The organism is Ignavibacteriales bacterium (assembly GCA_016709765.1).
Lineage (GTDB): Bacteria > Bacteroidota > Ignavibacteria > Ignavibacteriales > Ignavibacteriaceae > IGN3.
Genome location: JADJMD010000016.1, coordinates 115,343 through 173,013, shown reverse-complemented (window position 1 = coordinate 173,013; position 57,671 = coordinate 115,343). Strand labels below are relative to the sequence as shown.

The 57,671-nt window shown below is 33.8% G+C and carries 39 protein-coding genes, 8 tRNA genes and 2 pseudogenes (2 of these 49 running past the window's edge); 14 read left to right on the top strand and 35 right to left on the bottom strand.

The features are described 5' to 3' along the window. The 10 genes from IPJ23_19360 to IPJ23_19315 all read left to right on the top strand — a co-directional run. On the top strand, positions 1–242 hold the 3' portion of the coding sequence (locus tag IPJ23_19360; protein MBK7632792.1) for a cytochrome c. 100 nt of this gene lie to the left of the window's left edge; only the last 242 of its 342 coding nucleotides appear in the window; the start codon falls outside the window, past its left edge; it ends in the stop codon at positions 240–242. Between the two features lie 6 nt (positions 243–248). Continuing rightward, positions 249–2,450 (top strand): cytochrome b/b6 domain-containing protein, encoded by a 2,202-nt coding sequence (locus tag IPJ23_19355; protein ID MBK7632791.1) that lies wholly within the window; start codon positions 249–251, stop codon positions 2,448–2,450. Positions 2,451–2,602: 152 nt separating this feature from the next. Further along, entirely contained in the window at positions 2,603–4,177 is a 1,575-nt protein-coding gene (locus tag IPJ23_19350) for a hypothetical protein (GenBank protein MBK7632790.1), read from the top strand. Positions 4,178–4,343: 166 nt separating this feature from the next. Further along, positions 4,344–4,487, top strand: coding sequence for a hypothetical protein (locus IPJ23_19345; protein MBK7632789.1), 144 nt, complete (start codon positions 4,344–4,346; stop codon positions 4,485–4,487). 27 nt (positions 4,488–4,514) lie between these two features. Then, positions 4,515–5,276, top strand: coding sequence for a cytochrome b/b6 domain-containing protein (locus tag IPJ23_19340; protein MBK7632788.1), 762 nt, complete (start codon positions 4,515–4,517; stop codon positions 5,274–5,276). A 114-nt stretch (positions 5,277–5,390) separates the two neighbouring features. After that, positions 5,391–6,890, top strand: coding sequence for a NapC/NirT family cytochrome c (locus IPJ23_19335; protein ID MBK7632787.1), 1,500 nt, complete (start codon positions 5,391–5,393; stop codon positions 6,888–6,890). A gap of 28 nt (positions 6,891–6,918) precedes the next feature. Further along, positions 6,919–7,644 carry a M15 family metallopeptidase gene (locus tag IPJ23_19330; protein ID MBK7632786.1) on the top strand — a complete coding sequence of 242 codons (726 nt, stop codon included), beginning with the start codon at positions 6,919–6,921 and terminating at the stop codon, positions 7,642–7,644. 110 nt (positions 7,645–7,754) lie between these two features. Then, positions 7,755–8,603, top strand: a complete 849-nt coding sequence (locus tag IPJ23_19325; GenBank protein MBK7632785.1) for a VWA domain-containing protein — start codon at positions 7,755–7,757, stop codon at positions 8,601–8,603. Further along, positions 8,530–8,880 carry a hypothetical protein gene (locus IPJ23_19320; protein MBK7632784.1) on the top strand — a complete coding sequence of 117 codons (351 nt, stop codon included), beginning with the start codon at positions 8,530–8,532 and terminating at the stop codon, positions 8,878–8,880. Before IPJ23_19325 ends, IPJ23_19320 begins: the two co-directional genes overlap by 74 nt. A gap of 91 nt (positions 8,881–8,971) precedes the next feature. Continuing rightward, complete coding sequence (locus IPJ23_19315) at positions 8,972–11,164, top strand: VWA domain-containing protein (protein ID MBK7632783.1); 2,193 nt, start codon at positions 8,972–8,974, stop codon at positions 11,162–11,164. Positions 11,165–11,206: 42 nt separating this feature from the next. Here IPJ23_19315 and IPJ23_19310 read toward each other — a convergent pair whose 3' ends face one another. From IPJ23_19310 to IPJ23_19265, 10 genes are all read right to left on the bottom strand, one after another. Beyond that, positions 11,207–11,497 (bottom strand): hypothetical protein, encoded by a 291-nt coding sequence (locus IPJ23_19310; GenBank protein MBK7632782.1) that lies wholly within the window; start codon positions 11,495–11,497, stop codon positions 11,207–11,209. A gap of 45 nt (positions 11,498–11,542) precedes the next feature. After that, entirely contained in the window at positions 11,543–12,142 is a 600-nt protein-coding gene (locus IPJ23_19305) for a c-type cytochrome (GenBank protein MBK7632781.1), read from the bottom strand. Positions 12,143–12,507: 365 nt separating this feature from the next. After that, positions 12,508–12,969 (bottom strand): nuclear transport factor 2 family protein, encoded by a 462-nt coding sequence (locus IPJ23_19300; protein MBK7632780.1) that lies wholly within the window; start codon positions 12,967–12,969, stop codon positions 12,508–12,510. Between the two features lie 89 nt (positions 12,970–13,058). Beyond that, the gene (locus tag IPJ23_19295; protein MBK7632779.1) at positions 13,059–13,601 is read right to left on the bottom strand and encodes a T9SS type A sorting domain-containing protein; all 543 of its coding nucleotides are present in this window, start codon (positions 13,599–13,601) and stop codon (positions 13,059–13,061) included. A gap of 1,432 nt (positions 13,602–15,033) precedes the next feature. Continuing rightward, entirely contained in the window at positions 15,034–15,639 is a 606-nt protein-coding gene (locus IPJ23_19290) for a T9SS type A sorting domain-containing protein (GenBank protein ID MBK7632778.1), read from the bottom strand. A 713-nt stretch (positions 15,640–16,352) separates the two neighbouring features. Continuing rightward, the gene (locus IPJ23_19285; protein MBK7632777.1) at positions 16,353–18,167 is read right to left on the bottom strand and encodes a T9SS type A sorting domain-containing protein; all 1,815 of its coding nucleotides are present in this window, start codon (positions 18,165–18,167) and stop codon (positions 16,353–16,355) included. Between the two features lie 757 nt (positions 18,168–18,924). Then, on the bottom strand, positions 18,925–19,992 hold the full coding sequence (locus IPJ23_19280; GenBank protein ID MBK7632776.1) for a T9SS type A sorting domain-containing protein: 1,068 nt from the start codon (positions 19,990–19,992) through the stop codon (positions 18,925–18,927). A gap of 907 nt (positions 19,993–20,899) precedes the next feature. Continuing rightward, positions 20,900–21,076, bottom strand: a complete 177-nt coding sequence (locus tag IPJ23_19275; protein MBK7632775.1) for a hypothetical protein — start codon at positions 21,074–21,076, stop codon at positions 20,900–20,902. 66 nt (positions 21,077–21,142) lie between these two features. Then, on the bottom strand, positions 21,143–21,448 hold the full coding sequence (locus IPJ23_19270) for a hypothetical protein (GenBank protein ID MBK7632774.1): 306 nt from the start codon (positions 21,446–21,448) through the stop codon (positions 21,143–21,145). Positions 21,449–21,622: 174 nt separating this feature from the next. Further along, a complete protein-coding gene (locus IPJ23_19265; protein MBK7632773.1) occupies positions 21,623–25,870 on the bottom strand; it encodes a response regulator in 4,248 nt (1,415 codons plus the stop codon). A gap of 166 nt (positions 25,871–26,036) precedes the next feature. On the opposite strand from IPJ23_19265, the gene IPJ23_19260 reads away from it, so the two are divergent. Next, positions 26,037–26,609 carry a GNAT family N-acetyltransferase gene (locus IPJ23_19260; protein MBK7632772.1) on the top strand — a complete coding sequence of 191 codons (573 nt, stop codon included), beginning with the start codon at positions 26,037–26,039 and terminating at the stop codon, positions 26,607–26,609. A gap of 71 nt (positions 26,610–26,680) precedes the next feature. On the opposite strand, the gene IPJ23_19255 is transcribed toward IPJ23_19260, so the two are convergent. Beyond that, positions 26,681–26,753: transfer RNA gene (locus IPJ23_19255), tRNA-Gly, on the bottom strand. Positions 26,754–26,864: 111 nt separating this feature from the next. Next, positions 26,865–28,696 (bottom strand): annotated as a pseudogene (ftcD, locus tag IPJ23_19250) (glutamate formimidoyltransferase). A gap of 182 nt (positions 28,697–28,878) precedes the next feature. Between ftcD and IPJ23_19245 the strand changes: the two are divergent. Next, positions 28,879–29,898: a zinc-binding dehydrogenase gene (locus tag IPJ23_19245; GenBank protein MBK7632771.1), complete on the top strand. Its 1,020-nt coding sequence runs from the start codon at positions 28,879–28,881 to the stop codon at positions 29,896–29,898. A 3-nt stretch (positions 29,899–29,901) separates the two neighbouring features. Here the strand turns inward: IPJ23_19245 and IPJ23_19240 are convergent, their stop codons facing one another. Genes IPJ23_19240 through IPJ23_19230 form a run of 3 tightly spaced genes read right to left on the bottom strand, consistent with a single transcriptional unit; the run spans position 29,902 to position 34,065 of the window. Then, positions 29,902–30,930, bottom strand: a complete 1,029-nt coding sequence (locus IPJ23_19240) for a rhodanese-like domain-containing protein (protein MBK7632770.1) — start codon at positions 30,928–30,930, stop codon at positions 29,902–29,904. A 4-nt stretch (positions 30,931–30,934) separates the two neighbouring features. Continuing rightward, positions 30,935–31,735: a DUF4249 family protein gene (locus tag IPJ23_19235; protein MBK7632769.1), complete on the bottom strand. Its 801-nt coding sequence runs from the start codon at positions 31,733–31,735 to the stop codon at positions 30,935–30,937. Positions 31,736–31,737: 2 nt separating this feature from the next. Then, on the bottom strand, positions 31,738–34,065 hold the full coding sequence (locus IPJ23_19230) for a TonB-dependent receptor (GenBank protein MBK7632768.1): 2,328 nt from the start codon (positions 34,063–34,065) through the stop codon (positions 31,738–31,740). A gap of 209 nt (positions 34,066–34,274) precedes the next feature. Here IPJ23_19230 and typA point away from each other — a divergent pair, with 209 nt between their 5' ends. Beyond that, complete coding sequence (gene typA, locus IPJ23_19225) at positions 34,275–36,095, top strand: translational GTPase TypA (protein ID MBK7632767.1); 1,821 nt, start codon at positions 34,275–34,277, stop codon at positions 36,093–36,095. Here the strand turns inward: typA and IPJ23_19220 are convergent. The 20 genes from IPJ23_19220 to IPJ23_19125 all read right to left on the bottom strand — a co-directional run bounded on the left by IPJ23_19220 (position 36,092) and on the right by IPJ23_19125 (position 56,278). Further along, positions 36,092–36,742, bottom strand: a complete 651-nt coding sequence (locus IPJ23_19220; GenBank protein MBK7632766.1) for an NAD-dependent epimerase/dehydratase family protein — start codon at positions 36,740–36,742, stop codon at positions 36,092–36,094. The two genes, typA and IPJ23_19220, sit on opposite strands and share 4 nt — an antisense overlap. A 5-nt stretch (positions 36,743–36,747) precedes the next feature. After that, complete coding sequence (locus IPJ23_19215; protein MBK7632765.1) at positions 36,748–39,021, bottom strand: family 20 glycosylhydrolase; 2,274 nt, start codon at positions 39,019–39,021, stop codon at positions 36,748–36,750. Between the two features lie 27 nt (positions 39,022–39,048). Next, entirely contained in the window at positions 39,049–40,020 is a 972-nt protein-coding gene (locus IPJ23_19210) for an aldo/keto reductase (GenBank protein MBK7632764.1), read from the bottom strand. Positions 40,021–40,221: 201 nt separating this feature from the next. Next, entirely contained in the window at positions 40,222–40,653 is a 432-nt protein-coding gene (locus tag IPJ23_19205) for a hypothetical protein (GenBank protein MBK7632763.1), read from the bottom strand. Between the two features lie 464 nt (positions 40,654–41,117). Next, positions 41,118–41,345, bottom strand: coding sequence for a hypothetical protein (locus IPJ23_19200; protein MBK7632762.1), 228 nt, complete (start codon positions 41,343–41,345; stop codon positions 41,118–41,120). A gap of 192 nt (positions 41,346–41,537) precedes the next feature. Beyond that, complete coding sequence (locus IPJ23_19195; protein MBK7632761.1) at positions 41,538–42,173, bottom strand: response regulator transcription factor; 636 nt, start codon at positions 42,171–42,173, stop codon at positions 41,538–41,540. A gap of 68 nt (positions 42,174–42,241) precedes the next feature. Further along, positions 42,242–45,334, bottom strand: a complete 3,093-nt coding sequence (locus IPJ23_19190) for a hypothetical protein (GenBank protein MBK7632760.1) — start codon at positions 45,332–45,334, stop codon at positions 42,242–42,244. Positions 45,335–45,340: 6 nt separating this feature from the next. Beyond that, the gene (locus IPJ23_19185; protein MBK7632759.1) at positions 45,341–47,449 is read right to left on the bottom strand and encodes a T9SS type A sorting domain-containing protein; all 2,109 of its coding nucleotides are present in this window, start codon (positions 47,447–47,449) and stop codon (positions 45,341–45,343) included. Between the two features lie 7 nt (positions 47,450–47,456). Continuing rightward, positions 47,457–51,359: a VCBS repeat-containing protein gene (locus IPJ23_19180; GenBank protein MBK7632758.1), complete on the bottom strand. Its 3,903-nt coding sequence runs from the start codon at positions 51,357–51,359 to the stop codon at positions 47,457–47,459. 267 nt (positions 51,360–51,626) lie between these two features. Continuing rightward, a complete protein-coding gene (locus IPJ23_19175; protein ID MBK7632757.1) occupies positions 51,627–52,517 on the bottom strand; it encodes a polysaccharide deacetylase family protein in 891 nt (296 codons plus the stop codon). Then, positions 52,514–53,248: a tRNA (N6-threonylcarbamoyladenosine(37)-N6)-methyltransferase TrmO gene (tsaA, locus tag IPJ23_19170; GenBank protein ID MBK7632756.1), complete on the bottom strand. Its 735-nt coding sequence runs from the start codon at positions 53,246–53,248 to the stop codon at positions 52,514–52,516. The genes IPJ23_19175 and tsaA overlap by 4 nt, the downstream gene beginning before the upstream one ends. 241 nt (positions 53,249–53,489) lie before the next feature. Then, positions 53,490–53,562, bottom strand: a tRNA-Thr gene (locus tag IPJ23_19165). 5 nt (positions 53,563–53,567) lie between these two features. Continuing rightward, a tRNA-Leu gene (locus IPJ23_19160) sits at positions 53,568–53,650 on the bottom strand. Between the two features lie 5 nt (positions 53,651–53,655). Then, positions 53,656–53,728: transfer RNA gene (locus tag IPJ23_19155), tRNA-His, on the bottom strand. Positions 53,729–53,801: 73 nt separating this feature from the next. Then, positions 53,802–53,875: transfer RNA gene (locus IPJ23_19150), tRNA-Ile, on the bottom strand. Position 53,876: 1 nt separating this feature from the next. Then, positions 53,877–53,948: transfer RNA gene (locus IPJ23_19145), tRNA-Met, on the bottom strand. Positions 53,949–53,958: 10 nt separating this feature from the next. Further along, a tRNA-Phe gene (locus tag IPJ23_19140) sits at positions 53,959–54,032 on the bottom strand. A gap of 8 nt (positions 54,033–54,040) precedes the next feature. After that, positions 54,041–54,112, bottom strand: a tRNA-Gln gene (locus tag IPJ23_19135). Between the two features lie 28 nt (positions 54,113–54,140). Then, positions 54,141–55,172 carry an RNA 3'-terminal phosphate cyclase gene (locus tag IPJ23_19130; GenBank protein ID MBK7632755.1) on the bottom strand — a complete coding sequence of 344 codons (1,032 nt, stop codon included), beginning with the start codon at positions 55,170–55,172 and terminating at the stop codon, positions 54,141–54,143. Positions 55,173–55,174: 2 nt separating this feature from the next. Then, the gene (locus IPJ23_19125) at positions 55,175–56,278 is read right to left on the bottom strand and encodes a slipin family protein (protein MBK7632754.1); all 1,104 of its coding nucleotides are present in this window, start codon (positions 56,276–56,278) and stop codon (positions 55,175–55,177) included. A gap of 609 nt (positions 56,279–56,887) precedes the next feature. Here IPJ23_19125 and IPJ23_19120 point away from each other — a divergent pair. Further along, a pseudogene (locus IPJ23_19120) lies at positions 56,888–57,671 on the top strand (sigma 54-interacting transcriptional regulator); it runs 807 nt beyond the window's last position.

The window sequence follows — 57,671 nt, the reverse complement described above, 5'->3', positions numbered from 1 at the left end:
AAATTTTTGTGAACAATAAATGTTCAATGTGCCACACGGTTACTTCTGCTGGTATTGAATCTAAAAAATCTGATGCCGTTGATCTTTCAACTGTAGGAAAAGAAAAAACTAAAGAATTTTTAATGAAGTATTTAAAAAAAGAAACCAAGTTAAACGACAAGGATCATAAATCTTCTTTTAAAGGAAGTGATCAAGATCTTAAAACTTTGGTTGATTGGTTACTTACTCTTAAAGGAGAATAATAAAGTTTGAGTTTATCATCTATGGCATTGATTTCATCATCAAGCGAAAAATTAAGATGCTTCCCAAACATCTTAAAAAAGATACAAACCCTCCTTGTAATCGGATTAGTTATTCTACCCACAAATATATATGCTCAATCGATTGATGACTGTTTGATGTGCCATAGTGATAATGAACTCACTATGGAAAAAAATGGGAAAGAAATTTCCCTATTCGTAAAAGAAGATGTTTATAAAAGTTCTGCACATTCAAAATTAAGCTGCGTTTCTTGCCACAAGAATTTTGATGCTGAAAACTTGCCACACGCAGAAAATATTAAAGAAATTAATTGTGTTAGTTGTCATCAAAAAGATTTAATAAAGCATTCGTTTCATCCTCAAATTATTAAATCTAAAGGCTTTGGAAAAAGTAATGATACCTCCTGTAAAGGATGTCACGGTATTCACGATGTTGTTTCACCTAAAAACCCGAAGAGCAAATGGAGTAATTCCAACTTAACTACTACATGCGGAACCTGCCACAAAGCAGCAAGTGAAAATTATCTTAGTTCTGATCACGCGGCTGCCTTTCAATCTGGAGACAAGGGAGCACCAAATTGTATTAATTGTCATAAATCACCTATTACTGAAAAAGCATTTTTAAACAATACTGCTGAAAAGAAAAAAGCGCAAGAAAAATTATGCCTGTCATGCCATTTAGATAATAAAGATGTAAGAGAAAGATCAACTCCTTCAGCAGGTTTTATTCATGCTTATGATAAAAGCGTTCATGGGTATGCACTTCATAGCAAGAATAATGGAGATGCTGCGAATTGTATAAATTGTCATAATTCCCATAAAATAATCAAGGGAACAGATTCAAGATCAAGTGTTTACAAATTAAATATTCCTCAGACATGTGGTAAATGTCATACAGAAATTCAGAAAGAATATTCAGAAAGTATACATGGACAATTAGTTGCAAAAGGAAATGGAGATTCCCCTTCATGTACTAACTGTCATGGTGAACATAACATTTTAAAAACTGATGATCCAAACTCACCGGTAGCATTTGAAAATGTTTCAAGGGAGATATGTTCGCCCTGTCATTCATCTGTAAAACTAACTGAAAAATATGGCATCTCATCAAATAGATACAAAACGTTTTCACAATCTTATCATGGGCTGGCTTTAAGCGGCGGATCTGCATCTGTAGCAAATTGTGGAAGTTGTCATGGTGTTCATAACATCAAACCTTCTACTGATCCAACATCAATGGTTTTTAAAGGAAATCTTATAAAAACATACGGCAAATGCCATCCTGGTGCAAATGAAACTTTTACTCAGGGAAGCATCCATGTAACATTAGACAAAGAAGATGAACCAATTCTCTATTGGATTTCAACAACATATATATTTCTTCTTTTCTCAATTCTTGGTGGAATGTTTTTACATAATTTGTTAGATCTAATAAAAAAATCTAAGGTAAGAAAATTAAAACAACTTGGTAAAATACAAGAAGAAAAACACGGTCACTCACTTTACTTAAGGATGACTGTTAATGAGAGAATTCAACATTTTACTATGGCTTTTAGTTTTATGATATTAGTTTTAACAGGATTTATGTTACGTTATCCTGATTCATGGTGGGTTAGTCATATCAGAGACTTTTGGACTGATGTGGTAGTATATAGAAGTTGGATACATAGAATTTCTGCAATTATAATGATAATAGTTAGCCTTTATCATATTTATTATATTGCATTCACCCAAAGAGGTAGAGAATTAGTCCGCGATTTATTTCCAAAACTGCAAGATTTTACCGATGCTATTGGCGTTGCAAAATATAATTTGGGAATATCTAAAACCAAACCGAAATTAGACAGATTTAGCTATATTGAAAAAGCTGAGTACTGGGCTTTAATTTGGGGGACAATAGTGATGAGCTTAACTGGTTTATTGATGTGGATATACATTGATTATATTGGAGTGTTCTCAAAACTTGATTGGGATATAGCTCGTACAATTCACTATTATGAAGCGTGGCTAGCATTCCTTGCTATAGTTATTTGGCATTTTTATTTTGTAATTTTCAACCCGGATGTTTATCCGATGAGCCTAGCCTGGTTCAAGGGAACTATTACTGAAGAAGAAATGGCAGAAGAACATCCCTTGGAACTGGAACGAATTAAAAAGGCCAAAGCTAATATTCCAGATGATAGCATATAACTTTTAGTTTTAATAATAACCTTTTATTTTACAATTCCTGAGGACTTGATTTGAAGAAGAAAAAAAGTCAAATAAGATGGTTTTTCTTTTGCTTACTATTAATAATTAATTTCCCTATATCAAATTTTGCGCAATCAAATGATGATTGCTTAATGTGTCATGACGATAAGGAATTAGAAGGTACAAAGAATGGTAAAACTATTTCGCTTTATGCCAATCCGAATATTCTTTTAAACTCAATCCATAAATCAAACAATTGTGTAGACTGTCACCAGAACTATAATCCTGAGGAATTTCCTCATAATGAAAACAACAGTAAAGCACAATGTACTCCCTGCCATCAAGTTGAAGTTGATTTATACAAAGAATGCCTTCATGGAAAAGCTAATGCTAAAGGGGATGTGTTAGCTCCAACTTGTGGTTTTTGTCATGGTACTCACAATATTTTATCTATCAAAAATCCAAAAGCCACAACCTATGCATCTAATATTCCTTATTTATGTGGAAAATGTCATAGAGAAAATTCACCTGTTCAGAGGTATAGAAATATTCCACAAGACAGAATTCTTGAAAACTATACTGAAAGTATCCATGGCGAGGGTTTATTAAAAAAAGGATTAATAGTATCGGCAAATTGTGCATCGTGCCACACAGCCCATCGGATATTACCACATACTGATTCGCGTTCTACCATTTCAAGAAATAATATTGCAAACACTTGCTCTAAATGTCATGCCAATATTGAAAATGTTCATCAAAAGATAATTCGCGGTGAATTATGGGAAAAGGAAGCCCATGTGCTTCCAGCATGTGTTGATTGCCATCAACCACATGTAATCAGAAATGTATATTACAGTCAGGGATTTGCTAATGACCAATGTCTAAAATGTCATAGTGATCCAAATTTAAAATCTTCAATTGATGCTCATTCATTATATGTAGATGTAAAAAAATTAGAAGCCTCATCGCATCAAAAAATTAATTGCGGGCAATGCCATGTAATTAATAATCCATTTAAGCATCGTCCTTGCGAAAATATTCAACAAAATGTTGATTGCGCAAGTTGCCATGCTGAAGTAGGAACAGAATACAATAAAAGTATTCATGGTGTTTTATTTGCGCAAAATGATCCAGATGCTCCAAGTTGTAAAGAATGTCACGGTACTCATGAAATTTTAGGACACACAAATTCTAAGTCACCTACATTTGCAATAAATATTCCAAAGCTTTGTGCAAATTGCCATAGAGCGGGTGAAAAATCTGCTATCAGATCGACCACAAATGAGGATGTTGTTTCGCATTTTGCTGAAAGTATTCATGGAAAAGGTCTAAGCAAAAGTGGGTTAACAGTTACTGCTACTTGTACTGATTGTCATTCTAAACATATGATTCTTCCTAAAACCGAAAAGGAATCATCTGTCAATCATTTAAACATTTCCAAAACCTGTGGTAAATGTCATCATGGAATTGAAGAGCAATTTGATAAAAGTATTCATTCGCCTCTTGTTTCAAATTCGGATAAAACACTACCTGGGTGTAATAATTGTCATTCTGCTCATGAGATAAAACGCGCAGACACTGAAGGTTTTAAATTAGAAATTATGCAACAGTGTGGTAAGTGTCATGAAAAAATTGCTGATACCTATTTTGATACTTACCATGGTAAGGTCTATCAATTAGGATATACTAAAACTGCAAAATGTTACGATTGTCATAAGCGCACATGATATTTTACCTATAACAAATCCTGCTTCTCACTTAAGCCGAAAAAATGTTGTTGAAACTTGTCAAAAGTGTCATCCAAATGCTAATAAACAATTTGCGGGATATTTTACACACGCTACTCATCATGATCCCGACAAATATCCAGTATTATTTTATACGTTTTGGGGAATGACAGGACTTCTACTATTTACTTTTATATTTGCAGGCCTTCATACTTTGTTATGGCTTCCAAGATCTTTAAAATGGAGAAAAGAAATAGCAGAAAAAATTAAATTAGCTGAAGAAATCGAAAATAAAAATTCTTCGGAATAGACTTATTAATAGGAGTTTAATTTATCAATGTCAGAATCACTTAGACAAGGAAAACAAGTAATAAGATTTACCAGGTTAAATCGTGGTCTGCACTTTTTTATGATATTAAGTTTTCTCTCTCTTGCGATAACAGGTATGACAGTAAAATTTGCGTATACCGGGTGGGCTAGATTCCTTTCTCATTTATTTGGCGGATTTGAAATGGCTGGCTATATTCATCGATTTGCAGCTGTTGTTATGGTTATTGTTTTTATAGTCCATATAACTGATTTAATTAGAAACAAAAGAAAACAAGTTGGAGGATTTAAACAATTAATTCTTGGTCCGCGATCTTTATTATTTAACAAAAAAGATTTAAATGATTTCATCGGTTCTATCAAATGGTTTTTAGGAAAGGGTGAACGCCCTGAATATGGTAGATGGACTTATTGGGAAAAATTTGATTACTTTGCTGTTTTCTGGGGAATGATCGTTATTGGTTCAACAGGGTTTACACTTTGGTTTCCAGAATTCTTCACACAATTTATACCAGGTTATATGATAAACGTTGCCACTATCATCCATAGTGACGAAGCATTATTAGCGACTGGTTTTATTTTTACTGTGCATTTTTTTAATACTCACTTACGTCCCGAGAAATTTCCGATTGATGTTTGTATCTTCACTGGGAGAGTACCATTAGAGGAATTTAAATTAGATCGACCCGCTGAATACAAAGAGCTTCTGGAAAAGGTGAATTGGAAAAACACATTGTTGAACCATACCCTGAGATTGTTATTAAGGCATTAACGGCTTTTGGCTGGACTGTGTTGATAATTGGGTTTAGTATGATTTTGTGGATCATCTATGCAATGATCTTTGCTTATAGATAATTTACTTCAAAACAAAAAATAGAAGTAACATATGAAGAAAGAAGTGTTCCCAAAACATGTTTATAATCCAATAACAATGTTTGGTGCTGCGATAGCGGCATTAAGTTTTGGATTAATTATTTTTCTTTTCGTATTGGATTTCTTCGGCTCAGAAGAAAATACCTATATGGGGATTCTTACCTACATAATAATTCCCTCTTTCCTGATAGTAGGTCTATTACTTATCGCTTATGGATATTTACGAGAACGAAAAAGGGAACGTCAAGGTCTCATTCGCGAAAAAAGGCTGCCGGTAATTGATTTAAACGATCCTAAAAAGCGAGCGATGTTCGTTACTTTTTCTGTTGGGACAATCGTTTTGATGTTGTTCTCCGCATTCGGAAGTTTTAAAGCTTATGAGTACACCGAAACAGACGAGTTTTGCGGAACAGTTTGTCATAATGTCATGGAACCAGAATACACTGCATACCTGGATTCTCCGCATTCGCGCGTAGGTTGTGTTGGCTGCCATATTGGTTCTGGCACAAGCTGGTATGTTAAATCAAAATTTTCTGGTGCTTATCAGGTGTATTCTGTTTTGTTTGATAAATTTTCGCGACCGATAGAAACGCCTGTAAAAGAGCTTCGCCCTGCAGTAGGCACTTGCGAACAATGTCATACTCCCTCACATTTTTTTAATGAAAAAAAAGTTGATTACAGTTATTTCATATCTGATGAGCAGAATACCAAATCAAATATAAGCATGCTTATTAAGATTGGTGGTGGGAAAAGTGAGCTTGGAGCGATTGAAGGAATACATTGGCATATTAATCCGGATAATATTATTACTTATATCCATACAGATGAGCGACGATTAGAAATTCCTTGGGTTAAAGTAAAATCTAAAGATGGAAAAGAAATAATATTTAGAAATAAAAACTCTAAGTTTGATGATAAAAATTTTAAAAAAGAAAATCTTAGAACAATGGATTGTATTGATTGTCACAATCGTCCATCCCATATTTATCATCAACCGGATAAAATGGTAAATGAAATGTTATCCAATAATAAGATAGATCAAACATTACCTTTTATAAAAAGTCTTGCAGTAGAAGTTTTAGAAGACAAATATGTTACTAAGCAGCAGGCATTTGAAAGCATCCCGCAACAGGTAAACAGTTTTTATATTTCCAATTACCCGGATATCTATAAAACTAAAAGAGTTAATATTAATTCCGCTATAGAAATAGTGAAAAAGATTTATGCGAGAAATTACTTTCCTTATATGAACGCAGATTGGAAACATTTTCCTGACAATATTTCGCATGTTTATACTCCTGGTTGTTTCCGATGTCACGATGGCAATCACGTTAGCGATGACGGAAAAGTAATTTCAAATGATTGCAATAGTTGTCATAAAATAATTTCTCAAACCGATAATCTAGGTAAAACGAGAGTTGACCTTAACGGATTAAAATTCCAGCATCCAGTTGATCTTGGAGAATCTATTGAAGATCATCTTTGCACAGACTGCCACTGGAAAACTGAATAATTTTTTATCTTTAAGTAATGAAAAATTAATTCTAATATTTTTTATTGTTTTATCATATCAGTTTTATTCCCAGAATATTCCTGATGGATTTGTTGAAATCCGCGAAGTAATTCCGGATATAATTTTAGATCTTCGCTATTTAACAAATCATAATTTTCTCGGAGTTCCTGTTGATGGATATATAAGTGAAAAATGTTACATCACCCAAACCGCTGCTGATTCAATTTCACGAGTACAAGCTGAACTTAAAAAATTTAATTTATCTTTAAAAATTTACGATGCATATCGCCCACAAAAAGCAGTTGATCATTTTGTTAGATGGGCAAAAGATTTATCCGACACTCTTACAAAAAAAGAATTTTATCCAACTGTTAATAAAAGTAATTTATTTATCGATGGATATATTGCAGAAAAATCCGGGCACAGCCGAGGTAGTACAATCGATTTGACAATTGTTCCTATTCCCATTTCAGAGCAACCTGAATATGATGTTAATGAGCAATGCGAATGTTATAAATCTGTAGAAGAAAGATTTAAAGATAACAGCATTGATATGGGAACAGGTTTTGATTGTTTTAATCAATTATCACATTCAGAGAATCCAGACATCGATCCACAGCAAAGGGCAAATAGACTTTTACTAAGAAGTTTGATGGACAAATATGGATTTAATAATCTTGCCGAAGAATGGTGGCATTTTACTTTAAGAAATGAGCCATTTCCAAAAACTTATTTTGATTTTGAAATCAAATAGGTCATAAATCTTTCTCTTTTAATATTTCTTTTTCATTTCTGGAACAAAGCTAATTTTGATATAGTCAAAGCAACAGATTATTTAATTGATTATCCAATACGGAGGTTAAAATGAAATATTTATTAGCTTTGATTTTTTTAGTTGTCACATCAACTAATCTGTTTTCAAATCAAATTCCTCAAAATATAATTACGAAAAATAATTCCATTCAACTTGCTTTGTTATTAGATACGAGCAACAGTATGGATGGTTTGATTGATCAGGCAAAAAGCCAATTATGGAAAATTGTAAATGAACTTGCTACAACAAAAAAGGATCGGCATCCGGTTGATCTTTACGTGGCGCTTTATGAATACGGAAAAGATGCAATCCCTTCACAAGAAGGGCATTTAAGAAACATCGTACCTTTCACTCAAGATCTTGATAAAATCTCCGATGAGCTGTTCAAACTTAAAACTAATGGTGGTGAAGAATTTTGTGGAAAAGTTATTCTTAATGCGGTTAACAATCTACAGTGGAACAAATCTAACGACGAACTTAAAATAATTTTTATCGCAGGTAACGAACCGTTCACACAGGGAGACATCGATTATAAGAAAGCTTGTAAAGAAGCTGTAAAAAATGGAATCGTGGTAAATACAATATTCTGTGGGAATTATGATGAGGGTATCCAGACAATGTGGAAAGATGGTGCGGATATCTCCGATGGAAAATATATGAATATTGATCAGAATGCTGAAATAGTACACATTGATGCACCACAAGATCATGAGATTGTAAAGCTTGGCCAAGAATTAAATAAAACTTACATAGCTTTTGGAAATTTTGGAAAAGAGAAAAAAGAACTGCAAGCTGAACAAGATGCAAACTCAATTGGCTTAAGCAATGAAGTTATGGTTCAACGATCAGTTACAAAGTCCGGAGGACAGTATAAAAAATTCTACCTGGGATTTAGTTGATGCAAAAAAAGATGGTACAGTTAAGATTGAAGAACTAAAGGATGAAGAATTGCCAGACGAAATGAAAAAGATGAATCAACAAGAAAGAAAAGCATATGTTGATAAAATGAGTAAGGAAAGAGGAAAATTACAGAATCAAATCAATAAACTAAATGAAGAACGTAGTAAATATGTTGCCAAAAAGCTTCTTGAGAATAAAAATGAAAACACACTTGATGCCGTTATGATTAAGACAATTCGTGAACAGGCAAAACAAAGAAATTATAAGTTTGAATAATTACAATATAGTCATGCTGAACATGTTTCAGCATCTCTTTAATGGTTAGATCCTGAAACAAATTCGGGATAACACTACAAAAGGTGAAGAAATGTTAAAAAAAATATCTCTAATCGTTCTAATCTTTTTGCTGAACAATCATTCTTTCGCTGATGGCTTCATAGTTATTCTCCGTCCCAATCCATTACCAAATCCTTTTCCTCTAGAGGTTGTTTACCACAAAGTTGATGTTAAGATTGATGGACAATCAGCAGTCACCACAATTGATCAATCATTTTATAATCCATCAAACTTTCAGTTGGAAGGGTTTTACATCTTCCCAATTCCAAAAGGAGCTGTGATTAACAACTTTACAATGGTTATAAATGGAAAGGAAACAAAAGCTGAATTACTTGATTCCGATAAAGCAAGAAAGATTTATGAAGATATTGTTAGACAAATGCGCGACCCTGCTTTGCTTGAATACAGTGAACAAAATATTTTTAAGCTGCGCATCTTCCCTATCGAACCAAAAAGTGAAAAGAAGATATCAATAAGTTATACACAGTTATTAGAATCTGATAACAATTTATTTGAATACATTTATCCGCTTAACACCGAAAAATTTTCTGCAAAACCACTAAAAAATGTTTCCGTTAAGATAGATTTAAAATCTGACGATAAACTTAAAAACATCTACTGCCCTACTCATGAAGTTGATATTGTAAATAAAAGTGACAATCATTCTGTTATCTCTTTTGAAGACGATAACACTACACCAGATACCGATTTCAAAATATACTTTTCAAAAAATTCATCTACAGTCGGATTATCTATTTTAACTTACAAATCAGGAAGCGAAGATGGATATTTTTTATTAAGCGCGTCACCATCGATTGAAATTGATAGGGCTAATATTGAAAATAAAGACATTACTTTTATTCTTGATGTTTCAGGAAGTATGAGCGGCGAAAAGTTAGAGCAGGCAAAGAAAGCACTTTTATATTGTGTTAATAACTTAAATGCTGGTGATTATTTTAATATCATACGATTTTCAACAGAGGCATACTCGTTATATAATTCTTTAGAAAAAGCTGAAAAGAAAAATATTAATGAAGCCAAAAAATTTATAAATGATCTTCAAGCAATCGGTGGTACAAACATAGAAGAAGCTTTCAATCTAGCATTCAAGAACTACAAAGAATCTAATCGCCCTCATTTTTTAGTTTTTCTTACAGATGGCAAACCAACTATTGGCGAAATGAATGATGATAAACTAATCAAGAGAATTTTGGACATAAATAAGTACAAATCCAGAATATTTACTTTTGGAATTGGGAATGAAATTAACACTCACCTTCTTGATAGATTGACGGAGGCTACTAAGGCATGGCGGACTTATGTAGGTGACGAAGAAGATATTGAAGTTAAGGTTTCAAATTTTTATGATAAAATCCAATCCCCTGTTCTAAGCAATTTGAATTTAGATTTTAACAATGTTGAAGTTTATCAAACCTATCCAAAAGATTTACCCGATTTATTTAAAGGATCCAACCTACTGGTGTTTGGAAGATTTAAGGGAGTGGGAAATGTAAAGATTACTCTAAATGGAAAACTAAACGGACAAAGTAAGCAGTTTTCACTAAATGAAAAACTTGATCCTAAAAATGAAGATTATAATTTCATCCCATTACTTTGGGCTTCAAGAAGAATTGGATATCTGCTTGATATTATTCGGTTGAACGGTGAGAGCAAAGAATTGATTGATGAAGTTACAACACTGGCACGTGAACATGGAATAATAACGCCATACACAAGCTACTTAATTATGGAAGACGAAGACATCAGAGTTCGTGGAGGAAGATTAATTGATGGTCTGCAATCTCTTGCACCAAGACCCGAATTGAAAAAACGAAATGAAGCAGATTATTTTAGGATGAATGATATAAGTGGTAGAGGCAGTGTTGAGGTGAGTAAAGAATTTCAAAGTCTAAATTCTGCTTCAAACTATAAGCAAACCCAACAAGGGAAAGAAAGATTGTCTTACACAGATTCTGAAGGCAATAAAAGAAACCTTACCCAGCAAGTAAAAAATGTTTTAGGAAGAGCTGTTTATCAGCAGGATAAGTTTTGGGTTGATAGTGAGTTGCAAAATCAAAGAAATGCAAATAAAGTTAGGATACAATTTAATTCTGATGAATACTTTAAACTGCTAAATAAAGAACCGGAGACAGCACAATTTCTTGCACTCGGACAGAATGTGAAATTTTATTTTAACAATATTTTTTATGAAATTTATGAGTAAACATTATCCCCTACCGATTTTTATCGATAGGGGATATTTCTATTACTCAATTTGAAATATTTCTCGCTTACCCCCTTCAACAAGATCCATATAACCTGCCATTATTTCCTTAACTTTTTCCTGGGATGTAAAGCCTTTTTGATTTTCAAATTCGGCTAAATTATTGACTTCACCTTCAAGAACAACCGTCCAGTAATTTGAAACTATATCGGTCATAATTCTAACATTCTTAAGGTGCTGTTCTTCCATAAAAGGAATTGTCTGTTTGAATTTATTTACTAATTCTTTTGCTTTACCTGGTTTGCAATTAAAAGTGTCTCTGACCAAATACATATAAACTCCTGCATAATTGTTTTTCTACTTAGTGAATTATATAAACTATTTACCCGCTAACATTTCCGCCATCTTATCCGGTGGTGTGGGCTGCGGAACTTCGTTATGAATAGGTTTAATGGATTTTAGATAAGTATACATAGCTTTAAGATCCTGATCTGTCATTTGACCCATAGTCTGCCAAGGCATTGGAGGAAGTAATGGTCTACCGACACCTTTAAGTTTTCCTTCTCTAAGAGATTTTATAAACATTTCTTCTGTTACCGCTCCAATTCCAGTTGCATTATCGGGAGTTAGATTTGCGGCATATGAAATTCCCCACGGCCCAACCCAGGCAGAAAAATTACTTTCTGTAGCCACCCAATTACCGGGTGTAAAATACTTAACATCCAGGACCGGAAGTTTTTCTCCCTTTTGAAAACCGGAAAGACTTCTTGTTGAATCAGGTACTGGTCCATTTGCGGTATAAATTTTAGGAGTATGACAATCAGAACAACCACCAGTGGTTACTAAATATTTACCGCGTGAAATTAATTCCTGTTGTGACAGAGGTTTATTCTCTTCTCTACCAGAGCAGTTAATTTGTGAAAAAACCAACACTATTATTATTGCAGTTGGGATTGCAAGAAACAGTTTACTCTTCATAAGGTTGCCTCCTTAATGATGATAAATTAGTTATTTAAATGACGGCATACGTAAATCAATGTTTAGATTAAACTGGCAGAAAGCGAAAGTAGATTGATAATCTTAGCAAAAGAATAATTATGCGAATTGCAAAATTAAAGCTTTTTAGAAATGTGCGTTAGGAAAATTCTTGCGATCTTTTGGATTTTTATGGCAATTGAGGTTTTTGATAATATTTTTAGGTTTTTTAAATAATCTGTACTGTCATTTTTGATATTACTTGGAGGTAACTGAATCGCTTAATTTGATAAAAAAAAAGGTGCCCCTAACAAATTTATTGATAGAGGCTTTAATAATGCTCATCTATTTAAGTTTTTTTTATCTACTTATTCCTTAGTTTTATCCTTACCACTATGCCAGCTTAATAGCAGCCATTTGTTACCTTCTTTATACCAAGTTTCTGTAACGCGAGCATTTTCTGATTCTTTTTTTCCGTCATATGATTCGTCAAGCTCACGATAATAATAATGAGCAATTGCCACATCTCCCTTTACTACAATTGAAAGTGGAAAAATTTGATATTCCAGAATCTTTGTAATTGATTTATAAGCCTTTGACCAACGAATCATGGTTGCTTTGTCTCGGGGCATCGGTGAAGAATAACCCCAACTTATACCATCAGGGTGAACAAATTCTTCAACCCAGACCTTACCATCCTTAGCGGCTTGCCACGAAGCGTCAATAGTTTTCCAGACTTCCTGCTGCTCTGCAGACCATTGTTGCGCTTCAATATTTAACACCAAAAAAAATGGTGCTAATAAAACAAGAAGAACACATAACTTTTTCATAACGAACCTCCTAATAAATTAATAATGATTATTTAACAGGGTGTTCAGTCGCTAATGTCTTCAGAATGATTGAACACCCCGAATGTTCTTTATTTTAGTAAAATCATTTTTCTTGTTTGCACAAAATTTCCTGCTCTTAATTGATAGAAATAAACTCCGCTTGGAAGATTGGATGCATTCCAGTTTAGTTCATAAGTGCCAACAGGTTTTTCTTTATTGACTACAGTTTCAATCTCAGTCCCTAGAATATCGAATACTTTTATTACTACTTTATTTGATTTTGGAATTGAAAATTGAATTTTAGTTGTCGGGTTAAAAGGGTTAGGATAGTTCTGTGATAAAGAGTATGTAGCCACAATGTTACTACCCTCATTCATAACTCCAGTTACTATAATCTTGTACAAGAGCGTGAAATTGTAACCCTGGTATCTATAGATGTTGCCTGCGCTGTCATAGATGCTATACCAACCCCATCCTCTTCCACTAGGAAAATCAGTAGGTATCCAAGATACTCCATCCCAAGTGTGGTACCAGCAAGAAAACAGATTTCCTTGAGCATTATACGCGAAGCTGTACCGAGAGATATTCACCCAATGGCCATTTAACCAATGCTCATACAAATTTATGAGCATATTGTTATTCTCATTGTATGTGTAAGTGTTCCGCCATCCATCCACCAATTGACCATTTTCCCAAGACTCGTATAAATTTGTAAGCAAATTGTTGTTCGTATCATATGTGTAAGTGTACTTATGGCTCTCCACCCACAGACCATTCTCAAATTGCTCTGACAACTCGGATAGCATATTTCCTTGACCATCATAGGTATATGTATTGCGGTACAAATTCACCCATTGATCATTCTCCCATTGTTCTGTGTGAGAAGAGAGTCTATTGTTATTAACATCATATGTGTATGTGTGCCGATATCTATTAGACAACTGACCATTCTCCCAAGACTCATCCAGTTTTGAGAGTATATTATTGCTCGCATCATAGGTGAGCGTGTACCGAATGCTAAGCACCCATTGATTGTTCTCCCATTGCTCAAATTGAGATGATAGCATATTGTTGCTCGCATCATAGGTGAGTGTGATCAACGAGAAATACACCCATTGCCCGTTCAACCACTCTTCGTATAGAGATGACAGCCTATTGTTATTAGTATCATAAGTATAGGTTCCTCGATGCCTACCCTCCAATTGGCCGTTCCACCAAGACTCGAAAAATTCTGTAAGCCTATTATTGCTTGCATCATAGGTGTAAGTATATTCAAACCGATCCAATAGACCATTTTCCAAATGCTCGTACAATTCTGAAAGCATATTGTTGTTTGTATCATATGTATAAGTGTGCTGATCACTATAAAACAATTGACCATTCTCCCAAGACTCGTGCAACTCGGAGAGCATATTGTTGTTTGTATCATAGGTGTATGTGTCCCGAGAGCTATTCAGCCATTGACCGTTTTCCCAATACTCAAACCAATCGTTGAGTATATTATTATTTGCATCGTATGTATTTGAATGGCGAACAGTATCCACCCAAAGACCATCAATCAATTTTTGCATCATATCGAAAGTTCTTTTAGCGCTGGCATTAAAAGAATATAGATGCCTGGTTGTATCCTGTGTGCTTATAACAATTGCGGTATCAATCACATAGATCTGTGATGGGGGGGATAACGTCTTATTGGTTCGCTGAAGGTTTGTTTTATGTCTGTTGGGATAAGATCTATCATTGAGAAAAGGATATAATGTATTATTAACATCAAGGTTATCATTTCCACTCTTGAGCCTGTCTGGAATTCTTGAGGTTGAGAATTCGAGAGAACTCTTTCCCTGTATTTTCCAGTCAATTATCGGTACGTGTTTATCCTGTTGGTCCAATTGACTATTCTTAATATTAGGACTTACTTCTCTGTTTTGTTGATACAACTGTGCAAAACATATTTGCGACACCAACAAAAAGGATAGCAGAGTGTATATTGTTTTTTTCATAGCTTTCACCTAATAATTATTAAAAAAATAAAAGCCTCTCTGAATAAGAGGCTTGACTAATTTCTTATTTCAGCAAAATCATTTTCTTAGTTTGAACAAAATCTCCAGCTTGTATTCTATAGAAATATACTCCACTCGAAAATTTGCTTGCATCAAAGTCAATATTGTAAAATCCCACTTCCTGTTCTTCATTTACCAAGTCAGCAACCTCATTACCAAGTAAATCATATATTTTAAGTGAAACATTACTTCTATGTGGTATCTGGTATTTAATTGTTGTTACAGGGTTAAATGGATTCGGGTAGTTCTGTGAAAGTATAAAATTTTTTGGTAGGATCTCTTTATCGTTTATCACGCCTGTTGGAGTTTTTTTAACACAAATATATACACCGTCTGGAGTTCCAACGAATATTTCACCTTCCGAATTCTTTTCAATTGCAGAAACATCATTAGTTGTCAGCCCGGCATTATGCGTGACCCAGCTATTACCATTGTCCGTGGAAGAGACAATACCTAGAGATCCAATAGCAAATAATTGATCGTTATTGTCTGTTACAATATCGTATATACGGTTAATATGGCTACTATCTATACAACTATATACACTATCCCAGGTTGCCCCGTTATTTGTTGATCTGAAAATATAACTACTTCCATATAATGGCCACATACCTCCACTTCCGGCTCCTGCGAATAAAAGACCAGTTGAATTACAAATTAGTGATGTGAAGCCCCAAGAATATTCTTGCCAACTTATACCGTAATCAGCAGAACGAAATGCTTTTGGCAAATTCCTTGCGGGACACCCCGCAATAATTTCTTGTGAAGGCAAAATAACAATACCGTGTACATCGGCACTATCTAACACTTGTATCCATTGACTGCCATTATTTGTAGAACGTAAAACACCACCGAAACAGTTAGCAACATATAAATTATTTAAAGCGTCCTCAACCATACCATAGACTGAAGACTGATTTAATATGCTTGTCCAACTGCTACCATTGTCTGTTGACCGATATATTACACCACCAAGGGATGTTGCAAAAATATCATCATTATGATTAATGAATATAATGCTAAAAAAATATGAAAAGCTTGATGTATTTAATTTAATCCACCTATTACCACCATCAGTTGAGCGAAATAATGAATCACCAGCTGTAACGAAGATGTCGTCGTTCGAGTTTATTGCAATGGAATTGACATCACTAACATTAAGGTAATTGATTCTTTCCCAGTTAACATCTTGTGCATAAGTTTTATAATAAAATATAGCCGAGAAGATTAAAACATTGACTAAATATAAATTTTTCATAGCCCTCACCTATTAAATAATTAAAAAGGACAAGCCTCTCATTTTCTGAGAGGCTTAACTAATTCTTATTTCAGCAAAATCATCTTCCTTGTCTGCACAAAATCTCCCGCTTGTATTCTATAGAAATATACTCCACTCGAAAATTTGCTTGCATCAAAGTCAATATTATAAAATCCTACTTCCTGTTCTTCATTTATTAAATCTGCGACCTCATTGCCAATTATATCATATATCTTAAGAGATACATTACTTCTATGTGGTATCTGGTATTTAATTGTAGTTACAGGGTTAAATGGATTGGGGAAGTTTTGTTCTAGATTGAAAGTTAAAGGCCTAGATAATTCATCTTCAACATCAGTATACGTCTGAACATATACTAATGTATCTATGCGCCAATAGTCCAGACTATTGCTTGATATAGTAAAGGTTAAATTGAAATATCCAGAGTCTGGAAAATTTGGGAAAGTGGCTGGATCAAAAGTTACTGCAAAAGCAGCTGGTACGCTTTTAACTTCACCAGGTAAAAGATTGGGGCATCCTCTACCACCCTCTGGAAATATATCCGTTACCCAAGGATTCTCACTCGTCATTTTAACAACAATGTTTTCTAGAGTGTAGGTCGATCCTGCATTTTTTAGAAATGGCTTAAAGGTATATTTATAATTATTAGCTATCCCAACAGGGAGACTATCAATTGATAACGGTACAGTAGTAAATTTGGTGGCATTTGGAACTGGGAATTTTTCTCCTGTTGTATTATCAATAGAAGTAACTGAAACATCGTAGAATTCTTCAGCTAACGGTAAGTCAAAACTCCCCAGCCATAATTCACCAGAGGGGTTTAGTAATTGATGAACAAAATCTACTGAATCAATCAGAACACCTCCAAATGTTTTAATATATCCACGTGCTGATATCTGATGAGAATTAGGATTTTCAATCGTAGAAAATATATGAGCAGTATCTATCCCTGCAGCGTAATATCCTTTTTCGGGAAATACATTGTGTGGGAACACTAAATTGTTCATCCATTCCACGGCTCTGTTAACAACATCATCTTCACCATTAGCAACACCATCTGGCGTAAGCCATACCTCCTCATATAAGGGATATTCTTGTCCCCACCTTATAGAATCCGGATTATAATGATCAACATCAGTCCCTATTGGACATCGTAAATCATATCCCGAACTTATGGGTTTAACGACATCGTCAAAGTAACTATAAATCGCTTTTGGCGAGCGCCCAAAAGTCCGTACATAAGGGACATAAGAAAACTGCCAGGCTGAGATATCTCCATAACTAGCACAGTTTGGACCTAAAAGCACTGCAATTGGCCGATCATAATAGGTACCAATATCATTCGGTATATATCCATTGAACCAAGATTGCGGATCTGGACAAATTGAGAATAGATCGATTGGTGAACATCTTGTCATTGGATCCAAAGTTGAGGTTGGATAATTCATTAAACGGCTAATGCCATCATTCAATCCGAACTGTCCCCCCCAGTCATTACGTATATCTATGATAAGTCCATCCGTTTCCATAAGTGCTTCCACTGCTAAAACAAATTCATAACTTACTCCGAAATAATTGTGATGATAAACATATATATAACCAATGTTTGTCCCATCGATAATTCCATAAGTTACCGCTCCGTTATTCCAATTAAATTCTGGCATTGGTACACCGGGCACCTGTAACTGCTCATTATTAATATAACTAGAAGGGACGCTGAGAGTAATCATCGAATCTAGTGGCAGATGCACTATCTGACCAGAGGAGTGCTTAACTACGTCAATTGTATCAAACAAGTGCCAGCTCTCACTAGCTGCGCATAATAGTGTTCGCTTATCGGCAGTCGGCGCTCCGCCCATCCATAGAGTGTGAGGTACACCTCCCTGCAATAGTTCCCCCAAGATTTGATACCACGGTACACCCTGATAACCTAGAATGATATCGCCAGGGACTAATCCTAGTGGATGGTTTGATACTGCTTTGTAAACAAGCAAGGTACTATCTTCAAGAGGTGTAAGACCGGCACCAAAATTAGTTATAAATCCGTATCCATCAGCAAGAATTGGTGCCCCGGGATTTAATGAGGTAGTCCGCATTACATTATCCATTGCATACGCATGTGCATCTTTTATCCCAAACGCAAGATCGTTTAAGATTCTTGAAAATTCTCCGCGACTTGTGGAATCATTGATTTGTGATCTGAGGGCAGATGCAAGTGAATCCCAATTGATTGGATTCCAAAGGAATGTAGCATTATAAGCTCTGGCAAAATTCTGGTATACATCAAAAGTTGCCAGTTTGCCTGCAAGTGATTCCCCAGGACCCCAGAACTCTTTAATAATTGTTGGCCACTCATCTTTACGATCATAAAATGAAGGGTGCAACGAAGACGCAACTGATTTAGTCTCGTGCGGTGTCATTTTTTCTTTAATCGGCCAAACATCTTCCTGTGGTAGTTTAACTGTGTCAGATGATATTCCTGTAAGTAACTGAGAAAAACAAAAGTTTGATACAAATAAAATGAAAAACAAAATATGGGATAGGTTTTTCATAGCTTTCACCTAATAATTATTTAAAAAATTAAATCCTCTCTTAGTGAGAGGCTTTTCTAATTTCTTACTTCAACAAAATCATTTTTCTTGTCTGAACAAAACTTCCAGCTTGTATTCTATAGAAATATACTCCACTCGAAAATTTGCTTGCATCAAAGTCAATATTGTAAAATCCCACTTCCTGTTCTTCGTTTATTAAATCAGCGACTTCATTTCCAATTATATCATATATCTTAAGAGATACATTACTCCTATGTGGTATCTGGTATTTAATTGTAGTTACAGGGTTAAATGGATTGGGAAAGTTTTGGTCAAGAGTATAATAAATTGGCAATGGCTCTGCATCTGAAATACCGGTTATACTAATTGTCGTATCTATCTGCCAATAGTCCCAACCATTACTTGAAATATTAAACGTTAAATTAAAATATCCCGGCCCTGGAAATGTTGCTGAGTCGTAAGTAACTACGAATGGTTGTACAACACCCTTAATATCACCAGGCAAAAGATTTGGACATCCTCTACCACCTTCAGGGAAAATTAGTGTAACCCAGGGGTCATTGCTTGTTAGTTTAATAATTATATTTTCTATGGTTAAGCTTGTGCCTGCATTTTTTAGAAATGGCTTAAAGGTATATCTATAATTATTAGCTGTCCCAATAGGCAGACTATCAATTAATAACGGTATAGTTGTAAATTTACAAATATCAGGTGTGTTAAAATATTTATTTGTTTGGTTATCAATTGTACTGACACCTAGAGAGTAAAAATCATTAGTCTGTTGAGGTGGAATGTATCCACCATAAATACCGTCATTCGAAAGTGAATCTCCGTGTATTCCATCATCATAGAGCAATACAGAATCTAAAATTATACCGTCTGAATTTGAATATATAAGATGAGCGTTAAACTGATGATCATAAATATTTGAAAATGTTGTTCTGAATAAGACGTTATCGATACCAATTCTTGCATATCCTTTATCAACCTTGGGTGTATTTGCATAAATATTTCCATATAAGTTTGCATAATCAACAAGAGAGTATAGGGTAGAAATAAATCCGGCATAATCATATAGACGTTTATTCAAGAAAAACACGATGCCCCAATTTTCATTTTTATTCAATAACATTTGCGTTTCATAACCACTCCATTTACCGGAATGGCCCCAAGTGTCAGCACCATATTGAGAATCTCTGTACCAAATCAGACCCTGCAAGTATCCCTCCGTAGTCGAAAATCCCAACTGATCTGATAACATAAGTGAAACTGTTGTACTATCTAAAATCCTGTTGTTATTATATTTACCGCCATTCAAATAGGCCGAAATATAATTTGATAGTTCAAACTTATTAGTCCTGAGTTGTGTAATGGGATAAAAAGCATTCCCTTTATGACAACCTGGAGAGGCTACTATATATGGTACTGCAATTTGAGATGTATCCAATCCTTGTAGAAACCAAGAAGATGAGTTCATAGATAAAGAAGTAAATATGTTGTCTCTTGTATATTCATCAAATGATTGCCCGGTTAAATTCTCAATGATAAGGGCTAACAGGCAAGATCCAGGGTTTGAGTAATAACAGGATTGTCCAGGATGGGTATTATTAAAATTAGAAAGCGAATAATAAATTCCTCCCGGAGTAAAATATTGTATTAGTGTACTATCTAGCCTTAGTGGAGAATCCCCGCAACTCCCAAAGAACTCCTCCAGTTCCACCCAATAATCTGCAATACTTGATGAGTGTGTAAGAAGCATTTTAACCGTTATAGAATCATTTGGGAAAAATGGATTCACAACAGAAAAACCAGATGGTAGATAATCATTGATATTATTGTCAAGTTCTATTAATCCATTTTCCCAGAGTTGCATTACTGCTGTTCCTATAAATGTTTTTGATATTGAGCAAACAGCAAATAGCGTTGAGTCCTCAACCGGTAGTTGAAGTTCGACATCTCTAAAACCATAATTTTTATTCCATATCACTTGATCATTTTTTATAATTAAGGATGCAATGCCGGGGATAGAGAGAGAATTCTTATAAGGCAGTGATAATGGAATCAAGCATTAAAGAATCTAAAGTTACATTAATACTTCCCATTTCCCCTTCAGCTGAAATCATTTGTGGTGGATTTTCATTAAAAAACTCTTGCTGAGCAAATGAACTAATTTGTAATAAAAGAAATACAATAAAAAGTAATGATAGATTTTTCATAGCACTCTCCGATTAAAGTATTAAAAAAGTTAAAACCACTTTAAATAAAGGGTTTAATAGTTTTTTTTATTTTATTAAAATTATTTGTTTTTTTTCATTAAAAATCTTTTTTAAACCAGAGGCAAGGTCAAGGGCTTCAATCAAGTAATAGTATTTCCCCTCTGTAAAATCACTACTCTCTAATATTATTTCATATGTCCCGGCTTCCTTAATATCATTTACTAACTCTTTTACTATGTCCCCATCATAATTATATAGACTTAGTTTAACATTTGATTTAACTGGCAAACAATATTTAATCTTTGTTTCCTTATTAAATGGGTTAGGAAAATTTTGCCCTAAATAATATTCCGACGGTAATAATTCTTCCAATGAGTCACCACTCAGCTTGTTTTAGACTAAATTCGTATTTATCAAAACCAGAGTATTGGGTTTTATCTATTATTATTTGTTACTAAGGTAATCTTATGCGGGTGGGAAATCTACCAATCTGGTCTATAAATCTTTCGATTTAGTATAAATGAAGAAAAAATTAGTTGGTAACTGCTAATGATTAACAAACTTGCTTCGATATTCTGAAGGTGAAATGCCAAATTGCTTTCTGAAACAATCAGAAAAGTAAGCTGGGTTAGTAAATCCAACTTCTAATGCTATTTCTGAGATATTCCCAAAGTTTTTTTCCAGTAATTTTGCAGACCTGGAAAGTCTTATTCGTTTAATCAGGTCACTTGGCGGTTCGCCGACAAGTGCTACTAATTTTTTATTCAAAGTCGCCCTCCCGATTGCAATTTGTTTCGCAAATGATTCAACCCCAAAATCAGTATCAGATAAATGACTATTTATAATTTCAATAGCTTTCCTTAGGAAAACTTTATCAGTAGATGTAATCCTCTTATCATCTAAATTAAATAATCCATCTTGTAAAAAGTGTTCTTTTAGTTTTTCCCTTTGTCCAAGAAGGTTCTTAACTCTGGCTTTAAGAATATCTGCATCAAAGGGCTTCATTATATAATCATCTGCACCCAATTCATATCCTTCAATCTTATCTTTGTTAGTTGCCTTTGCGGTTAGCATAATTATAGGTATGTGGCTGGTTCTTTCATCACTTTTTAGCTTACTACACATTTCAAATCCATCCATCTTCGGCATCATCAAATCACTGATTATAATTTCAGGAATTTCTTCAAACGAAATTCTTAAACCGTCCTCACCGTCGTTGGCTGCATAGATTATATAGTCATTTTCAAAAATGCCTGTGATGAAAGATCTCACTTCTAGATTATCTTCTACTACTAAAAGCGTGGGTTTTTGTGGATGGACCAGAGATTCTATTTCAAATCTGTTTTGAATAGATGCATTTTTTGTAATACTTTCTTGTTGAACAGGAAGGGTGAATTGTTCATCTTTATCAATCTTAATTATTTGTTCAGGTTTTAGATGTTCTTTGCCCAACGGTAAGCTAATTGTAAAAGTTGATCCTTCACCTTCTTTACTCTCAACATAAATCTTTCCTTTTTGTAGATCAACAAGTTCTTTTGTCAATGCTAATCCTATCCCGGTGCCTTCTTGCTCCCTGGTATGAGTATCATCAACCTGATAGAACCTGTCAAATATTTTATTTATTCTTTCTTTTGCTATTCCAATTCCTGTATCGGATATTTTGATCTCAACCATATCAATATTTTTAACTACAGTTACATTGATTCTTCCGTATTCTGGGGTAAACTTGAAAGCATTTGAAAGCACATTATTAATTACTTTATACATTTTATCTTTATCCAGATAGGCGAGAATCTTTTCCACATCCTGATCTAAATTAAGTGTTATTTTCTTTTTTTCTGCTAAAGGTGTAAATGAAAGGATTATGTCTTTTACTAAATCAACCACATCCGTTTCACTTGCTTTGATTGTCATTTCACCTGCTTCTAGTTTAGACAAATCCAAAAGTTGATTAACCAATCCGATAAGTCTTTGTGCATTTCTGTATATGAAGTTAGCGCTATCTCGGGTACTCGTTTCATTTGTCTTCTCGATGATCTGTTTAGCCGGCCCTTGAATTAATGTAAGAGGTGTGCGGAACTCGTGGGAAATGTTTGTAAAGAATCTGGTTTTTATTTTATCAACTTCGTGAAGTTTTTGGGCTTCAAATCTGCTCATTTCAAATTCTTGTTTAATTTTAATTCTTTTTAACTGGCCTTTCCAGATGGAATAAATAATACTGCTAATAATAATTATGTAAATTATATAAGCCCAAGTGGTCTGCCACCAGGGAGGAAGTATAATAATTTTTATTGACGCTTCTTTTCCATTCCAGACACCGTCACTATTTGCTGCTTTTACCCTGAAAATATATTGACCGGGGTCAAGGTTAGTATATGTCGCATTTCTGATAGCATCAGGACTTTTCCAGTTATTATCAAAGTTTTCAAGCATATAAGAATAAATATTTTTTTCTGGTCCAACATAATGTAGTGCAACAAATTCGAGATAAAGATCATTTTGGTCATAGGCAAGTTCGACATCCTTAAGTTCTGATAAGTATTTGCTGAAATGTAGTGAGTCATCCGTTCTATTAAATAAAGAAATCTTTGTAATTACAACTTTTGGTGGAATAGGATTGTCCTTAACTTGATCCGGGAAGAAGGAAACTAATCCTTTGGCACTACCTATGAAAATTTCACCGTTGGAGCTTATAAATTCAGCATAACATTGTTTACTCTTAAGCCCATCTTCTATTCCATAGTTTTTAAATGATTTTCTATTGGGATCAAATCTTGAAATCCCATTTATTGTTAATAACCAAAGATTACCATCATCGTCTTCGACCATCTCGCGAACTTCGTTACTAGGCAATCCATCTTTAATAGTAAAATGCTTTTTGATGGCATTATTATCAATCAGGAATAGTCCATTAGCATAAGTTCCGTGCCAATAATTCCCATTTTTACTCTCAAATATTTTAATTGAGCCAACATTTAAATCAGTAGATATAAATTCCTTTTTATCAACTAGATATTCATATAATCCCTTGAAATTTGTAGAGTACCAAATTCTATTCTTACTATCTTTCATTATGCCTATCAATCTAAAAGCTTCAAGATTTTCAGGACTAATTTGGTATAACTTTGAAGTTCCTGTTTTTTTATTAAATTCAACTACTCCATCAAGGATGCCAATCAGAAGTCTGTCATCATCTATTTCAAATATCCCCTGCACTCTGTTTTGAATCAATCCCACATTCTTTACAGGGCTACCAATGTAATAATCTTTGAAAGTCTTATTTACCATATTGAATTTAATTAATCTCGGGCCACGGTCTCCGATCCACAAATCTCCGTTTCTGTCGAACATCGCTCGGCAGAAATTAAAATACTCTTGTTTCCTTAAACCTGATCCTAAGAAATTAAAAGATAATTTTTCGTTTCTTGACTTATTATAAATGTATAAAGTGCCTTCTCCAGTAATTATCGCTAAGTTATTTTTCTTATCCTCACAAATAACGCTAACATCTGTCCCCGTGGGTAAGCCCTGCTTTGAAGTGAGTTCCCAATTAATAAATGATGATTTTGATTGATTAAAAACATTAATCCCTCCGAACCAGGTCCCAAACCAAAGCACACCAGAATGGTCTTTGAGGAAAGAAATTAGATTGGATCCAGGAGTGTAATTGTCCGAATAACTAAAACCACTACCGCATTTAACAAATGTAGAATTATTAAAGTCAAAATATTCAGGGATTTCATTTTTGTTTAAGAGCCATAGATTACCAAAGTCATCTTCGCAAAGCGGCATAGCCCAGTCAGTAGACAAACTATGTGGATTGCTGGAATCGTGTCTGAAATGTAAAAACTCATTTCGTCTTGGATCAAATCTTTCTAATCCTGCTGGTGTTGTCAGCCAAAGAAATCCTTTCTTATCTTCATAAATAAAATAAACTGTATTGCTTACTAAAGAATTGGTGTTGCTACTATTCCGCTTGAATCTTTTAAAAGAATTGGTTTGGTTGTCATAAAAGTTCAATCCGCCTCCATCTGTACCAATCCATATCAGCCCATTTGAATCCTGAAAAATATTTAAGATTTTGTCATCACTTATACTAGTGCTACTATTTTTATCATTTCTGAAATTTATTAAAGTATCTTTATTAACGCTGTATCTATAAAGTCCTGTGTTTACTGTACCAACCCAGATATTACCTTTGTTATCCTCGAGAAAAGGAAGCTGACCTAGCTCCGACTTACCCCAAACAGAAACAGACGAATTGATTTTTTGTTGATTATTACCTGAAGGACCAAAATTTATGAGTTCATTATTTTTATAATCAAACCTATAAAGACCGTTGGTTTGACTATTGATGAACCACAATTTATTAGCACTATCTAAGTGTATGTAACCAATCTTTTGATCTGATTTAAAGATGGAATCCGGAAATTCATAATTAATAAAAGTTTTTGTAACTGGATTAAATTGCTGTAAACCTGAATTGGTTGATATCCAAAGTATGCCAGTGATATCTTCTCTGATTGCATTTATTTGATTCTTTAACCCATCAACTTCACTCGATTTGTATTGATAAAATGTATAGCCATCATATTTAACCAATCCTCCTTCAGTTCCAATCCATATAAATCCGAGATGATCCTGAAAAATAGAACAGCCAGAATTTTCTGGGAGTCCGTTCTCAACTGTGATATGATTAAAACGTAACTGTTTTGTTTGGGTGTATAGGTTTATTGTTGTTGAAAGTAATAAAAGAAGACTGAAGCTTAAGTATTTAGTGGATAAATACCGCATCTAGCTTTCGAATAAAATTAAGACAAAATTCTTATTTAAAGTTTCAAAATATTAAGATTACTTGCAATAAATATATTCTTAATTAAAGTTAAATAGTAGATATCTCATTTTATTGACAACAATATCTCATTTATATTTAAGTTAATAAATTAATTAGAAATTTATAATGAATTATAAAATAAATGATAATGTTTTTATTTCGTTTCCTGCATTAGAAACTAAAAGACTGCTTCTAAATGAGTTTATGAAGAGTGATGCAGATGAACTTTTTATAATGCGTTCAGACGATAGAGTTTTGAAATATCTTGATAGGGATCCTCATAAATCTATTGAAGAATCAGAGCTAATGATCGAAGGAATTATTAAGTCATTCAAAGATAAAGAAGGTATCAACTGGATAATTAGAAAAAAAGACGCGTTAGATGTAGTTGGCTATATTGGATACTGGAGGATGAGAAAAAAAGATGTAAGGGCAGAGATTGGATACGCTTTGAAACCTGAATACTGGGGCAATGGCTATATGCAGGAAGCATTAGCTAAGGCAGTCGAATTCGGGTTTAAGGAATTCTGTTTGCATAGTATTGAAGGCAATGTTAATCCTACTAACTTAAGTTCCATAAAGTTATTAGAAAAATTAGGCTTTAGAAAGGAAGCATATTTTAGAGAAGATTATCTTTTTAAAGGCCAGTTTTTAGATACTGCAATTTATAGTCTATTAGAAACAGATTTTAAAAATTAATAAGGTAGTGTATTAATTTGGAAATTGATTATAGTAAATAATATTGAAAAAAAATGACTTGGGAAAATTAGAGCGAGCGATGGGATTCGAACCCACGGCATTCAGCTTGGGAAGCTGACACTCTACCAACTGAGTTACGCTCGCAATATTTTAAAAGACTCATGTAAAACTATAATAAGATCAGCAGTTATTCAATAATTGTAAACAACTACTATTATCCACATTTCAGAACAGCCAAATTTTCTGTTTTTAGAATTACAATTTGCTTTCCACAAACTGTAAAACTTCTGTTAGTTTCTTCTGCGCCTCTTCTTTTAACTCTTCACAATTTTTTCTCATTTCAGAATTAAACTTATCATCTTTAATATCTTTAAGATTGATTAGTACATTGTAAATTCCGCCGAGCACACCTGTATAAGCACTTTGTGCACCAACACCGACATCAGTTATAGAATTTGGATTGCCGTGCCTTGCAACTGTCTCAGCGATTTCAATTGCTTCATAGCTCAGCTTAGCAGTATTAAGAGGAACATGAACTGCTTGTTTTAATCCATTTTGCATAGCGCTTTCGCGAACTTTCTTTTCTTCTACAGTTTTGTTAGGCAATCGTCTTGCGGCCATATAATCATTAAAAGCATTTGTGTCATCATCAATCGCTTTAACTAAAATGTTTTTAATTTGCTGGCATTTATCCGCAGCTTCATTTAGAATTTTATCAGTTTCAGGATTACTCCCCCGCTTATTAGCGGTAAGATTTGCAACCATAGATGATAACGCAGCACCAAGTGAGCCGGATAATGCTGCAATTGAACCTCCGCCGGGAGCTGGAGTTTCTCTTGAAACCTCATCAACAAAATCTGTAAGTTTCATCTCAACTAGTGCAGTATCAATATTTTTTGGTAATCCTAAAACTCTTTCTTCGATTATAAATTCTGATACATCATTTAATCCAAGTGATTGAACCGCGGTGTTTAATATATCTCGAATAGGAATTCCAGTTGAACGATGCTGTTTTTTTAGAAAATATTTTCCTGTTTCGAGTAAAGCAGGATAAGGGACCATACCAACAATTTCGCTTCCCGTTACACGTAATCCTCTTTCTACAGCAAGTTTTTCGGTTTCATCAAAAACGTGATGCATTGATGTTACTTTGTAATTTGTAAGGTTTATTGATATTTGGGCACGGTCGTATTTGTTTACCATCCAGCCAATTGCTTTGCAATATTTAAACTTGCCGGGAATTTTAACTGATTGTCCTTCAATTTTATTCACATCAATACCATTTAAATCTAAAAGCTCACCAAGATTATAGTGATGGACTTCTTGACAATGCTTTATTGTTTCATTTATTGTCTTACCAGTAAAATCACAGCTTCCACAAGGATATTTGTCCTTTTCATACTTTAGAATTTTTTCGCTTTTAAAGTAAAACGGCCCATCGCCGCCTTCACGTGCGCTTCTCCCCTTTTCTCTTAATTCAAATGCAATATCAGTTGCATATTTCTCTTCACGTGTATTAAGATTAACATTGTATGCAATAAGAAATTCTCTAACACCGATAACAGTTCCACCTGCTTTAGCATTAAATTTAGTTGGACCAAAATCAGGTTTCCATTCAGATTTCTTAAGTTTTTCTTCTAGAGCTTCATATTCACCCTGTCGTATTTTTGCAAGATTTTCTCTTTCAGGTTTGGTAGCAGATTTTTCATAGAGATAAACAGGTATATCAAGTTCTTCTCCCACTCTTTTGGCAACATCTTTAGAAAGTTGGATGCATTCTTCAGTTGTAATTCCGCTTATAGGAACAAACGGGCAAACATCTGTAGCACCCATCCTTGGATGGGATCCTTTATGCTTGCTCATATCAATCAGCTCAGAAGCTTTTTTATAGAATTGAATGCTGCTTCTGTAACACCTGTAGCATTACCGATAAATGTTACAACTGTGCGGTTCATATCAAAACCAGGATCAACATCAAGTAGTTTTACACCTTCTACCTTTTCAATTTCATCGGTTATCTGTTTTATTATTTCAGGACGCTGTCCTTCGGAAAAGTTTGGTACGCATTCAATAAGCTGTTCGTTCATTTGTTCCTCGATAATTGTTTATCATTCCTACCAAAGTAAGAATCGGTTTTATAAGCTTTTGATTCCCGCCTGTTCGGGAATGACTTTTTAGACGATACAAATTTAAAACAATTGACTTGAATTCTCATCTTATTACCCAATTATTTTATATTGTTATACATAAAAAAATATTAAAGTATCACATGGAACGATTAGCATACAGAGTTAATAAAGCCGGTTCAATAAATAATCTAAAACTGATTAATGAAAATCTTGGAATTCCTTCAGATGATGAAGTTACTGTACAGATTAAAGCAATTGGTTTAAATTTTGCAGATATTTTTGCAATTCAAGGATTATATTCCGCAACTCCAAAAGGAAGTTTTGTTCCCGGATTAGAGTTCTCGGGAATAATAATAAACAAAGGGAAATCTGTAAATGAATTTGATATTGGTGAAAAAGTAATGGGTGCAATAAGATTTGGAGCCTATACAGATTATTTAAACATTAATAAAAATTATATTCTAAAGATTCCTAGTGGATGGAGTTTTGAAGAAGGCGCTGCTTTTATTGTTCAATCTTTAACAGCATACTATTCATTGGTCTCACTTGGCAATATACAAGAAAGATCAACGGTACTAATTCATTCAGCTGCCGGAGGAGTAGGACTTTTTGCTAACAGAATTGCAAAAAGATTTAGTGCTTTCACGATTGGTTCAATTGGAGATAAATCAAAAATAGATCTTCTAACAAAAGAAGGTTATGATAAAGTAATAGTTCGGGATAATAATTTTGCTGAAAAATTAAAAGAAAGTTTAAACGGCAGAGATCTAGATATTGTATTAGAATGCATTGGCGGAAAAATATTTTCAGAAAGTTTTAAGCAAATGAGTGCCGGAGGCAGAATAATAGTATACGGTGCGGCACAATATTCCACCTACAATTCTACTCCAAATTATTTTAAAGTTTTAACTAAATATTTAACAAGACCTAAAGTTGATCCACTTTCTTTATCTGACAAGAACAAAAGTGTTATGGGTTTTAATCTTATCTATTTGTGGAATAGAATAGAAATGATGAAAAAGTATTTAAATAATATTTTGAAAATGGAACTTCCAAAACCATTGATTGGTGAAGTATATAATTTTAAAGATCTTTTAAGAGCTGTAAAAAAATTTCAATCAGGGCAAACAATTGGAAAGGTTGTTGTTAAGGTTGATTAAATATTAATTGCCGGTGGTATAAGGATAGTTCATTATATCAGCCATAGAAAAAATATACTCTGTTAATGTCGGGTCGGCATTCAATCTAAAATAGAATAATTGATTTGCACCAAACAATAATGATTTTACATCATACCCCAGAAATGTTAAATAAGCAGTCATACAAGAGCTTAATTGTCCATCACCGCTATAAATCAATATTGGCTGATTGTTGGGTAATGTCTGTAAACTATTAGTACTTCTAAATTCAAACAATGGGGTATCTTTAAACCATACAGTATTTTCCGGATGGCCTCTGCTCCCTAAATCACGCGGTGCTCCATATAACTGTCCCTTGCCATAACAAACTAAAAAATGCGTGTTTATTATACCAGTAGAGATATTTTCAGAAAAGTTTACACCAGATATAAATCCTTTTTTAATAATTTCTTTAATTCTATAATTAGTTTTTTCTTGTTCAGTGATTAAAGAAGGTGGGAATTCTAGATTAGGCAGATTGGTAAAAGGTTTTTTAGGATACTCTAAGTTCAAATAAGATTGATCGGAATTACCTAAAGCACCAAGCCATTCAGCAGCAAAATCCACATTCCAGGAAGCCATTCCATAGTTTAATGTATATACATTTGTAAATCCGGCTAAACGTAATAAGCACACAAAGTATGCTGATGCCTGACCATTTTTAGAAATGATAACTATATTTTTAAGAGGAGTAATTTTATTTAAAGAATCAACAATTTCATAGAGATTGAGTACTGAAATATTTCTTGCGAACTCAATATGTCCTGCCGTAAATTCTTGAGGTTCTCTTATATCCAAAATAGAATACTGTAAATTATTACTAAATAATTCGGACGCACTAATTAATGCAGGTGCTAAATCTGTATTTGCAAAATCACCAATACTTTCTATGTAGCGTAAGATTTTTGCAGTCCCATCAAGTTCAATATTATCGTTAAGGAGACTATTTTCATCAAGACAACTACTTAAAATAAGCAGGAGTAAAAAGAAAAATATTTTTTGATTTATTTTCATATCATTAATTCACCGGGATATAATCGGATTTATTAATTCCTATGAACATCCCTATTACATCTTTACCTTTAACATTCCAAATAGTATTTCCTGATCCCTGCACATAGGGATTGTTTATGTCTTCATTTTGATCTTTAGTTTTAAAGTAATCACTAAAAGAATGATCAAATGAATAAACTCTTAAATATCTGCGTCCATTGTAAATAGGTGTTTGGAAATTTATAGGATACACAGCAGTTCGAATTCTTATAGAATTATTCTGTGAATTATTTTGAGGGTCAGAAATATTATAAAAATCTTTAGCAACTTCATAAGTTCCAACATCAACAGCCCACAACGCTGAGTATACTTCATCTTTGAAGGTACTTATATCAGTCTCAGCAAAAAATCCACCAGTGTTATAGTTCACCGAATTTATAATGGGTTTTGCCGGAATCTTTGTGATTGCATAAAATCTATATGTTTCCCATTCGCCAAATAATTCATAATATTCTTCCTCGAGAGCTTTAAGCTCATAAAGTGGTTTATACAATCCATTTCCAGCATAGTGTAACGGAACTATTTGAAATCCATTAATTCTTAAATAAAGTGTGGCATTATTAATCTCTGCAAGACTAGAATCATATTTAACTCCTAAGGGCAATGTTTTAGTCAAACTAACTCCAGGGAAAAATCCTTCAGTAGAAATCTGACATCGGACTACAACCTTCTGCTTATAAATTAATTCCGGGTTAAGTAATTCTTCATTCTCACAGCCAAAGAAAAATGATAAGGATAACAATAATATTATTACAAAATTTTTCATATTTAAAATGTTATACTAACTCCTAAAGCAGGAATAAAAGGAAAAAGAGAAATTCTTTTTAACATCGGTTTATCATTCCCAGAATCATCTTTAGGAAAAACAATAAATTGAGCAAATGCATTTCTTCTATTATAAACATTGTAAAAGTTAGCAAATAAATTAATATCAACTTTTGCCATTTTTATTTTATAATTAAAACTTAAGTCAAGCTTGTGATAAGCTGGAAATTTGTAAGTATTAAGTGCATCGTAATCAAGTAAAACTTGTTCGGGCCCTGAAATACCAACGGGATTGAAAATAAACTGTCCATCAGGTGCATTATATCTCATCCCGGTTGCATAGGTAAATGTTGCACCAAACGTTATTGCATCATTTAGGTTATAAGTTGCAGCTAATGAGAGATCATGTCTTCTATCGTACTTTGGATAAAATATTTTTCCTGCATTAAGTTCATCAAACTTTCGTTTAGTCCAGGATAATGTATAACCGACCCATCCTTGTAAATTGCCATCTCTCTTCTGAAAAAATATTTCTATGCCGTAGGCTTCACCTTCGCCTTTAAGAAACTGATCTTCAATTGAATTATTAAGTGGATTTATCTCTGGTGAGTTTTTAAACTCATACAGTTTTTTCATATCCCGATAGTAGGTTTCAATAGAAGCTTGATATGAATTTTCATAAAAATAAGTATCTAAACCAAAGACAAATTGTGCTGATCGGCTTGGTTCAATATTAGCAGTCGCCGGGTACCAAAGATCAGTGGGAAGAGCGATATCATTTCTTGAAATAAGATGTAAGTATTGATTGGCTAAGGCAGCTGCAGTCTTGATATAAAAATCATCGAACATTTGATATGAAAAGGAAATTCTTGGTTCAAATGATAAAACTCTTCGTGCATCAAAATAAAATATCCTGCCCCCGATATTTGTGTTTAACCTATCGAAAAATTCTGATTCGTTTTGAAAGTATAATGCTGCTTCAATCGAATTAATATTTTTACCTGCAAATGGATCTTTTTCATAACTCAAATCATAATACTCATTGTAAAGCAAATCATAATTATGGAAAGACATTTCAAATCCTGTTTTAAATTTTTGATTCATTGCCCAATTTAGTTCGGCAGTTTGCTTAAAAATTAAATCGGTCAGATTTGGATTTGTAAAGTATGACGATGAACTTGTGGTGGCGGAACCAATTCCTACTTTAGATGAAAACTCATAATTAACGTAACTTAAAGACGAATTAAGGAACAAAGATTTTGAATTAATCTGCAACCAATTAAGTGTAACGTTTAAATTCTTCCATTCAATATCATAGGTAATATCATCTTCTTTAGGATTGTACATTCTGTCACTGCTGTACATTGCACTTAAAGAAAATGCACTTACATCAGAGATGTTAAAATTTATCTTTCCATTTAGATCATAAAAATTATAAAGTGGAATTGAACTTTGTTTATTAAAATTCCTTTGCAGAGCATCGTAATACATCCATCTGCCAGCAACCATGTATGTAGCTGCATCTTTTAAAGGTCCCTCCATAGAGAAGAAAGAATTTATAACTCCCAATCCAATTGTTCCGGTTTCCTTTTCTTTAGTGCCCGATTTTAATTTAATATCCAGAACGCTTGATAATCTTCCACCGTACTCAGCTGGAAACGCGCCTTTTATTAATTTTATATCCCGAATTGCATTTGAGTTAAAAGTGCTTGCGATATTACCAATGTGAGCCGGATTATATAAAACAGCGCCATCAACTAAAGTTAGCGTTTGATCCGGTGAACCGCCTCTAACGTATAAACCGTTTGATAATTCTGAGCCTTTATTTATGCCTGGCAGCAACATGAGTGAACGAAATAAATCCATTTCACCTGAAAATGAAGGCAACTTAAGCATTAAATCTGGTGAGATATCGATAGTACTCAAAACATTTTTGTCTATTTTTTTTCCTTCAACAACTATTTCACTAAGCTTGATGTTTTCAGAATTTAATTGAACGTTAAAGTTCAAATCATTTTTTGAAGAAGTTAAATTGATTTCTTTAACTGTAACTTTATAACCAATGTAGCGAAAGATGAGATAGTATTTTGCTCTCTTCAGTTTTGGCAGCATATAAAATCCAAAATTATTAGCGGCAGCACCATAGATTGGATCAGTGTTTAAATTTATTGTGTCTTTATAAACTAAAATATTGGTACCAATTAATGCTTCGCCTGTTGTTGCATCATAAATAAAACCAGAAATTGATATGTCTTTATCTTGTGAAAAGTTTAGTTCAAATAATCCTAAAAGGATTATTATGGAGAAGATTGATTTGACTGCAGAGTGCATTTTACTCTGAAAATTATTAAAGTTACTACGTAAGAAATAGATAAATTTCATTAAAAAATCAATAGTTAAAACAAATGTTTAGTCTAGTTTCAATGATTGTGTCATCTTTTTTATCAAGGATTGTATACTTTATCGATTCATCTTACATTCTGACTTCTCACTTTACTTACTTAAATTAGCACCTCAAAATTATAACCACTTGGAGAACGATGAAAAAAATTAGAAATATAGCTATAATTGCGCACGTTGATCATGGTAAGACTACACTTGTTGATCAGATATTAAAACAATGTGCCGTATTCAGAACAAATCAGGTAGTTCGAGAAAGATTTCTTGATTCAAATGATCTTGAACGTGAAAGAGGAATTACTATCCTTGCAAAAAATATCAGCATTCCATTTAGAGATTATAAGATAAATGTAATTGATACTCCAGGTCACGCGGATTTTGGCGGTGAAGTTGAACGTGTTCTAAAAATGGCAGATGGTGTATTATTACTTGTTGATTCATTTGAGGGACCAATGCCTCAAACACGATTTGTTCTTGAGAAAGCTTTAGCGCTACACTTAAAGCCAATTGTTGTAATAAACAAAGTTGATCGACCGGACAATAGACCTGTAGAAGTACTTGATGAAATATATGATTTGTTTATTGAACTTGATGCGCATGAAGATCAACTTGATTTTCCAATCGTATACGCAAGCGGGCGTGATGGTTGGGCAATAAAAGATTTAAAGGATGAACGTAAGGATTTAACTCCATTACTTGACTCAATAATTGATGATCTTCCTGCTCCACCTACAAAAAAAGGTACCGTGCAATTACAGATAATGACTTTGGATTACAATGATTATGTAGGCAGGATCGGGATTGGAAGAGTGTTCAGGGGTAAACTTAAAATATTGGATAAACTTTCAATCATTAAAAGAAATGGAACAATTCATCCTATTTCTATAAAACAACTTTTTGTTTTTGAGGGACTGAACAGGCTTGAAGTTGAAGAAGTTTCTTGTGGAGATATTTGTGCCATCGTTGGAATAGAAGATGTTGATATTGGCGATACTATTGCAGATACAGAAAACCCAGAACCCCTTCCAATAATTTCTATTGATGAACCAACCATTAGCATGACATTTACTGTGAATAATTCTCCATTTTACGGTAGAGAAGGAAAACTTGTAACATCTAGACAAATTCGTGATAGGTTGTTTAAAGAACTTGAACATAACGTTGCATTACACGTACAGGAAACCGCATCTCCAGATTCTTATAGAGTTTCCGGAAGAGGAATATTGCATTTATCTATTTTAATAGAAAACATATGTCGAGAAGGATATGAACTCCAGATACGCGAACCAAAAGTCATTTATAAAACTATAGAAAATAGAAAAGCTGAACCAATAGAAGTTATGACAGTTGATGTTCCTGCCGAATTTGCTGGTAAAGTTATTGAGTTAGTTGGTCAGCGCCGTGGTGAATTAATGAAGATGGAAAACAAAGGAAAAATGAACAAGATTGAGTTTCACATTCCATCACGCGGAATAATGGGCCTACGTACAAAAGTACTTACTGCTACCCAGGGCGAAGCTGTTATGCATCACAGGTTTTATCAATATGAATTTTTTAAAGGCTCAATAGGAAATGTAAAAAGCGGCGTTATAATTTCTATGGAAGAAGGACTTTCAACAGCTTATGCCATTGATGGTTTGCAAGACAGAGGTAAGTTTTTTATCGATCCGGGCGATGTTGTTTATAAAGGTCAGATAATAGGAGAACATACTAAAGAAAATGATATAGAAGTAAATGTTCAGCGTGGTAAAAAGTTATCTAATATGCGTGCTTCAGGGTCTGATAAAGCGGTTAAGATAACACCTGCTATAAAATTTTCGTTAGAGGAAGCATTGGAATACATTGAAGATGATGAAATGGTTGAAGTAACTCCAAAATCAATACGTATGAGGAAACTATATTTAGATACTAACGAAAGAAAAAGATTTAATTTAGGTAAGTTGACTCAGCAGAAAGATTAAATTTTAAGGATTTCTTCTGGTTGATAAATTTTTATTTTCTCTTTAGTATTCTGATTAGCAGATTTTAAAATTGCATCCGCAACTTGTGAGGCTTTTATTGGACGATATTTATTTAGAGCCGGAATAATTTTAGTAATTGTTCCGGCTATTTTTATTCCTATTGATTCGCCTAGTCTTTTTTCACTTCTCAATCCGACAAGTATGGATGGTCGAAAGATGTGTATCTGTTTGAATGAAAGTAGCTGAACTTTTTCATCTAACTTTCCTTTAATTCTCAAATAAAAATTTCCGGATTTATAATTAGCACCGGCAGATGAAACAAGTAAATAAATTTTAACTCCATTTTGTGATGCTGCGTGGGCAACTTCATATTGATAAGTAAAATCTATTTTGTATTGTGCTTCCTTACTTCCAGCTTTTTTAATAGTAGTCCCGAGTGCGGAGTAAAGTTCATCACCCTTTATTTCATCTTTCCATAAAATCAATTTCTCAAAATTAACTATATGTTCTTCCAGTTTTGGATGTTTTAAATCCAAAGAATTTCTAACAAATACTTTTACTTTTTCATATCTATTATCATCAAGAAGTTTTAATGTAATAAAACTTCCAACCAACCCCGATGCACCAATTACTATTGCTGTTTTCATTAATTCTATTGAACAATTATTTCATCAATCATTAACCAGGGCTTGCCGCCTGCTTCCGGATGCCATTCTGGAAGTGCGTCATAATTTTTCGCAAAGATTTTAATAAACCTTGCTTCAGAGTTATAGATAGTAATACTAAAATCGTTTTGTATCCAATCTGGATTTTTTAAAGTTGATGGAATTTCAATCTTTCCGGCACTAATATAATTACTTCCGTTATCGGATAAATAAAACTCAACATACTTTGGAAATACAACCCATGATGAAGAGGCTTGAAAAAATCCAACGGATATCTTACTAACATTTGATATATCACCTAAATCAACAACTGCCTCAAAATCTGTTCCCTGATAACCCTGCCAAGACTTATCTCCGCCGCGAAAAGTATCGGATCCTCGTAAACCATCAGTCAATGCTTCAACTCCACCAGCGGAATATTTTTCACTATACGAATAAGTTAATCTAACATTTTTTCTGGTAGCTTTGTTAAAAGTAAAACCATGAATAAAAGTTTTACCAACTTTTTTATTTTCTCGATCCAAAAATATTAAAACATTTGAAGATTTATCAATATTAAAATTAAACTTATGATCATCTTGATTTATCAATAGTTCCTGTGCATAACTTCCAATTTTTAAATTAAGATTATCCTGCAACTGATTAACATTTACATTAAAACTATTTGTTGTTTCATCAAATGATTTTATTATTTCAAATGGTTTTGTTTCCAACCCATAATTAACATCAAGTAAGTTTAATCTATCATAATGTTTCTGAACTCTTTGTCTAAATTCTTCATAATTCCTTTCTGCAGGATATGTCCAGACTACCTCGGAAAGTGCAAGCATACGTGGGAATAATCTATCATCAATTAATTCTTGCGGTGCATATTCACTCCACATATTTCCTTCACTGCCAAGAACATGTTTTCTTTCATCAAAAGATAATTCCTGCGGAACCGGATCAAATGAATAAACTTTTTGCATATCTGTTACATCAACTGGATAATCATAATAGCAGTGACTTGTTGGTGAAACAATTACATCGTGTCCTTGTTTAGATGCATCAATCGCACCCTTTACTCCGCGCCATGATTGAACTGTTGCATCTGGTGCAAGTCCGCCTTCTAAAATCTCATCCCACCCAATAATCTGTTTTCCTTTAGTGTTGATGAATTTTTCCATTCGTTTAATAAAATAACTTTGCAGTTCGTGTTCATCTTTTAAATTTTCTGATTCTATCCTAGCCTGACATTTTGGACAATTTTCCCAGCGTTTTTTCGGTGCTTCATCACCTCCAATATGAATGTATTTTGAAGGGAATAGATCAATAACTTCAGAAATAACATCTTCCAAAAACTCAAAAGTCTTTTCATTTCCTGCGCAATAAATATCATAATAAATTCCCCAGAGAGTTCCCACATTAAAAGGCCCTCCGGTGCAGGAAATCTCAGGATAACAAGAAATAGCAGCAGTTGAATGCCCTGGCATTTCAATTTCCGGAACAACATTAATAAATCTGCTTTCTGCATAAGCAACAACTTCTTTAATATCATCCTGAGTATAAAATCCACCATAAATCGAACCATCATCGTAAGTTCTAAATGCACCTTTTTTAGTAAGCTCAGGATATTTTTTAATTTCAATTCGCCATGCTTGATCTTCTGTTAAGTGCCAGTGAAGTGTATTGAATTTATGGTAAGCAAGTAAATCTATGTATCGTTTAACAAATTCTTTATCCATAAAATGCCGGCAGCAATCAAGATTTAATCCACGCCAAACAAACTCAGGTTTGTCTAAAATTACTACCGCATTTAGCTCCCAATCGATTCCTTCAACTCTTGCAACAGAATTTATGTATGGATTAAACAGTTGGCGAAGAGTTTGGACACCATAAAACAATCCATTTAACTCATTGGCTTCGATCATAATGTTAAATGGATTTACAATTAAAGAATAACCTTCCTTACCGTAATCCTTTGTAGTTGTGGTTAATGATAAAATTATTGAATTAGTTTCAACCTTACCATTCCAAACTAGTGGAGTAAATTTAAAACCAGTAGCAGGATTTAGAACTTCGCTTAAATAATCTGCAACTTTTTTAGAATTAACATTAAAATAAATCTTTGTATCTGATGTTAACTTGAACGTCCCTTCATTAACAACCAAGCTTTTGGGTTTTGGAATAATGTTAATGTTATTCTCCGTTACCTGTGGGTATATTTTAGCGACAGTTAAGATAATGGATGATACAAATAGTATGAGAAATAATTTTTTCATTTTGTACTTTCATTTTTTACGATCTGATTATTCAGAGAATACTTTTTGTATAAAATTAAATTCTTCATCATTTAACGGATTATCCGTCCCGCTTAAATTTGATTTTACCTGATCAAGATTTCTAAAACCCGGAATTACTGAACCGACTTGTTTGTAATGTAAAAGATATTGTAGAGCTGCTCTTGATAGTTCCGGATTTGAAGGGCCAAATTTGTTTTTAAGTTTTTCAATCTGAGGTTCAAGTTTTGCAAGATTCTCTGGTCTAAATCTATCAGCATTTGCACGATGATCGCCAGCTTCAAACTGTGGTGGATTACCTTGATGGTATTTTCCAAGCAATAATCCTTGCGCAACCGGGCCAAATGCAACGAATGAAACACTATACTCATCAAGCATTTTACGAGTAGGAGAACCCTCTTTTACAAATCTATCATCCAAAGCACTAGCAAAACTTTGTATAACATCCGGTTTGACTTTAGGAATTAACTTCACAAAATCTTCATGCCTATATGCAGATTGACCTATCAATCTTATCTTCCCCTCATCACGTAGTTTATACATTACTTCGATAGCATCATCAAGATATTTGTCCTTCTCGCCAAAATCTCCGTGATGGAAATAATATAAATCAATATAATCTCTTTTAAGATTTACTAATGATTGCTCGCACTGATGACGAATGTGTTTTGGTTCGTAAGCGTGCTCAGCCGTTCCAGGAAACCAGCCAATTTTTGTAGCAATAATAAAATTGTTTGTTCGTTTTCCAAGAATTCTTGAAAGCATTCTTTCCGCTTTGCCGTTTCCATAAACGTCTGCATTATCAAAATGATTGACACCATGATCGATAGCATAATTTATTGCTTCAGAAATTTCTTTTTCATCAACGTTTGCCCAGCCATTCGGAGTACCATTTACCCAATTCAATCCGCCCATTGTCCAGCATCCCAAACTGATTTCAGAAACGCTTACATCAGAAGTACCAAGTTTTCTGTATTTCATTTTATTCCTCCTAAGTGATTAACAAAAATATAAAAGAATGTAAGGATATTGAACAACAATTAACAAATATTATCTTTTATTAAAAGGAATCGCAAGATGTTCATTATTGAAAAGATGAAAGGTTTAAAATAAAAATAGCAGATTAAGAATTTTAATTCTTAATCTGCCTCAAGGAGAGTTGAGAGGAAATTTTAATTTAGATTAGAAATTTATCAGGTATTCTGTTCCATGCAGTTTATGGAAACTGTAATATAAATTTTTACAAATAGTGCTTACTCTTTTATTATCATCAAATATTGCAACTCCTCTTAACCGATAAATGCCAATACCATTACCTAATTTATAAAGTGCTACAGCAGCTGCGATTCGTTCATCATCAGTTTTACCTTTTTCCAGCATATTTAATAAAGGAATCATCGATTTTGAAGCATCACTGCTTTCAAGATAATTTTCTTCAATCAAGTCAAATAAAACATTAGCTGAACTTGTCCGTAAACCGATATTTGCAGAATTAATTCCTTCGTTAAGATTATTTACAATTGCTGATTTTTTTTCTTTTGGAAATTGTTCTGTCTGTGCTGATACAAACGGAACTAAAACGAGTGTCATTAAAACAACTATTAAAGTTTTCATTGCCTGCTCCTTTTTAAATTAAATTATTTTTAAGCTCAGTGCTAAATTATCTTTTAAAAGAGGTGTTGTCTATCAAGTTGTTATGGAAGGTAATATCCAAATGCAAACAGCAAATTATTAGGAAGAAATGAAAAACTGACAACAGAAATAATACTTATTAGTAGCATTGCAATCAGGTTCTGTTACTTTATGTTCGGCAGGTTTGAATCTGATTACGATTTTTATTTGGGCTCTACTATTTATCTTAGTGCGCTAACAATAATTATTAACCGTCTATCAGATAAATAGTCCATTAAATTTGGCTTCTTAAATCTTATTAACTCAATATGATTATCATAATGCGATTCTATACATTGAATACTATTTCCATCCTCTATTCACAAAAGTAAATTGTCACTCTTGATTCTATAATTCAAAATTAGTGATTCTCCTTACAACACATATATTTTAAATTTAGATCTGCTTTAATCAGTTATTTTATCCTGAAGTTTTTCATAGATTGTTCTAATATGTTTCTGTACTTCTTCACTTCTAATTGATAGCTCATCTGCAATAGTTTGATAAGACTTGCCGATAGAAATTTCCTGAATTATTTTTTGTTCCAACTCTGTTAATTGCTGTTGCGGTTTTATGTTTCCGTATTTCCTTTTTCTGAAATACTTAATTATCAATTGATTAATAGAAAAAGACACAAGTCTGTTCCTTGTTTGAATTTCAGAATGAAATCTAATTTCGGATAATTAATTTGGCACTACGTAAACCTGTAGTTTTAGAATAAATATTGGAGTCTTTTAGTTGATATTTGAATGATGTGCAAAGGGTGAAAAATGTTTGTCTCTACTACATTTTTAAAAGTAATTATTGAAAGTTTCACCTTGGTGGATTTAGGGCGCTCTAATTATTCTCTTTTTTAATCCTTCTGCCACTGCTTCTGCACGACTGTGAACGTGTAGTTTTTCATAAATGTGTCGAATGTGATAATAAACTCCATCAATCGACAAAAACACTTCATCAGCAATTGCGTTATATGATTTTCCCCGAGCCATTAAGGTTAATATTTGCTGTTCCCTTTCATTTAATTCAATTATTTTTTTTGCTTCAACATTCGGATTAAAATTTTGAAATGAACTAATGACTTTTCTAGCAACACTAGGTGTCATAGGAGAGCCTCCATTATAGGCATCGATCAAAGATTTAATTAATTCCTCTGGTGATGTTCTTTTAGTTAAATAACCAACTGCACCCGAACAAATTGCCTGGAATATTTCTTCGTTATCTTCATGAACCGTACACATAACAATTATTATATTAGGAAATTTTTCCTTTAGATATTTAACACCTTCAATTCCAGAAATTCCTGGTAAGCCAATATCCATCAAAACTAAGTCCGTTTTAGGCGGTACATCGGAATTAAATGCAGTTTCGCAATTAGCAAATGAACCTACCAGATTAAATTTTTTATTTGCCTGAATAACCGCTTCCCAGCCACTTCTCGTAAATCGGTTGTCTTCAACTATCATAATTTTTATTGTCGAATTTTCAGTTTCATAGTGTTTTTTTGCTTCAGGCTTGGTCTTATCCATATTATTTACTTTTGTTTAGTTAAAGGAATTTTGATCTTCCATTTTGTTCCATTCCCAATTGAGGTTATCAATTCCGCGCTGCCTGCCAGCGATTTTATACGAGTCCGAATATTTTTTAAACCATTATTTGAACTCGGAATTTTATCATCAAAACTGATTCCATTATCAGAAATCTGAAGATGCAAGTAACCTGTTTCGGTAAATAGTTTAATATTTATTTCTTTGCATAGCGAATGCTTAACTGCATTTGTTACAATCTCTTTAAACACTAACCACAAATCATGTCGCTGCTCCATTTTCAAATATTTTCCAGAAAAACTTTCAGGCATTTCTATATTATACTTTATGTTTTTACTTTCACAAAGATCGGAAGCATAACGACGTAATTTTGGAAGAACAACATTCCAGTCATCATTATCAGGATTTATGGACCATATAATATCACTCATCGATTCCTGAATTTGAATTGCACTTTCACTTATCAAACCGATAAGTTTTTTTAAAGCCTGGGATTCTTTTTCTTTAACTTCAGTTTTTACAGCATCAGCAAAGTAAACGATGCCCGTAATGCTTGCGCTAACTTCATCATGCAGATCTCGAGCGATTCTGTTTCTGGTTCTTTCAACTTCTAATAATTTGTTTAGACGATATTTATGAGTTAAATAAAGTATGAGCATCAGTATTATCAAAGCAATCAATCTAAACCACCAGGTTTTCCAAAAAGGCGGTGCGATAGTAATTTTTAGAACTGCTTCTACAGGATTAAACTTGCCGCTGCTATTTGAACCTCTTACTCTAAATTTATAATGGCCATTACTTATATCTGTGTAACTCGCAAATCTTCTTCCATCAGATTTTATCCAATCTTTATCAACACCTTCAAGTTTATATTCATAAATATTTTTTTCTGGAGAGGTATAATCAAGTGAAGCGAACTCTAATGTAAAAAAGTTTTGATCATAATTAAGATTTACTTCATCAGTAAACAAAATAGATTTATCAAGTTGAAAAGGTTTATCAAACACACGAAAATCAGTTATAATTACATTTGGTACAAATAAATTTTCCTTTATCCCTTTTGGATCAAACTCAATTACACCTGAATTGCCGCCAAAAAATAATCTTCCATCTTTAGATTTGAATACTGCACCGGCTGAAAAATCGCTAATCATTAAACCATTTGATTTATCGAAATTTTTAAACTCAGAAGTATTGATATCAAATTTTGTTAACCCCTTATTTGAACTTATCCACAAATTACCTTGATCATCGGGTATAATTCCGTATACAATATTTCCTGCTAATCCATTATCAACGGTATACCTTAAAAATATTTTTTTACCTCTAATAAATTTATTTATTCCTCCACCCCAGGTTCCTACCCATAAATTCTTTTTACCATCTTCAGCAATACACCAAACAGCATTACTTCCCAAACTATATTTATTGTTTGGATCATTTACAAACCTGGTGAATGAATTATTCTCTCTATTAAAAAGATTGAGCCCTGCTGAGATTGAACCAAACCATAGATGACCATTACTGTCTTCACATATACTAAAAATCGAATTACTTCCTATACTTGTTGAGTCATTTGGATTTGTCCGGTAAACAATTTCTTCTGATGTTGTTGGATTGTAACGATGGATTCCATCGGATGGAGTCGCAACCCACAGCTCTCCAAACTTATCTTCGTGGACTGCGGAAACACCACCAAATTTTATAGAAATATTTTTGAATGGTACAAATGAGTTTGTTTTTCTATTATATTTAATTACTGCTCCAGCAGGAGAATCAGCCCCTGGATCAGCTCCGATCCAAATGTTTCCTTTACTGTCCTCATAAATTACTGTAATTGCATTGCTTCCAAATGCTGGATTCTGTAAAAAGGTTTTAAACTTATTTGAGTTTTTTTCTCTGACATTTATTCCGCCCCCGTCAGAGCCAATCCATAAATTACCAAGATGATCTTCACAAATGGAAAGAACAGGATTTGGACTTATACTTGCTGAATTACCCGGTAAATGTTGTATGTGAGTAAAGTTTTGATTGAGAGGATCATATCTATTAATTCCATCGCCTCCTGTTCCAAACCAGACTCCACCACTTTTATCTTCATAGATTGACATAACGGCTCCAATACTTAATGAGCCAATTATGGAAGGATTATGAGAAAAATTTGTAAATGTCTTCGTTTCGGGATCAAACATATCAAGACCTTTATCAAAGGTTCCTATCCATATTTTCTTTCTGCTGTCAATCAAAATGCTCATTATCCTGTTACTGCTGAGATAATTATTTTGAACAGGATTGTAGTTGTATACTTTGAATTTTCCAGTTGTTTTATTGAAAACACTTACACCACCATTAGCACTTGCGACCCAGAGATTTCCAAATTCATCCTCAGCAATATTAAATACCATATCCCCGGCAAGTGAATTTGGATTTAATGATGAGTAATTATATTTAAATACTTGTTGTTCACTCATTTCAAGTTTAATTAAACCTTCCCACGTTCCCAACCAAAATATATTTTCCTTATCAACTAATAAACATTGTAAGTGAATGGATTCAAACTGTTTCTTAATATTTTGATTCAGATTTTTAGAATGAAAATTATCTTTCTCCTGATCATAAATAAAAAATTCACCCTTTGTTGTAACTGCCCACAAATTTTGATCTTTATCTTCTGCCAGCGTTATAATTTTAACGGAATTAGTATTTGTGTCAGTATAAAATGAATATCTGGAGAAATTATTTTTTTGTGGATTGTATCGGCTTAGTTTACCTCTTAAAGAAAGTACCCAAAGCTTACCGGAAGCATCTTTATATACTTTTCGAATGCCCAAATCAGGTATAGAAGTTGTGTCATTCTGAATTGGCCTGTAAATAGTAAATTTATTTCCATCAAATTTATTCAACCCGTCTTCGGTTGCAAACCACATAAAACCAATATCATCCTGCATAATACTAAAAACGGAAGATTGGGATAAACCATCTTCCGTTGTAAAATGTGTAAAGTGATTTTGCTGCTGAGCATTACAATGTAAATTGTACAGTGTAAAATGTAGAATTATGATTAGAAAAAACTTTTTCATTTGAAGTTATTTCATCAAAATCATTTTTTTGGTTTGAATAAAATCTCCGGCTTTAAGCTGATAGAAATAAATTCCAGAACTTAAATTGTTCATTGTAAATTCTACATTGTAAAATCCCGCAGGTTTGTACTCATTAACAAGTGTCGCAATTTCATTACCAAGCACATCAAATATTTTTAAGGTTTGCCAACTGCTAACTGGCGACTGCCAACTAATTTTTGTACTTGGATTAAAAGGATTCGGGTAGTTTTGGTTAAGAACAAAATTTTGAGGTAGAGAATGATTTTCCTCATTACCGATAAATGTAACTCCGCCGTTAGTTGTGTGCAGAATTGCTCCATTATCCCCAACGGCGGTGCCATTCATTTCATCAACAAAAGAAACCGAAGACAGGCTGCTAGTTCTTCCGCTATCTTGCATTACCCAAGTTAATCCTGCATTAGTACTTCTATAAATATCCGCATAACTACCAACAGCTGTTAAAACATTAGGTGTAATAAATTGAACATCATAAAGGTAGTTTTCAGCGATAGTTTGATTAATGGATATCCAGTTTTGCCCGCCATCTGTAGTTTTCAGAAATAAAGAATAAATTGAAAACTGATCTCCGCCTACTGCTACACCATTATTCTCATCAATAAAAGAAACAGCAAAAAGATAAGAATTTGGATAATTACTATTTTGCAATTCCCAATTGTTCCCACCATTTGTTGTATGAAGAATTGTTCCATAATCTCCAACAGCAAAACCAATATTATTGTCAATAAAATCAACAGCATAAAGGTTATATCCTGGGTCACTTGATTGAAGTGTCCAATTTGTACCGGCATCTGTAGTCCTAAGTATTCTTCCCCCCTGACCAACAGCAGTAGCATTGTTAATATCTGTTACCGATATATCATTGAACCAAAGATAAAATCCATTTTCAAATTGCAATTCCCAATTTTGTCCTCCGTCGGTGGTATGTAATATCCTCGCATCATAACCTGTAACAAAACCGTTGTTAACATCAGCAAAACCAACAGATAGTAAATCTTGCCCACCAATCAATTGTTGAGACCAACTGTTACCGCTATCGTTAGTCCTGTAAATTGTTCCTTGAGCACCAACGGCAGTTCCATGGTTAATATCATTAAAACAGACTCCATATAAAGTATTGATAATTCCACCCGATTGTGCTAACCACGTAATTCCCTGGTCAGAAGTTTTGGTTATTCCATATCCAACCGAAACCGCTGTGGTATCATTTAATATACTAATATCATTCCCACCGTCAGGATAAAAATAATTTTGAACTGATTCCCAAGTTTGCCCACCATCAGAGGATAGAATTATCAGAAAACTACTGCAAACCGCAACGCATTTAGTTAAATTAAAAAATTTTACATTGTTTATTTCGTTAAATGTTAACTGTGCAGAAATATTCCAGTTATTACCACCATCAGAAGTATATAGTATTGTTCCATTAAATCCAGTAATAACGCCAATGTTTGTATTTGCAAATGACACATCAAAAAATTGCTGATTTATAGGGCTTGTTTGCGTGAACCAGGTTAGTCCGGCATCAGTGCTTTTAATGATTGCTGCATTATCGCCGACTGCGATAAGAGTATTTACATCAATAATATTAATTGAGTTTAGATTGTATGGAGTATTACTTGTTTGTGTTGTCCAGCTATTACCACCATCAGTTGAGCGAAGCAAAGTGCCTCCGTCTCCAACCATAATACCAAAATCTGAATTAAGAAATTCTACATCATTTAATTTTGGATATTGGGAGATTGATTGAACAATCCAATCGTTTGAACCAAATGATTTTTTTAAAATTATTCCGTATTCACCAACTGCAATTGCATTAGTTGCATCGATAAAACATACACCGGATAAATTATATGTAGTTGGACTTCCTAATTTTTCCCAATGCGATCCACCATCTGTAGTTTGAAGGATAGTGCCCTCTAAGCCTACTGCAAAACCATCATTTTCGTTTAAAAAACTACAAGAAGTCAGAACTTTTCCTTCAGATACTGGGTTTTGGAAATTCCAACCCTGTGGAGATGAATTAGAAGTTATCAATAATAAATTTATAGATAACAAACACAAATACTTTTTCATTTTAGCCTCACTTCATTAAAATCATTTTTTTTGTTTGAATAAAATCTCCTGCTTTAAGTTGATAGAAGTAAATTCCAGAACTTAAATTGGTATTAACATATTGTTCATTGTAAATTCCAGCTTGTTGTTCTTCGTTAACTAAGGTAGTAACTTCGTTTCCAAGTAAATCATAAACTTTTAACTTTACGCTGCTTGCTTTTGGTAAATGATAGGATATGATTGTGCTTGGGTTAAATGGGTTAGGATAATTCTGCATCAAAGCAAATTCTCTTGGAAGCTGTGATTCTTCTTCGATATCAGTTAACATTATATTAAAGTGATTGATTTGAGACCAGGGACCAATTCCGCCATCATTAATTGTTCTAACTTTCCAGTAAAGGTTATCAATGTTTACTGAAAACCAGTTGTAAAAATCAAAAGAAGAAACATTTATTAAAGTATCATGAAGAGTTGTATTGAATAAAGAATCATTTGATAATAATAGTCTATAAGATGTTGCTGTTATTGTGCTGTCCCAATCTAGGATCAAAGTTTGAGGATTAATTAAACTTGAATCATTACCTGGAAATAATAAATTTGGGGCTGTTGTTGTTGCTTTGTACATATCCCAAACATTCTGATCAGACAAAGCGACATTAAAAACTTTTAATTCATCAATGTCTCCTTTAAATGGTATTCCGCTGGCAATGAATTGACTAATCTTCCAGTTATTACCAAGAACCGTATTTGGTTCACTTGTGATTACTCCAGTAACATCTAATTGCCCATCAACATACAATTTAGTAATTCTTTCTGTGCCGCCTTCATAAACACCACTAACAAAATGCCACGAAGAATCATTTAAATTTATATTTCCATAAACAACGCCATACCCGTAACCATTTCCTAATCCTAAAACATCAGTTATCAGAAAATGGAAATTCGTTGGTGCAGCCTGAGCAGTTCCATAATGAAAAATGTTACTTCCCCATTGATTATACTCTAAGTTTCTAATCCAAGCACTAAAAGTTCTTGGAGAATTGCCAACTGGTAAATTGTTTCCCGGGTTTATTCCTTCTATATAACTATTAACACCATTAAAGAACATTGAATTGTTATCATTTCCATATCTGTCTTTGCTTAAAGCTCCATTGTAATTTATTCCATTATTAATATTTCCGGAATAATCATTTGTATTATTTGAAAATGGATAGTAAGCAACAAGGCTATCAACACAGTTTTTTAAGAATTTAATTTGATTTGTTGCTGAACAGATTCCAACTAAATCTACACTACCATTACCATCAAAATCAGATGCTGTAATTCCATTTAAGGCTTGCATAGGATATGAATTATCAAGAATGAAACTTAAGGATCCGTTATTTGTAAGTATTTGAATATTATTTCCATTGGTATTCACAGCATCTAAATCGCCATCGCCATCAAAATCACTTACAACCGGATTACGAGGGCTACCGCCTACATTACCGAGATTAAGATAATTATTGAATCCACCGAGAGAGTCATTTAAGGCTATACCAAGACCACTTTGGTACCAATCGCATCTAATAAAATCTAAATAATAATCGCCATTAAAATCACCTCCTGCTATTTCATCAGGGTTTGGACCTATATATGGTCCGCCTGAATAAGTAAAATTACCAGTACCATCATTTACCAGGATTTTATAAACACCCCAGTAATCACTTGTTCCACCAAGAATATCAAGATCACCGTCGTTATCAATATCCCCAACGATATTTTTTATAGCTTGAGGAAAACCTGTTGAGGTAAATCCGCTTTCAGTGAAATTTCCACTACCATCATTTTTATAGAAATAAGCTCTTCCATCGAAATTGGCATAATTAACTAAAGCAACAAAATCATTATCACCATCTCCATCAAAATCACCTGGGCAAACACCAATTGGAGCATTAACATCTATAGGTAGTACCCAAGAGAATATTCCTTGACCAGTATTTCTTAGAATTCTAATCTTATTTTCTTCATTGGTAGCAATGATCATATCCAGATCCCTATCATTATCTATATCTGTAAATGAAATAGAGTATGGCTTAAATTCACCCGCCATTTCTTCACCGAGCGTAAAACCTCCCGATCCGTTATTTAGAAGTACAGTATATTTTAAGCTATCGTAATTACTTGCAATAACATCTATTCGCCCGTCATTATTAAAATCTCCACATGTAATATTTGTTGGAGAAAAATTTAACTGGAAGGAATCTGCTACTGCAAACTTTAATGAACCTGATTCAGGTTTAACATTAAACTGAAAAACATAAGGAGTAATATTCTGACCTGCCGCATTTATGATCAAACTATCAAGTGAAACAGTTATCAACTCACCATACTTAAATGTAGTTGTGGGTAAAATTTCTAGTGAGTTGGTTGCAGATGTATATGAAACATTAAATAAATGTTTGCCGGTTAAACTTCCATGCACGAAAACATTGTTACCTGTAATTGTAGAGGGATTCATTGGTTCCGCAAAGAATATTTTAATTGTTTCATCTGGTTTAAAGTAGGATGAATTCTGTTGTGGATAGACACTACTGATTGTTATAGGCTCATATGTTGTACTATCATTGTAAAGCTCAGTTATTTCATTTTCATTTAAAGCACGATCATAAATTCTTATATCATCCAGATATCCTTTAAAGAAATTTCCGTTATGGTTTTTACCAATGAAGAAATCAGATCCTGAAGCATAATCCATCGCTAAAGTATGATTATCAGTTTGCTTCAACTCTCCATCCACATAAATTGAAGTTGTAGAGGTTGATGCACCTGTTTTTTGGTAAGTGACTACAACGTTTTTCCAAATATTAAGATCATTCAATCCGTAAATTGGATTAAAGTACATTCCGGGTTGAGCAACATTGTATCCGTTTAAATAACTTAACTGGCCGCCATTGAAGAATTGCTGATACCGATGTCCACCATCAACCCAGCCGATAACAACTCTTTCACCTCCTAATATTTCTGTCATTTTATACCACCAGGAAATAGTTAGTTCATCGGAAAACAAGTTTGGATTATCTGGGATGGTTATAAAATTATCTGTTCCATTAAAACTGTATGCCTGTCCACCAACACCAAATCTATCCTGAGTTAAGGCGGCTCCGGTAACAGTTCCGTTGTTTCCATTTCCACTTTCATCATTTGCGTTTCCGTTAAAGGGTAAGAACAAAACTAAATCATTGTAAGTGTTATTGTATTCATCAAGAATTTCTGCATCACTCAAGGGTCTGTTATAAATTTTAACCTCATCAACAGCACCATTCATATTACCTGCTGTACAATTGTTCTGGTAAGACTCGCCAATTGAAATGGGATTAGAACTAAAGTTATTATATGCAACATTTCCTGTTCCACCGATTTGGACGTCAACATAAACTTTAGCAATTCCAGAACTTGTATTATACGTTGCTGTAACCATATACCATTGGTCTTCTAGAAAAGTCTGATTTGTTCTAACAGTCGACCAGCCATTCTGACCTAACCATAATTGTAATTGTCCGTCAGTATCAATTCCAAAAAGGAATCCATTTACAAATCCGCAAACGTGTTTGCATACTATGATCTTCGTACCTCCACTTTTATATTTTATCCAGGCATTTATTGTAAAGCCTGTCTCCAGATTCATATTAACAGAATTTGCCAATGATATACTGCTTGATTGATCCGGAAAGGTGTATGCTCTGTCGGGTGTATTAAATCTATCTGCTATTAGTAATGCATTTCCATTTACAGTACCATCGTATCCATTGCCACTTGCATCAATTGCGTTGCCGTTTAATGGTAGATATGCAACCAATGTGGAATCACTGCTATTTAATTCTACATTATTAAAAGTTTGTGCAAAACTCAAACAAGAAATAGCTAAAATAAAAAGTAAAAAAGTTTTCATACTACACCTTTGTTTGGATATAATTTTAGGATGTGAAATTGCGTTGGAAGATTTAGGAAAGAATAGTGAAATGCAGTTGCCACACTTTTTGCAGCTGCCGGATAAGACTCTATTTTAATAATAAAATAATCATGCTCAGAACACATATAACTCCCCTAAGAGTGATTAGTGCTCTTTAAAATTAACTTAAAAAAGTGTTTTAGTCAATTGTTGATAGGGCAAAATATAGAATTAGTTATAAAATATTGATGATTGAGAATCGTTTATTCAATATCCTGATTCAACAGGAGATTTCATTTTATCCACTCCTATTTCATTTATCAAATCGTTGTAGTTTATAAGCTTGATATTATTTTTTTCGAAAATGTTTTGAAGCTTTGCAGAAACTAATGCATTCAGTTCTGCTTCGCGATGTTTGCTCATCTCACTTAAACCAAAAGAATTCATATCAATCATTGCCCGTAATTCCGGATGATCTTTTCCAACATGACAAACAAGTAGATTGATTTTTCCTGGCTCAATTTTTTCAATAAGATTTAATAAGTAATCATGTTTTTTATTTATCTCAACCGCATACATACTTTCGACATCAACTTCTCCAAAATAACGGGAGATGGCAAGTCCGTATTCCTTTGCAAGTTTTTCAACTATACTTCTTAGTTCAGGTTTATCAACAGCAGTACCCATATGATAATCAAGATAGGATATTCTTAAACCACTATTAATTGCTCTTTCGATCTGAGCACGTAATTCAATTTCAACTTCTTCTGTTTTAGGATTATTTGCAAAAAAAGTTGCACGTGAAGGAAAGAAGTAACCATCTTTATCAACCAATGACGGAACTTTGTCTTTTCCTGAAACTGGTCCCCAACGATAATTTTTCCATTCGGCATTTAATGTTAAATGAATACCAACAGTTATTTGCGGATTAGCTTTTAAAATATCCACAGCTTCCTGATACCAGGCACAAGGAAACATTACAGATGCTGAAAACATTAGTCCAGATTCCATCAATTCTTTGAATGCCATATTAACAGAGTGAGACATCCCCAGATCATCGCATCTGATAAGTAATGTTTTTGTTTCTTCCTTTGATTGAGTACATGATGAAGTTTGGATCAAAGAAATCGCAAGCAGAAGTATGAGTAACAGTTTCATAATTTTTTCCTATCAACAAAAATGATATTAAGAATTTTAACATTCTTTTTTAATTCATCAACAACATAATGGATTTGCCAGTCCTGGTAACTTAACGCAAAAATTTCTCTCCCTGATTTTTTAGCATTAATTTTACTTATTCTTTTCCTCGATAAATCAATTGGATTAAATTCAAGCTGGATCCGTGCATAATCAAAAAGATTAATGTCTTTTTCTAATTTTAACTCCTCACCAGCAAATTTAGCTTTAGAGCTAATAGTAACATTGTAAATTTCAGAAAGATCACTTTTTGCCCAACCAGTTTTAACACCAGGGAAAGAATCTGAATAAGGTAAGTATGGTTTAATATCAAATACCGGTGTGCCATCAAGAATATCAGATTCTGAAATAAATATTTTTAATCCATCAACTTTATCAAATTTAACACAACTTAATCCAATCTGATTTGGTCTGTAAGGAGCACGAGTTGCAAATACCCCAACTTTATTTCTTGTATGCCGTGGTGGAGTGACCAGGGGTTTCCAGTTTTTATTAAGATGGAACTGATAGATGATCCATATTCTTTCAAAGCCATCCAAATCTTTTAAAGCTTGCTCAAAATTATTTTTAGGATTAAGATAAATAATTGCTTTACTTTGCTTTGCAAGAACCCCCTGTCTTGGAGTTTCATACCGCTGCTTAAGATCAGATCGAACAAAACCGATTGGACTCAATAATATTTCTTTATTCATAATCAAAATTAAATTTATTATCAGGTCAGATCAATTGATTGAAGAAATAAAAAACTCCTAAAATATTTTATTTTAGAGGATTTAATGAACTGGCTATGGGACTCGAACCCGCGTCTAACTGTTTATAAAACATTTGCATTATCCGTTATACTAAGAGAGCATTGGAATCGTTATAAGTATTTGAACCTTAATCTCCTGGTTCGTAGCCAGGCATCTTATCCGTTAGACGATAACGACATCGAGCCAACGCAATGATTCGAACCCTGTTCTCCGGTTTACAAAACCGGTGCATCAACCTATAATGCTTCGAAGGCATTTGTACAAGTAGAAGGACTCGAACCTTCAAGCCTTTTGGGCAGTAGTTTCTAAGACTACCGTGTATACCAATTCCACCATACTTGCATGTTGGGTGTAAGCTAAGATTTGAACTTAGTCCTATTGGGTCACAGCCAATTGTGCTACCATTACACCACAAACACCATAATAATGTCATGAAAGGAAATGAATACCAATTTTAAAAATTTTTAAATCTATCTATTTAAGTACAATGAAGTCCTACGGGTAGGATTCGCACCCACTATCTCCCGGATATAAGCCGGGTGCATTTACTAATTATGCTTCCGTAGGGTAGCGGGTATTGGATTCGAACCAATGACCTTCAGCTTATGAAACTGATGAGCTGCCGCTGCTCAAACCTGCCAAGTTTTTTGTGGAAAGGGTAGGAATCGAACCCACGCAAACAACGGGCTTCAACCGCTTGCTCTACCTGCTGAGCTACCTTTCCGTAATATGCAGTTCCGGCAGGAATTGAACCTACATCTTTGGGTTCAAAGCCCAATGTGCTTGCCTTTGCACCACAGAACTATAAAGCCGCTGTTCAATTAATTTTTATTCAGGCCTTATCACCAATTCTGACCTGATATTGCTTCTCATTAATTTTTTCAACAGTGATTTCAATTCCTAAAAACCTTTTCACAACCTCAATGTTTGTAAGAGTATGTGATGACGATTCGGTAGTAACAAAACTCCCGCCGCCAGCAAGTGCCATCGGAATTATTAATTGATCAGCCAGATATTTATAAACCGGAACATCAGCATCTGAATATTCCGCGTATTCTCCCAATACGTCATCTATTACATTTTTCAACTTATAATTTCTTCTTCCGAACCCGGTAAACACTTCTGTTGAATTTTCATTTTCATCAATAAGTAGAACAACATTTCCTGGTCCCGGCGAATCAACCATTTTTGCCATACAGTTTACTTCATTCCAATCTAGTTTTTTTTGAATGATTTTCATTTCACTTTTACCAATACTTTCGGGAATCAGTGACGAATATGCTATTGCTTTTTTGCATATTTGTTCTCCTTTCTGGAGAATATCAATTTTATTTAATTTCTGGACTGGGTTTATCTTAACAGAGATTTCCCCGCCTCCAACTGGATAGAATCCGAATTTCCCGATATTAATATTTACATCAGGACCCATTTTCTTTAACTGCTTAAAAAATGAATAATTAAGAAAATCTACTGGTGGAGAAAATTCATTATGAGTACCTCCGCCTATACTGATATTCGATTCACCATCAGCAAGCATAAGAACAGGAAGAATTGCTTGTAAGACAAGAGTAGTGCTTCCAGCTGTACCTATATGGAAATTGTAATTACCTGATTTTACTTTTCTCGGATAAAACTCCATTTTCAAAGAACTAATCTCAGCTCCCTTAACCTCAGCATTACAAATTTCTGCTGCAGCTTTTACTGCAGTAAGATGTTGACGCATCAAGCCAGGTTTTTTTCTTCCGGCTCTGATATTCTTTATTGAAATAGGCTGTTGAGTATACATTGATAACGAAAGAGACGACCTAAGAATCTGGCCGCCTCCTTCTCCGAATGAACCATCTATTTCAATGAGCTTTTTCATACTTAAAGTAAGTTAACAATTTTATCAGTTAACCCTTTTTCACCAAGCATAATTTTCAGATCAGTTTTTGAAGCAATTTTTTCAAGAACTTCAAGCTCTTTGAGCTTCATAAGAACAGGATTGCTCTCGAGCATTTTAGCAGTATTTGCCTGGTTTCTCATTGCGGCAGTCTCCTCTCTTCTGGAGATGAGATTTGCCTCTGCTTCTTTTTTAGCAAGGATAACTTTGTTCAGGATCTCTTTCATATCACCAGGAAGAATTATATCCCTGATTCCATGACTTAGAACCTCGATACCGTACTTAGTCATTCTTACCGCTAGTCTTTCCTCAAGCTCTTTCGCAACAGAATCCTTTTCAGCCAGAATAGCTTCAAGTTCTCTTGTTCCAATTACTTCTCTAAGAACAAGCTGTGCTTCTCTGTAGAGTGCCTGAGTCGAATCTTCAACCATCGAAACAGATTTGTATGCATCTACAATTCTGTAGTTGACAAGGGTATTCAATCTTAAAGAAACTTTATCTGCAGTCATAATTTCTTGTCCGGAAATATCGCTCGACTTTACTCTCAGATCTACCTGATAAAGTTTTACTTTGGAAATACCTATCCAGAATGCATATCTGCCAGGTTTTAGATTTCCCATGAAGTTTCCATTTTCGAAATACAATCCTATATGGTTGTCTTCTACAATGAATTCATTTAGTGCAGCTTTCGATGCACCTGCATCCAGAATTATATCCAGTTTTTCATGGACAAATTGTGGGCTTTTAACATCGATCACTTCTACTAAAACTTCACGACCAACTTTCCAAAGAGCATAAATACCAGTGTAAAGAATTCTGTCAAATCTTCCGTCAATCCATACAACTGCACGTTGATTATCTTTTATATCGATTACTTCAAGTTCATCTTTATTTATTTTACCAGACTTGATAATTGATTCGAGTTCCTTATGGACAAGCCACGCCTCTTTAACAGAAACAATATCAAGCGCTTCATTCTTAAAAAGATTTGTAAACCAATATGAACCTTCTTTAAGTATCTCAACAAATTGTTCATCAACAAAGTACAGTCCTCTTTCGTGTGCAAGGATTCTTTTTTTACCAAACATGGTTTATCTCCTTTTTTGTTAATCAGTTATTTAATAGGCTAGTTGAAGAAAGACAAGTAACTTAGCGCATTTCATCTGCGGAGCGTCACTTAAGCAATTCAAAGTTGTATCGAATCTGCAAACTCAAATTCATCAACACAACTTTTAAAGAGCGGTATCCGCACGCTGCATAGCAGAATTATAATGCTGCAAACAGAATTATACCTCCCAAATAATTTCTGCTTGCTGCTGAATAAATCATCCTTCCTCAAAAAGCCAATGAACGGTACACCTTGACAGGGTGTTTGAGCGGGAATCGAACCCGCGACACATAGATCTTTAGTCTATTGCTCTAACCATCTGAGCTATCATTGTGCAGATTCAATATTCTCCTTAGAACCCGGGAACCGGAACACTAAGTGATTATTGATTACTCAAACCAAATAATGCCGTCCGGTCAAATATCAGCTCTGCATTATGTATTATCCAATGAATGTGCCAAAAGTCTATCAGAACACTTAATTACTTAATTTTTATAGACTTATGGAAATTTTCGAACTGGTTGCTTGATGACTATAGAAATTAATATTATAATTAATTATAAAATTTTATAATTAAAGCTATAGTTATATGAAAAACATATTATTTAGTCTTTTAGGAACCACTTTAGATAAAAGTTTTAAAAAAGATCGCTGGGAAAAATGGCGACCATCCGTGGCAATCTGTCAACATGAGGATCTTCTCATCAATAAATACCATTTAATCTATCCTTCTAATCATCTTCGTCTCGCTGAGCGAATTATTGAAGATATTAAAATCATATCTCCAGAAACAGAGGTGATTCCTCATCAAATTGATTTTAAAGATCCCTGGGATTTTGAGGAAGTATATACAGGTCTTCTTGATTTCCTCGAACATTTTGACTTTCATAAAGAAGAGGATCGGTATCTTTTCAACATAACTACCGGAACCCACGTTGCTCAGATTTGCATTTATCTGCTCACTGAGTCACGAAGATTTCCGGGTAATATAATTCAAACTTCTCCGGCACACGGGAATGTTGCTGGAACCCATTCCATTATTGATCTCGACTTATCCAAGTATGATAAAATAGCAGCGCGCTTTGCTAAAGAAATGAAAGATGATATTACTTTTTTAAAATCAGGGATTGAAACAAGGAATAATAAGTTCAATGAACTTATTGATAGGATAGAACTTGTTGCATTAAGGACAAAGGATCCAATTCTTTTAACTGGACCTACAGGAGCCGGAAAATCATTTCTAGCCAGAAGAATATATGAGCTTAAAAAGTTGAAAGCTTCGGTTAGAGGCCAATTTGTTGAGATAGATTGTGGAACGATTCGGGGAGATGCAGCTATGTCCGCTTTATTTGGACATAAAAAAGGTGCTTTTA

What these genes read in the sequence shown, in the direction of transcription:
- IPJ23_19185 (MBK7632759.1), bottom strand. Translation starts at nt 47,449, where the DNA reads ATGAAAAAGTATTTGTGTTTGTTATCTATAAATTTATTATTGATAACT.
- IPJ23_19320 (MBK7632784.1), top strand. Translation starts at nt 8,530, where the DNA reads ATGAAGTTATGGTTCAACGATCAGTTACAAAGTCCGGAGGACAGTATA.
- tsaA (MBK7632756.1), bottom strand. Translation starts at nt 53,248, where the DNA reads ATGAATAAAGAAATATTATTGAGTCCAATCGGTTTTGTTCGATCTGAT.
- IPJ23_19205 (MBK7632763.1), bottom strand. Translation starts at nt 40,653, where the DNA reads ATGAAAACTTTAATAGTTGTTTTAATGACACTCGTTTTAGTTCCGTTT.
- IPJ23_19230 (MBK7632768.1), bottom strand. Translation starts at nt 34,065, where the DNA reads ATGCACTCTGCAGTCAAATCAATCTTCTCCATAATAATCCTTTTAGGA.
- IPJ23_19335 (MBK7632787.1), top strand. Translation starts at nt 5,391, where the DNA reads ATGAAGAAAGAAGTGTTCCCAAAACATGTTTATAATCCAATAACAATG.
- IPJ23_19305 (MBK7632781.1), bottom strand. Translation starts at nt 12,142, where the DNA reads ATGAAGAGTAAACTGTTTCTTGCAATCCCAACTGCAATAATAATAGTG.
- IPJ23_19290 (MBK7632778.1), bottom strand. Translation starts at nt 15,639, where the DNA reads ATGTGGCCATTATATGGAAGTAGTTATATTTTCAGATCAACAAATAAC.
- IPJ23_19220 (MBK7632766.1), bottom strand. Translation starts at nt 36,742, where the DNA reads ATGAAAACAGCAATAGTAATTGGTGCATCGGGGTTGGTTGGAAGTTTT.
- IPJ23_19265 (MBK7632773.1), bottom strand. Translation starts at nt 25,870, where the DNA reads ATGCGGTATTTATCCACTAAATACTTAAGCTTCAGTCTTCTTTTATTA.
- IPJ23_19210 (MBK7632764.1), bottom strand. Translation starts at nt 40,020, where the DNA reads ATGAAATACAGAAAACTTGGTACTTCTGATGTAAGCGTTTCTGAAATC.
- IPJ23_19240 (MBK7632770.1), bottom strand. Translation starts at nt 30,930, where the DNA reads ATGAAAATAAATCAAAAAATATTTTTCTTTTTACTCCTGCTTATTTTA.
- IPJ23_19190 (MBK7632760.1), bottom strand. Translation starts at nt 45,334, where the DNA reads ATGAAAAAGTTTTTTCTAATCATAATTCTACATTTTACACTGTACAAT.
- IPJ23_19260 (MBK7632772.1), top strand. Translation starts at nt 26,037, where the DNA reads ATGAATTATAAAATAAATGATAATGTTTTTATTTCGTTTCCTGCATTA.
- IPJ23_19315 (MBK7632783.1), top strand. Translation starts at nt 8,972, where the DNA reads ATGTTAAAAAAAATATCTCTAATCGTTCTAATCTTTTTGCTGAACAAT.
- IPJ23_19280 (MBK7632776.1), bottom strand. Translation starts at nt 19,992, where the DNA reads ATGTTATTGAATAAAAATGAAAATTGGGGCATCGTGTTTTTCTTGAAT.
- IPJ23_19275 (MBK7632775.1), bottom strand. Translation starts at nt 21,076, where the DNA reads ATGAAAAATCTATCATTACTTTTTATTGTATTTCTTTTATTACAAATT.
- IPJ23_19180 (MBK7632758.1), bottom strand. Translation starts at nt 51,359, where the DNA reads ATGAAAACTTTTTTACTTTTTATTTTAGCTATTTCTTGTTTGAGTTTT.
- IPJ23_19340 (MBK7632788.1), top strand. Translation starts at nt 4,515, where the DNA reads ATGTCAGAATCACTTAGACAAGGAAAACAAGTAATAAGATTTACCAGG.
- IPJ23_19175 (MBK7632757.1), bottom strand. Translation starts at nt 52,517, where the DNA reads ATGAAACTGTTACTCATACTTCTGCTTGCGATTTCTTTGATCCAAACT.
- IPJ23_19295 (MBK7632779.1), bottom strand. Translation starts at nt 13,601, where the DNA reads ATGCTCATAAATTTGTATGAGCATTGGTTAAATGGCCATTGGGTGAAT.
- IPJ23_19235 (MBK7632769.1), bottom strand. Translation starts at nt 31,735, where the DNA reads ATGAAAAATTTTGTAATAATATTATTGTTATCCTTATCATTTTTCTTT.
- IPJ23_19125 (MBK7632754.1), bottom strand. Translation starts at nt 56,278, where the DNA reads ATGTTTGGTAAAAAAAGAATCCTTGCACACGAAAGAGGACTGTACTTT.
- typA (MBK7632767.1), top strand. Translation starts at nt 34,275, where the DNA reads ATGAAAAAAATTAGAAATATAGCTATAATTGCGCACGTTGATCATGGT.
- IPJ23_19300 (MBK7632780.1), bottom strand. Translation starts at nt 12,969, where the DNA reads ATGAAAAAGTTATGTGTTCTTCTTGTTTTATTAGCACCATTTTTTTTG.
- IPJ23_19285 (MBK7632777.1), bottom strand. Translation starts at nt 18,167, where the DNA reads ATGGGCGGAGCGCCGACTGCCGATAAGCGAACACTATTATGCGCAGCT.
- IPJ23_19195 (MBK7632761.1), bottom strand. Translation starts at nt 42,173, where the DNA reads ATGATAGTTGAAGACAACCGATTTACGAGAAGTGGCTGGGAAGCGGTT.
- IPJ23_19310 (MBK7632782.1), bottom strand. Translation starts at nt 11,497, where the DNA reads ATGTATTTGGTCAGAGACACTTTTAATTGCAAACCAGGTAAAGCAAAA.
- IPJ23_19245 (MBK7632771.1), top strand. Translation starts at nt 28,879, where the DNA reads ATGGAACGATTAGCATACAGAGTTAATAAAGCCGGTTCAATAAATAAT.
- IPJ23_19130 (MBK7632755.1), bottom strand. Translation starts at nt 55,172, where the DNA reads ATGAAAAAGCTCATTGAAATAGATGGTTCATTCGGAGAAGGAGGCGGC.
- IPJ23_19325 (MBK7632785.1), top strand. Translation starts at nt 7,755, where the DNA reads ATGAAATATTTATTAGCTTTGATTTTTTTAGTTGTCACATCAACTAAT.
- IPJ23_19350 (MBK7632790.1), top strand. Translation starts at nt 2,603, where the DNA reads ATGTGTCATGACGATAAGGAATTAGAAGGTACAAAGAATGGTAAAACT.
- IPJ23_19345 (MBK7632789.1), top strand. Translation starts at nt 4,344, where the DNA reads ATGACAGGACTTCTACTATTTACTTTTATATTTGCAGGCCTTCATACT.
- IPJ23_19215 (MBK7632765.1), bottom strand. Translation starts at nt 39,021, where the DNA reads ATGAAAAAATTATTTCTCATACTATTTGTATCATCCATTATCTTAACT.